This window comes from Sagittula sp. P11, from assembly GCF_002814095.1.
Classification (GTDB): Bacteria; Pseudomonadota; Alphaproteobacteria; order Rhodobacterales; family Rhodobacteraceae; genus Sagittula.
Map to the genome: position 1 here is coordinate 3,491,678 of NZ_CP021913.1, position 54,623 is coordinate 3,546,300.

58 protein-coding genes (2 of these 58 running past the window's edge) are annotated in these 54,623 nt (G+C 67.5%); 35 read left to right on the forward strand and 23 right to left on the reverse strand.

Annotated elements, in window-relative coordinates; all coding sequences use genetic code 11:
• A protein-coding gene (locus tag CDO87_RS17020; protein ID WP_254698441.1) for a chloride channel protein crosses the window boundary here: on the forward strand, window positions 1-1,563 show its 3' portion. The gene continues 45 nt to the left of window position 1, outside the view; the window shows 1,563 of its 1,608 coding nt (coding positions 46-1,608); its start codon lies off the left edge, out of view; its stop codon occupies window positions 1,561-1,563.
• A 197-nt stretch (window positions 1,564-1,760) separates the two neighbouring features.
• Here the strand turns inward: CDO87_RS17020 and CDO87_RS17025 are convergent, their stop codons facing one another.
• Entirely contained in the window at window positions 1,761-2,585 is an 825-nt protein-coding gene (locus CDO87_RS17025) for an SH3 domain-containing protein (protein ID WP_198521739.1), read from the reverse strand.
• Window positions 2,586-2,812: 227 nt separating this feature from the next.
• On the opposite strand from CDO87_RS17025, the gene CDO87_RS17030 reads away from it, so the two are divergent.
• From CDO87_RS17030 to CDO87_RS17040, 3 genes are read left to right on the forward strand one after another with little or no spacing between them, the layout of a single operon-like run.
• Window positions 2,813-3,535 (forward strand): hypothetical protein, encoded by a 723-nt coding sequence (locus CDO87_RS17030; protein ID WP_100929890.1) that lies wholly within the window; start codon window positions 2,813-2,815, stop codon window positions 3,533-3,535.
• A gap of 12 nt (window positions 3,536-3,547) precedes the next feature.
• Window positions 3,548-4,144 carry a M91 family zinc metallopeptidase gene (locus tag CDO87_RS17035; RefSeq protein WP_100929891.1) on the forward strand — a complete coding sequence of 199 codons (597 nt, stop codon included), beginning with the start codon at window positions 3,548-3,550 and terminating at the stop codon, window positions 4,142-4,144.
• A gap of 20 nt (window positions 4,145-4,164) precedes the next feature.
• Complete coding sequence (locus CDO87_RS17040) at window positions 4,165-4,713, forward strand: hypothetical protein (RefSeq protein ID WP_100929892.1); 549 nt, start codon at window positions 4,165-4,167, stop codon at window positions 4,711-4,713.
• An 80-nt stretch (window positions 4,714-4,793) separates the two neighbouring features.
• On the opposite strand, the gene CDO87_RS17045 is transcribed toward CDO87_RS17040, so the two are convergent.
• Together CDO87_RS17045 and CDO87_RS17050 are read right to left on the reverse strand one after the other, a co-directional pair.
• The gene (locus tag CDO87_RS17045; RefSeq protein ID WP_100929893.1) at window positions 4,794-5,144 is read right to left on the reverse strand and encodes a DUF427 domain-containing protein; all 351 of its coding nucleotides are present in this window, start codon (window positions 5,142-5,144) and stop codon (window positions 4,794-4,796) included.
• Window positions 5,145-5,256: 112 nt separating this feature from the next.
• Complete coding sequence (locus tag CDO87_RS17050; RefSeq protein WP_100929894.1) at window positions 5,257-7,026, reverse strand: aminopeptidase P family protein; 1,770 nt, start codon at window positions 7,024-7,026, stop codon at window positions 5,257-5,259.
• Window positions 7,027-7,273: 247 nt separating this feature from the next.
• On the opposite strand from CDO87_RS17050, the gene CDO87_RS17055 reads away from it, so the two are divergent.
• A complete protein-coding gene (locus CDO87_RS17055; protein WP_100929895.1) occupies window positions 7,274-7,765 on the forward strand; it encodes a hypothetical protein in 492 nt (163 codons plus the stop codon).
• On the opposite strand, the gene cobT is transcribed toward CDO87_RS17055, so the two are convergent.
• From cobT to CDO87_RS17080, 5 genes are all read right to left on the reverse strand, one after another.
• Window positions 7,715-9,595 (reverse strand): cobaltochelatase subunit CobT, encoded by a 1,881-nt coding sequence (gene cobT, locus CDO87_RS17060; RefSeq protein WP_100929896.1) that lies wholly within the window; start codon window positions 9,593-9,595, stop codon window positions 7,715-7,717. The two genes, CDO87_RS17055 and cobT, sit on opposite strands and share 51 nt — an antisense overlap.
• 164 nt (window positions 9,596-9,759) lie before the next feature.
• Complete coding sequence (locus CDO87_RS17065; RefSeq protein WP_157815024.1) at window positions 9,760-10,155, reverse strand: hypothetical protein; 396 nt, start codon at window positions 10,153-10,155, stop codon at window positions 9,760-9,762.
• A gap of 101 nt (window positions 10,156-10,256) precedes the next feature.
• On the reverse strand, window positions 10,257-10,661 hold the full coding sequence (locus CDO87_RS17070; RefSeq protein WP_100929898.1) for a hypothetical protein: 405 nt from the start codon (window positions 10,659-10,661) through the stop codon (window positions 10,257-10,259).
• 75 nt (window positions 10,662-10,736) lie between these two features.
• Window positions 10,737-11,411, reverse strand: coding sequence for an aspartate/glutamate racemase family protein (locus CDO87_RS17075; RefSeq protein WP_100929899.1), 675 nt, complete (start codon window positions 11,409-11,411; stop codon window positions 10,737-10,739).
• A 10-nt stretch (window positions 11,412-11,421) separates the two neighbouring features.
• Window positions 11,422-11,820, reverse strand: coding sequence for a VOC family protein (locus CDO87_RS17080; protein ID WP_254698183.1), 399 nt, complete (start codon window positions 11,818-11,820; stop codon window positions 11,422-11,424).
• A 137-nt stretch (window positions 11,821-11,957) separates the two neighbouring features.
• On the opposite strand from CDO87_RS17080, the gene CDO87_RS17085 reads away from it, so the two are divergent.
• Entirely contained in the window at window positions 11,958-12,149 is a 192-nt protein-coding gene (locus CDO87_RS17085) for a hypothetical protein (RefSeq protein WP_100929900.1), read from the forward strand.
• Between the two features lie 112 nt (window positions 12,150-12,261).
• Here the strand turns inward: CDO87_RS17085 and cobS are convergent, their stop codons facing one another.
• Window positions 12,262-13,248, reverse strand: coding sequence for a cobaltochelatase subunit CobS (cobS, locus tag CDO87_RS17090; RefSeq protein WP_100929901.1), 987 nt, complete (start codon window positions 13,246-13,248; stop codon window positions 12,262-12,264).
• An 85-nt stretch (window positions 13,249-13,333) separates the two neighbouring features.
• On the opposite strand from cobS, the gene CDO87_RS17095 reads away from it, so the two are divergent.
• Both CDO87_RS17095 and CDO87_RS17100 read left to right on the forward strand, forming a co-directional pair.
• Window positions 13,334-13,885: a sigma-70 family RNA polymerase sigma factor gene (locus CDO87_RS17095; RefSeq protein WP_100929902.1), complete on the forward strand. Its 552-nt coding sequence runs from the start codon at window positions 13,334-13,336 to the stop codon at window positions 13,883-13,885.
• A complete protein-coding gene (locus CDO87_RS17100) occupies window positions 13,882-14,568 on the forward strand; it encodes an anti-sigma factor domain-containing protein (protein WP_100929903.1) in 687 nt (228 codons plus the stop codon). The genes CDO87_RS17095 and CDO87_RS17100 overlap by 4 nt, the downstream gene beginning before the upstream one ends.
• A 67-nt stretch (window positions 14,569-14,635) precedes the next feature.
• Here CDO87_RS17100 and CDO87_RS17105 read toward each other — a convergent pair whose 3' ends face one another.
• Window positions 14,636-16,117 (reverse strand): fused MFS/spermidine synthase, encoded by a 1,482-nt coding sequence (locus tag CDO87_RS17105; protein ID WP_100929904.1) that lies wholly within the window; start codon window positions 16,115-16,117, stop codon window positions 14,636-14,638.
• 464 nt (window positions 16,118-16,581) lie between these two features.
• Between CDO87_RS17105 and rpiA the strand changes: the two genes are divergently transcribed.
• The 6 genes from rpiA to CDO87_RS17135 all read left to right on the forward strand — a co-directional run bounded on the left by rpiA (window position 16,582) and on the right by CDO87_RS17135 (window position 23,703).
• A complete protein-coding gene (gene rpiA / locus CDO87_RS17110; protein WP_100929905.1) occupies window positions 16,582-17,364 on the forward strand; it encodes a ribose-5-phosphate isomerase RpiA in 783 nt (260 codons plus the stop codon).
• Between the two features lie 228 nt (window positions 17,365-17,592).
• On the forward strand, window positions 17,593-19,035 hold the full coding sequence (locus CDO87_RS17115; protein WP_100929906.1) for an FAD-dependent oxidoreductase: 1,443 nt from the start codon (window positions 17,593-17,595) through the stop codon (window positions 19,033-19,035).
• Window positions 19,036-19,114: 79 nt separating this feature from the next.
• Entirely contained in the window at window positions 19,115-20,278 is a 1,164-nt protein-coding gene (gene hflK, locus CDO87_RS17120) for an FtsH protease activity modulator HflK (RefSeq protein ID WP_100929907.1), read from the forward strand.
• A gap of 13 nt (window positions 20,279-20,291) precedes the next feature.
• A complete protein-coding gene (locus tag CDO87_RS17125; protein ID WP_100929908.1) occupies window positions 20,292-21,419 on the forward strand; it encodes a protease modulator HflC in 1,128 nt (375 codons plus the stop codon).
• 7 nt (window positions 21,420-21,426) lie between these two features.
• A complete protein-coding gene (locus CDO87_RS17130; RefSeq protein ID WP_100929909.1) occupies window positions 21,427-21,618 on the forward strand; it encodes a DUF2065 domain-containing protein in 192 nt (63 codons plus the stop codon).
• 612 nt (window positions 21,619-22,230) lie between these two features.
• Window positions 22,231-23,703 carry a Do family serine endopeptidase gene (locus CDO87_RS17135; protein WP_100929910.1) on the forward strand — a complete coding sequence of 491 codons (1,473 nt, stop codon included), beginning with the start codon at window positions 22,231-22,233 and terminating at the stop codon, window positions 23,701-23,703.
• An 81-nt stretch (window positions 23,704-23,784) separates the two neighbouring features.
• Here CDO87_RS17135 and CDO87_RS17140 read toward each other — a convergent pair whose 3' ends face one another.
• The 3 genes from CDO87_RS17140 to CDO87_RS17150 form a co-directional block, all read right to left on the reverse strand.
• Window positions 23,785-24,552 carry a pyrroline-5-carboxylate reductase gene (locus tag CDO87_RS17140; RefSeq protein ID WP_100931009.1) on the reverse strand — a complete coding sequence of 256 codons (768 nt, stop codon included), beginning with the start codon at window positions 24,550-24,552 and terminating at the stop codon, window positions 23,785-23,787.
• A 78-nt stretch (window positions 24,553-24,630) separates the two neighbouring features.
• Window positions 24,631-25,191, reverse strand: a complete 561-nt coding sequence (locus tag CDO87_RS17145) for a peptidoglycan-binding domain-containing protein (RefSeq protein ID WP_254698185.1) — start codon at window positions 25,189-25,191, stop codon at window positions 24,631-24,633.
• A 136-nt stretch (window positions 25,192-25,327) separates the two neighbouring features.
• On the reverse strand, window positions 25,328-25,696 hold the full coding sequence (locus CDO87_RS17150) for an OB-fold nucleic acid binding domain-containing protein (RefSeq protein WP_100929911.1): 369 nt from the start codon (window positions 25,694-25,696) through the stop codon (window positions 25,328-25,330).
• Between the two features lie 171 nt (window positions 25,697-25,867).
• On the opposite strand from CDO87_RS17150, the gene CDO87_RS17155 reads away from it, so the two are divergent.
• The 5 genes from CDO87_RS17155 to CDO87_RS17175 all read left to right on the forward strand — a co-directional run bounded on the left by CDO87_RS17155 (window position 25,868) and on the right by CDO87_RS17175 (window position 30,871).
• Complete coding sequence (locus CDO87_RS17155; RefSeq protein WP_100929912.1) at window positions 25,868-26,191, forward strand: 2Fe-2S iron-sulfur cluster-binding protein; 324 nt, start codon at window positions 25,868-25,870, stop codon at window positions 26,189-26,191.
• A gap of 113 nt (window positions 26,192-26,304) precedes the next feature.
• Entirely contained in the window at window positions 26,305-27,012 is a 708-nt protein-coding gene (locus CDO87_RS17160) for a hypothetical protein (protein WP_100931011.1), read from the forward strand.
• 280 nt (window positions 27,013-27,292) lie between these two features.
• Window positions 27,293-28,105 (forward strand): TIGR00282 family metallophosphoesterase, encoded by an 813-nt coding sequence (locus CDO87_RS17165; protein WP_100929913.1) that lies wholly within the window; start codon window positions 27,293-27,295, stop codon window positions 28,103-28,105.
• Between the two features lie 19 nt (window positions 28,106-28,124).
• On the forward strand, window positions 28,125-29,060 hold the full coding sequence (locus CDO87_RS17170; RefSeq protein ID WP_100931012.1) for a DMT family transporter: 936 nt from the start codon (window positions 28,125-28,127) through the stop codon (window positions 29,058-29,060).
• A gap of 32 nt (window positions 29,061-29,092) precedes the next feature.
• Entirely contained in the window at window positions 29,093-30,871 is a 1,779-nt protein-coding gene (locus CDO87_RS17175) for an SLC13 family permease (protein ID WP_100929914.1), read from the forward strand.
• 6 nt (window positions 30,872-30,877) lie between these two features.
• Here the strand turns inward: CDO87_RS17175 and CDO87_RS17180 are convergent, their stop codons facing one another.
• Window positions 30,878-31,612 (reverse strand): glutamine amidotransferase, encoded by a 735-nt coding sequence (locus CDO87_RS17180; RefSeq protein WP_100931013.1) that lies wholly within the window; start codon window positions 31,610-31,612, stop codon window positions 30,878-30,880.
• Between the two features lie 113 nt (window positions 31,613-31,725).
• Between CDO87_RS17180 and CDO87_RS17185 the strand changes: the two genes are divergently transcribed.
• Window positions 31,726-32,472, forward strand: coding sequence for a YebC/PmpR family DNA-binding transcriptional regulator (locus tag CDO87_RS17185; protein ID WP_100929915.1), 747 nt, complete (start codon window positions 31,726-31,728; stop codon window positions 32,470-32,472).
• Between the two features lie 61 nt (window positions 32,473-32,533).
• Here the strand turns inward: CDO87_RS17185 and CDO87_RS17190 are convergent, their stop codons facing one another.
• Window positions 32,534-33,406, reverse strand: coding sequence for a LysR family transcriptional regulator ArgP (locus CDO87_RS17190; RefSeq protein WP_100929916.1), 873 nt, complete (start codon window positions 33,404-33,406; stop codon window positions 32,534-32,536).
• Window positions 33,407-33,504: 98 nt separating this feature from the next.
• Here CDO87_RS17190 and CDO87_RS17195 point away from each other — a divergent pair, with 98 nt between their 5' ends.
• The 8 genes from CDO87_RS17195 (at window position 33,505) to CDO87_RS17230 (ending at window position 39,760) form a co-directional block, all read left to right on the forward strand.
• Window positions 33,505-34,098 (forward strand): LysE/ArgO family amino acid transporter, encoded by a 594-nt coding sequence (locus CDO87_RS17195; protein ID WP_100929917.1) that lies wholly within the window; start codon window positions 33,505-33,507, stop codon window positions 34,096-34,098.
• A 114-nt stretch (window positions 34,099-34,212) separates the two neighbouring features.
• Entirely contained in the window at window positions 34,213-35,145 is a 933-nt protein-coding gene (locus CDO87_RS17200; protein WP_198521740.1) for a DMT family transporter, read from the forward strand.
• A 111-nt stretch (window positions 35,146-35,256) separates the two neighbouring features.
• Window positions 35,257-35,454 carry a hypothetical protein gene (locus tag CDO87_RS17205; RefSeq protein WP_100929918.1) on the forward strand — a complete coding sequence of 66 codons (198 nt, stop codon included), beginning with the start codon at window positions 35,257-35,259 and terminating at the stop codon, window positions 35,452-35,454.
• Window positions 35,455-35,680: 226 nt separating this feature from the next.
• Window positions 35,681-36,262: a choline-responsive transcriptional repressor BetI gene (gene betI, locus CDO87_RS17210; protein ID WP_100929919.1), complete on the forward strand. Its 582-nt coding sequence runs from the start codon at window positions 35,681-35,683 to the stop codon at window positions 36,260-36,262.
• A 218-nt stretch (window positions 36,263-36,480) separates the two neighbouring features.
• The gene (gene betA / locus CDO87_RS17215; protein ID WP_100929920.1) at window positions 36,481-38,133 is read left to right on the forward strand and encodes a choline dehydrogenase; all 1,653 of its coding nucleotides are present in this window, start codon (window positions 36,481-36,483) and stop codon (window positions 38,131-38,133) included.
• Between the two features lie 128 nt (window positions 38,134-38,261).
• Window positions 38,262-38,711 (forward strand): hypothetical protein, encoded by a 450-nt coding sequence (locus CDO87_RS17220; protein ID WP_157815025.1) that lies wholly within the window; start codon window positions 38,262-38,264, stop codon window positions 38,709-38,711.
• Window positions 38,712-38,755: 44 nt separating this feature from the next.
• A complete protein-coding gene (locus CDO87_RS17225; RefSeq protein ID WP_100931015.1) occupies window positions 38,756-39,430 on the forward strand; it encodes a thermonuclease family protein in 675 nt (224 codons plus the stop codon).
• Window positions 39,431-39,523: 93 nt separating this feature from the next.
• Complete coding sequence (locus tag CDO87_RS17230; RefSeq protein WP_100929922.1) at window positions 39,524-39,760, forward strand: YdcH family protein; 237 nt, start codon at window positions 39,524-39,526, stop codon at window positions 39,758-39,760.
• Between the two features lie 55 nt (window positions 39,761-39,815).
• On the opposite strand, the gene CDO87_RS17235 is transcribed toward CDO87_RS17230, so the two are convergent.
• On the reverse strand, window positions 39,816-40,328 hold the full coding sequence (locus CDO87_RS17235) for a glutathione peroxidase (RefSeq protein WP_100929923.1): 513 nt from the start codon (window positions 40,326-40,328) through the stop codon (window positions 39,816-39,818).
• A 188-nt stretch (window positions 40,329-40,516) separates the two neighbouring features.
• On the opposite strand from CDO87_RS17235, the gene CDO87_RS17240 reads away from it, so the two are divergent.
• A complete protein-coding gene (locus CDO87_RS17240) occupies window positions 40,517-40,786 on the forward strand; it encodes a DksA/TraR family C4-type zinc finger protein (protein WP_100929924.1) in 270 nt (89 codons plus the stop codon).
• Between the two features lie 6 nt (window positions 40,787-40,792).
• On the opposite strand, the gene CDO87_RS17245 is transcribed toward CDO87_RS17240, so the two are convergent.
• Both CDO87_RS17245 and CDO87_RS17250 read right to left on the reverse strand, forming a co-directional pair.
• The gene (locus tag CDO87_RS17245) at window positions 40,793-41,236 is read right to left on the reverse strand and encodes a VOC family protein (protein WP_100929925.1); all 444 of its coding nucleotides are present in this window, start codon (window positions 41,234-41,236) and stop codon (window positions 40,793-40,795) included.
• Window positions 41,233-43,056 carry a M3 family oligoendopeptidase gene (locus CDO87_RS17250; RefSeq protein ID WP_100929926.1) on the reverse strand — a complete coding sequence of 608 codons (1,824 nt, stop codon included), beginning with the start codon at window positions 43,054-43,056 and terminating at the stop codon, window positions 41,233-41,235. The genes CDO87_RS17245 and CDO87_RS17250 overlap by 4 nt, the downstream gene beginning before the upstream one ends.
• A gap of 193 nt (window positions 43,057-43,249) precedes the next feature.
• On the opposite strand from CDO87_RS17250, the gene CDO87_RS17255 reads away from it, so the two are divergent.
• Window positions 43,250-44,257, forward strand: coding sequence for a hypothetical protein (locus tag CDO87_RS17255; protein ID WP_100929927.1), 1,008 nt, complete (start codon window positions 43,250-43,252; stop codon window positions 44,255-44,257).
• A 52-nt stretch (window positions 44,258-44,309) separates the two neighbouring features.
• Here CDO87_RS17255 and CDO87_RS17260 read toward each other — a convergent pair whose 3' ends face one another.
• The 5 genes from CDO87_RS17260 to CDO87_RS17280 form a co-directional block, all read right to left on the reverse strand.
• Window positions 44,310-45,209 (reverse strand): hypothetical protein, encoded by a 900-nt coding sequence (locus tag CDO87_RS17260; protein WP_100929928.1) that lies wholly within the window; start codon window positions 45,207-45,209, stop codon window positions 44,310-44,312.
• A gap of 134 nt (window positions 45,210-45,343) precedes the next feature.
• Window positions 45,344-46,933, reverse strand: coding sequence for an ATP-dependent DNA ligase (locus tag CDO87_RS17265; RefSeq protein ID WP_100929929.1), 1,590 nt, complete (start codon window positions 46,931-46,933; stop codon window positions 45,344-45,346).
• On the reverse strand, window positions 46,930-47,937 hold the full coding sequence (locus tag CDO87_RS17270; RefSeq protein ID WP_100929930.1) for a ligase-associated DNA damage response exonuclease: 1,008 nt from the start codon (window positions 47,935-47,937) through the stop codon (window positions 46,930-46,932). Before CDO87_RS17270 ends, CDO87_RS17265 begins: the two co-directional genes overlap by 4 nt.
• A 189-nt stretch (window positions 47,938-48,126) precedes the next feature.
• Window positions 48,127-49,089, reverse strand: a complete 963-nt coding sequence (locus CDO87_RS17275; RefSeq protein WP_100929931.1) for an alpha/beta fold hydrolase — start codon at window positions 49,087-49,089, stop codon at window positions 48,127-48,129.
• On the reverse strand, window positions 49,089-49,379 hold the full coding sequence (locus tag CDO87_RS17280) for an SCP2 sterol-binding domain-containing protein (protein WP_100929932.1): 291 nt from the start codon (window positions 49,377-49,379) through the stop codon (window positions 49,089-49,091). The genes CDO87_RS17275 and CDO87_RS17280 overlap by 1 nt, the downstream gene beginning before the upstream one ends.
• Before the next feature lie 91 nt (window positions 49,380-49,470).
• Between CDO87_RS17280 and CDO87_RS17285 the strand changes: the two genes are divergently transcribed.
• From CDO87_RS17285 to CDO87_RS17305, 5 genes are all read left to right on the forward strand, one after another.
• Window positions 49,471-50,022 carry a tetratricopeptide repeat protein gene (locus CDO87_RS17285; protein ID WP_308213899.1) on the forward strand — a complete coding sequence of 184 codons (552 nt, stop codon included), beginning with the start codon at window positions 49,471-49,473 and terminating at the stop codon, window positions 50,020-50,022.
• Between the two features lie 24 nt (window positions 50,023-50,046).
• On the forward strand, window positions 50,047-53,040 hold the full coding sequence (locus tag CDO87_RS17290; protein ID WP_100929934.1) for a helicase-related protein: 2,994 nt from the start codon (window positions 50,047-50,049) through the stop codon (window positions 53,038-53,040).
• 1 nt (window position 53,041) lies between these two features.
• A complete protein-coding gene (locus CDO87_RS17295; RefSeq protein WP_100929935.1) occupies window positions 53,042-53,422 on the forward strand; it encodes an RNA-binding S4 domain-containing protein in 381 nt (126 codons plus the stop codon).
• A 52-nt stretch (window positions 53,423-53,474) separates the two neighbouring features.
• Entirely contained in the window at window positions 53,475-53,813 is a 339-nt protein-coding gene (gene fdxA / locus CDO87_RS17300; RefSeq protein WP_100929936.1) for a ferredoxin FdxA, read from the forward strand.
• 367 nt (window positions 53,814-54,180) lie between these two features.
• Window positions 54,181-54,623, forward strand: partial view of a CarD family transcriptional regulator gene (locus CDO87_RS17305; protein WP_100929937.1) — the 5' portion only. The gene runs 64 nt beyond the window's last position; 443 of the gene's 507 nt are visible here — the first part of the coding sequence; its start codon is at window positions 54,181-54,183; its stop codon lies off the right edge, out of view.

Sequence of the window (54,623 nt, forward strand, 5' to 3'; positions counted from 1 at the left end):
GCGCTGTTCCTCGGCATGGTGTCGGGCTTTGCCGCCATCGGCTTCCGCTTTGCGGTCGAGACCCTGCAGGCGGCGGTCTACGGCACGCGCGACGTCAACATGCTGGCGAGCTGGGCAGGCGAGCTGCACTGGGCCTGGGTGCTGGTGATCCCGGTGCTGGGCGGCATCGCGGTGGGGGCGCTGTTGCAGAAGTTCACGCCGGACGGGCGGGTGCGGTCGGTCGCCGACGTGATCGAGGGCGCGGCGCTGAACGACGGCCGGGTGGAACGGCGCGCCGGCGTGGTCTCGGTGCTCTGCTCGTGGATCACGCTGTCGACAGGCGGCTCCACCGGGCGGGAGGGGCCGGTGGTGCACATGGCCTCGCTGGCGGCCACATGGGTCGCGAACCGGATGAAGGTGGACGGCATCACCGGGCGCGACCTTCTGGGCTGCGCGGTGGCGGCGGCGGTCTCTGCCTCGTTCAACGCGCCGATTGCCGGGGCGCTGTTCGCGCTGGAGGTGGTGCTGCGGCACTTCGCGCTGCACGCCTTTGCGCCCATCGTGGTGGCGAGCGCGGCGGGAACGGTGATCAACCGGCTGGTCTATGGCGACGTGACGGAGTTCACCCTGCCGGGGACGACGGTGGTGGAGTTCTACCTCGAGTTGCCGGCGTTTTTCCTGCTGGGGCTGGTCTGCGGGATCGTCGCGGTGATGATGATGCGGGCGATCTTCTTTGCCGACGACGTGGAGACGGCGCTGCAGAAGAAGCTGGGGCTGCCCTACTGGCTGCGCCCGGCGGTGGCGGGGCTGCTGCTGGGCGGCATCGCGATCTTCTATCCGCATATCATCGGGGTGGGGTACGAGACGACCTCGCGCGCGCTGACCGGCAACCTGCTGATGTGGGAGGCCGTGGTCTTTGCGGTGATCAAGGTCACGGCGGTGTCGATCACCATGGCGGGCCGGATGGGCGGGGGGATCTTCTCGCCTTCGCTGATGGTGGGGGCGCTGGTGGGGCTGGCCTTCGGCCATGTCGCCACGGGGATGGCGCCGGACATGTCCTCGGCCTTCACGCTCTATGCGCTGGCGGGGATGGGCGCTGTGGCGGCGGCGGTGCTGGGGGCGCCGATCTCGACCACGCTCATCGTCTTCGAGCTGACCGGGGACTGGCAGACGGGGCTTGCGGTGATGGTGTCGGTGTCGATGTCGACCGCGCTGGCGAGCCGCGTGGTCGACCGGTCGTTCTTCCTGACGCAGCTGGCGCGGCGCAAGGTGCAGCTGGCGGCGGGACCGCAGGCCTACCTGCTGGCGATGTTCCGGGTGCAGGGGGTGATGCGCAGGCCCGACGACGAGCGCGCCGCTGACGAGGAGGCCTGCCTGAGGATGATCGAGCGCGAGCTGTTCGTGCAGGCGACGGCGACGCTGGAGACCGCGCTGCCGATGTTCGACCGCTCCGGCGTGGCCTTCCTGCCGGTGGTGAAGATGGAGGACGGGGTGCCGGTGTTCCAGGGCGCGCTGTTCCACGTCGACGCGCTGAAGGCCTACAACCGGGCGCTGGCGGCGACGGCGGAGGAAGAGCATTCCTGAGGGGTTTCGCCTGCGCGGTGCGCAGGCGACCCGCCGGGGCTGCGCCCCCGGCGCGGGGGGCTGTCTGCCCCCCGGACCCCCCGAAGGTATTTGTGCCAAGATGAAGGGGGCGGGGCCATGGTGCCCCCCGGATGCGGAAACGCCCCCGCGGGAGATCGCGGGGGCGTTTTTTTTTGGTTCCGGTCTCTGGTCCGGGATCAGCGGCGCATGGTGTTGACGATGCAGCTGTCGAGCCGGTCGATGCGGACGAAGGCGCAGTTGGCGAGGATGCGGGGGAGGTCCTCTGCCTCGACCACGATGGAGCCGTTGTGGCGCTGCGGTTCGCGGCGCGGCTGCGGTTCCGGGCGCGGGGCGAGCGGCTGGCGGGTCTGCGACAGGTAGGAGGAGTGGGCGTAGCCGGTCCGGCCGTCCTCGTGCCGGATCAGGTACCAGGTCTGGCTGTCGTCCAGCACGCGCACGCTGCTGCCCTGGGTCATGGTGTCGATCACCGGGAAGTTCGTGCCCGGGCCGTCGCGCAGGTTCAGGGCACCGGCCTGCGGCGCGTTGATGTAGAGCTGCGGGAGCTGGTCGAGCGGCACGTCGGCGTGGCGGCGGTCATTGTTGCGGTAGCGCGTGTCGTCACGATCCCTGTAGGCGGAGCCGTCTCGATCCCTGTAGGCGGAGCCGTCGCGATTGCGGTAGCCGGAGCTGCCGCGGTCGATCTCGCCCGAGTAGAGCGAGTGATCGCGGCGCGAGGCGATGTCGTCGTCGCCGGTGCGGCGCGGGCGCGGTTCGGTTGCCGAGAGATAGCGGGCGGCGGCGAAGCCGGTGTTGCCGTAGGCGTCGCGCACCCGGAACCAGTTGCCGTCCTCCAGCACCGTCACGCGGGAGCCGTGCGGCATCTCCCGGACCACCTCGTAGGAGGTGGAGGGGCCGGTGCGCAGGTTGAGGAACCCGTCTTCGGGCGCGTTGACCCAGGCCTGCAGCGCGGCGGCCTGGCTGGCGGCGAAGAGGGCAATGAACAGGGCGATCAGGCGGGTCATGAACGGTCCTCCGGTGGCATCGGTTCTGTTGGCAGACGCCGTCAACATGGGGGCGCATCCCTCTGTTATGCAATAACGCGCCGTCGTCAGCGAATGTTCCGGGGGTCTGAGGAGGGCCCCGGAGGTAGGGAAACAAGGGGCTTGACGGGGTTTGACCGGCTTTGGCGCTTGCCGGAAGGGAAAGCCGTGCTTACCCTTCGTGTCATTGCAGAACAGGATATTTTCCGATGTTCAGAGTTTCGGACGACCAGATGCAGGGCTTTGCCGACATGGCGCGCAAGGCCGAGCACCGGCGCCTGTTGCGGCGCCTGCGGGAGGAACAGCCCGAACTGACCCTGCGCATGGGGCCGGGCGGGGCGGACGAGCTTGTCACCCATATCGTCGAGCGTGCCCGGGCCTTCGCCTTCGAGGAGCCGCGCGCGCTGGACTTCTTCCTCGACGCGGTGCTGGTCCTCGGGCTGGAGTTCGACCGCGACCGGCGGGTGCCATGGGCGGGCGCCAACCTTGCGGCGGAGGAGCTGGCCCTGCCGCGGCGGCTGATGAACCTGCGCACCGGGCTGGAGCGGTTCGAGACGGCGGTGATGACCGCGCGTCCCGCCGCCTGTGCGCGGCTGGCGGCGCTGGAGCCGGGCGCGCTGCCGGATGCGACGCGGGATGCCGATGGCTTCTGGCGGCTGGTCGACGCGGTCTGGCCGGAGCTTTATGCCAGGCTGAACAAGCTTTACGTGAACGGGCTGCTGCTGGCCGCGCGCGGCGTTGCGGAGCATTACCGCACCGGGCCGGAGGGGGTCGCGCCCGCCTGCCTTGCGCAGCTGTTCATGGGGGTGGGCTGCTTTGCCGATCCGCAGTGGCGGCACGTCCTGTCGGGGGTGCTGGAGGTGGGCCGGGCGGAGCGTGCGGCGAAGACCTTCGACGTGACGCGGCGCTGGGCCGCCACGGTCGCGGGCTGAGGGGGCGGGACGATGCTTGCACTGCTCGCCATCTGCGCCATCATCCAGGAGGTCAAGCGCCGTGAGCTCATGGAGCGGATCAAGAAGGGCGAGTCCTCGATCACCGTCAGCGGCAGCGACGAGTTCAAGGAAAAGGCCTATGCCTCGCTCGAGAAGCTGTCGAAGACGCCGACCGGGCTGGGGCTGCTCCTGGAGCTGGAGAAGACCGGCAAGTCGGTGGAGATCGTCGAGACTGCGGGCGGCAACAGCGAGAACCCGGCCAGCATGGCGGACGGCACATATGACCGGGTGAACGACCAGCCGGGGCCGGGCACGTCGAGTGTCGTGAAGTTCAACCCCGAGAAGAAGCAGATCAAGGACGGCTCGGAGGACTGGCACAAACGCGATCCCGCCGTTGCCCTGGGACACGAGCTGATCCACAGTCTGCACGATGCCAAGGGCACGAACGACGGGCGCAACCCGCTGCCTTACGAGGATCTGAACGGCGACAACCGCACCGCGCCGGGCTACGAACACCAGGCGGTCGGGCTGGGCGATTACGAGGACGATCCCTTTACCGAGAACAAGATCCGCGAAGATATGGGCGAAGATAAGCGTCCCTTCTACTGATAGACACGCACGAGGCCGAGATGATCGAACTGAACCGAGTGGAGGTGGCGCAGGACGTGCTGCGGGTCGACTACCGGGTGACCAACCCGGAGGAGAGCCCGATCTACCTCTTCGACCTGTTCTGGACGGTGGCGGACAAGGGATTCACCCTGCTGCCGGAGGAAAGCTACAGGTTCTTCGACGGCGACACGCTGGTCCTGCAGCGCGCGGTCCAGCCGATGCCGCCGGGGATGCGCCTGGAGGAGCCGGAGACGCCCTATGCCTCGCGGCTCGACGCGGGGGCCACGGCAGAGCGCAGCATCGTCCTGCCGGTGCCCGTCGCCCGGTTCACCGCCTATGGCGGCCCGGTCACGCCGGGCGAGGAGGTGGGCACGCCGTCGCGGCTGGTGCTGAGCCTCGGCTACGTGCGGCGGTCGGACATCCTCGATGGCTGGGCGGTGATTTCGCCGAAGCCGAAGCTGGGCGAGGGGATCTTTGCGCCGGACGCGGGCCTTGCGCTGGAACTGCAGCGCAGTTTCGAGGCGGAGCTGCCGGTGCCCGAGGGGCTGACCGGCTACCTCGACCAGTAGGCCCCGGACGGGAGCTACAAAGAGCAACGGCGCCCCCGGGAGGGCGCCGTTTTTCGTTCCTGTCCGCGGTGCGGGCGGTCTCAGACCTGTTCCACGTTCACGCCGTCCTGGACGTAGAAGGCGAGGTGGTCCTTGATCTGGGCGACCTCCTCCTTCGGGTTCTCGTAGGACCAGACCGCGTTCTCGTAGGTGCGGCTCTTGGACATGATGGAGAAATAGGACGCCTCGCCCTTGTGGGGGCAGGTCGTCTTGTGGTCGGTCGCGTCGAGGAAGGCCATGCCGATGTCCTCGCGCGGGAAATAGATCACCGGCGGCAGGTCACCTTCGCGGAGTTCCAGCGCGCGGGCGCTTTCGCCGAGGACCGCCCCGCCGGCGCGCACCACCCAGGTGCCGACTGCCGGTGTGATGCTGATATGGGTCGTCTTGGTCATTCCTGTTTTCCCCCTGTCCTTCGAATTTCCGATTGTCCGGTTTTCCGATCGCCGTTGCGCAGGCGATCGGTCTGTCCCCGTTCCCTGACACGGGACGTGTAACATAGACATGTCAGAGCGGCTGGCACGCAAGCTCTAACCAGTCACCTGCGGCATCATCTACATGCGGGCGCAGGGTGTCCAGAACCCGGGCGTGATAGCCGTCGAGCCACTGCCGCTCGGCCTCGGACAAGAGATCCGTGTCGATCAGGCGGCGGTCGATGGGCACAAGCGTCAGCGTCTCGAACCGGTACATCTGCGGGATGGTCTGGCCGGGGCGTTCGGGGGCCTCCTCGACGACGATGAGGTTCTCGATCCGGATGCCGAAGGCGCCTTCGCGGTAGAAGCCCGGCTCGTTCGACAGGATCATGCCGGGCCGGAAGGCCACGGTGCCGGTGTGCGCGATGCGGGCCGGGCCCTCGTGCACGCAGAGGTAGGAACCTACGCCGTGGCCGGTGCCGTGGCCGTAGTCGAGGCCGGCCTCCCACAGGGCCACGCGGGCCAGCACGTCGATGTCGCGGCCGGCCATGCCCTTCGGGAAGCGCAGGCGCGACAGGGCGATCATGCCCTTCAGGACGCGGGTGAAGGCCTCCCGGTGTTCGGCGGTGGGCTTGCCGATGGGGATGGTGCGGGTGATGTCGGTGGTGCCGTCGACGTACTGCCCGCCGGAATCGACCAGCAGCAGGTGCCCGTCCTCCACCGTGCGGTCGGTCTTTTCGGTCACGCGGTAGTGGACGATGGCGGCGTTGGGGCCGGTCCCGGCGATGGTGTCGAAGGAGATGTCGCGGAGCGCGTTGGTGGCGGCACGCTCGGCCTCCAGCTTCTTGACCACGGCGATCTCGGTCAGCGAGCCGGGGGCCTGCGCGTCGAGCCACGCGAGGAAGCGCACCATGGCGCAGGCGTCGCGCAGGTGGGCGGCGCGGGTGCCGTCGAGCTCTGCCTCGTTCTTGCAGGCCTTGGGAAGGATGCAGGGGTCTTCGCCGTCGACCGGATTTGACAGCGCCTCGTGCACCGCGACGGGGCAGGAGGCCGGGTCGATGCGCACCGTGCCCTCCCGCGCCTTCAGCGCCGGGACAAATTCATCGGGCGCATGGGTGCGGACCGAGGCGCCGAGGTGGTCGCCAAGGTCCGTCAGCTTTTCCGGCGCGATGAACAGGTCGACGGTGGCGTCGGCGTTCAGCAGGGCAAAGCCGTGCGGCACCGGGTTCTTCGGGATGTCGGAGCCGCGGATGTTCAGAAGCCACGCAAGGCTGTCGGGCAGGGTGATGACCGCGGCCTCGGCCGGGGCGAGCGTCTTGGCCAGGCGGGCGATCTTGTCGTCATGCGCCTCGCCGGCCAGTTCCAGCGGCTGGGCAAAGACCGCGCCCATGGGCGGCTCTGGCTGGTCGTCCCACAGCCGGTCGATGAGGTTCGCCATCGGCACCAGCGTCAGCTTCGGCAGTTTTTCCGCAAGGCGGCGGTGCTCGGCCACGGTCAGCAGCCACGGGTCGTAGGCGAGGCGGCCCTCGGGCAGCGCCTCGGCCAGCCAGTCGGCAAGCGAGGTGCCCGGCCAGTCGACCTTTTCGAAGACGGTGTCGGTCTGCGCCTTGACCTGCACGGTGTAGCGGCTGTCGGTGAAGATCGCGGCGCGGTCGGTGAGGGCGATGGCCCAGCCCGCCGAGCCGGTGAAGCCGGTCAGCCATGCCAGCCGGTCGTCGTGCGGTGCCACGTATTCGCCCTGGTGGGCGTCGGCGCGGGGCACCAGCACACCGTCGACGCCTTCGGTCCGCAGGAGGTCCTGAAGGGCGGCAAGACGGGCGGGCCCCTGATCGGGAGAGGCGGTTTCCGTGAAGGTCTGGAACATGCGGGGACTCCTTTGGCGCGACCGTAGCTTTGCGCGGGGCAGAGGCCAAGGGGGTGCGCCGTGCTGCACAGAGGCGGGGGCGCCGCGGGTGGCTGGGCGGCGGACATCAGGAACTGTGGCAGAGGGTGCAGCCGCAACACGTCAGCGGCAAACCGGGCTGCAACAAAATTGCGGCTAGGCCCCGGCACGGAATTTTCGCAGGATGAGACCGACCTATTGATCGAGTAATTTGCGACCCCCACGAGACATGCGTCCGCCCGCCCATCAGATCGTCGAGGATCTTCTCGAACGCACAGGATCAGCGATCACGGACCGCAACTTCGACCGGTTCGCGGAGTGCGTCTGCATGCCGTTGCTGGTCGAGACCTTCGAAGGCCGCCTGCGGATCGATTCCGAAGCGTCGATGCGCGACTGGTTCAACCGGAACGTGGACTTCTACGACATCATCGGGGTGACGGACATGCAGCGGCGCTGCGTTTCCGCGTCCTACCGCAGCGACACGATGATCGTGTCGGCCTACGAATCGCGGCTGGTGCAGCACGGTCACCGGCTGGAGCGGGAACCCTACATGGTCTACACCGAGATCCGCCTTGTCGCGGGGCGCTGGGGCGTGTGGTTCGCGCAGTACGCGATTGCGGATTCGGACGTCCACAACCGCGTGCTGGTGCAGGCCTCTGCCCACGAAAGGTCACGCGACGCGGCGCATTCCCATGACGCGGGCCCGGGCCCGGGGGTCTGAGTCGAAGAGCGAGGCAAGCTGTTCGGTCATCGCACCGGCAAGCTGCTCCACATCGGTGATCGTCACGGCCCGGTCGTAATAGCGGGTCACGTCGTGGCCGATGCCGATGGCCAGAAGCTCCACCTGCTTCTTGCGCTCGACCATGGCGATCACGTCGCGCAGGTGCTTTTCGAGGTAGTTGGCCGGGTTGACGGACAGGGTGCTGTCGTCGACCGGCGCGCCGTCGGAAATCACCATCAGGATCTTGCGTGCCTCCGGGCGGTTCACCATGCGGCGGTGCGCCCATTCCAGCGCCTCGCCGTCGATGTTCTCCTTCAGGAGGCCCTCTTTCATCATCAGGCCGAGGTTGTCGCGCGTGCGGCGCCACGGCGCATCGGCCTTCTTGTAGATGATGTGGCGCAGGTCGTTCAGGCGGCCCGGCTGCTGTTCGCGGCCGGCGTTCAGCCATGCCTCGCGCGCCAGCCCGCCCTTCCACGCGCGGGTGGTAAAGCCGAGGATCTCGACCTTGACGGAGCAGCGTTCCAGCGTCCGTGCCAGCACGTCGGCGCAGATCGCCGCGATGGAGATCGGGCGCCCGCGCATGGAGCCGGAGTTGTCCAGAAGCAGCGTCACCATGGTATCGCGGAACTCCATGTCCTTCTCGACCTTGAAGCTGAGCGGCGTCGTCGGGTTCGCCACGACGCGGGCGAGGCGGCCGGCATCCAGCACGCCCTCTTCCTTGTCGAATTCCCAGCTGCGGTTCTGCTGCGCCTGAAGGCGGCGCTGGAGCTTGTTGGCAAGGCGGCTGACCGCGCCCTTCAGCGGTTCGAGCTGCTGGTCGAGGTAGGCGCGCAGGCGCTCCAGCTCTACCGGCTCGGCGAGGTCCTGGGCCTCGATCTCCTCGTCGTGCTCGGAGGAGTAGACCTTGTAGTCGGGATCGGCCTCGGAGACCGGGGCGGGGGCGGGCGGCTCCATGGGCGCTTCGCCCTCGGGCATCTCGGCCTCTTCGCCCAGTTCCTGATCGGCGAGGTCGTCCATCGTGACCTGCGCCTGGCTCGGGTCCTGCGTCTCGTCCTGCGACTGTTCGGGCGAGGCATCGGATTCCTCGGAATCGTCCTCGTCGTTGCCGGTGGAATCGGGCTGGTCCTCTTCCTCCGCGCCTTCCTGTTCGCCGTCGTCCTCCGCCTCGTCGTCGAGGTTGTCGGGGTCGTCGCCCAGCTGGTCGCCGTAGCCAAGGTCGGTGATGATCTGGCGCGCGAATTTCGCAAAGGCGGACTGGTCGGAGAGCTTGGTCTGGAGGTCGTCGAGCGTGCCGCCCGCCTGCTCCTCCATGAAGCCGCGCCAGAGGTCCATGACGTTGGTGGCCTCCGCGGGCAGGTCGCGCCCGGTGGCGAGGTGCCGGATCAGGTAGCCCGCGGCGACGGGCAGCGGCGCCTCACCCTTGTCGCGGATCTGGCCGTAGCCGCGGCGGACCGCCTCGTGCCCGATCTTGGCGTCGATGTTCTTGGCGGTGCCGGGCATGTCGCGGGCGCCCATCGCCTCGCAGCGCGCGGTTTCCATCGCCTCGTAGAGGTCGCGGGCCATCTCGCCCTGCGGCAGGTAGCGGTTGTGTGTGGCCGCGTCGTGGTAACGGCGGTGCAGCGCCAGCGCGTCGGCGGTGCCCCGGGCCAGCAGCACCTCGTCGCGCGTCATGCGGCGCGAGACCTGCGGCAGGCGCATGGCGTCGCCGGACACCCCGGCGGGATCGACCGAGTAGCTGACCGTCAGGTCCGGGTCGTCGGCCATGACCTTGGTGGCCTCGGCGAGGGCCTTCTTGAAGGGATCGGCGGGGTTGTCGCTGGGCTTGCTCATGACCGCAGATTTGAACCGATGACCGGGACTTGGCAAGGGCAAAGGCGGATACGGCTTGTCGCGGCGGGCGCTGGTGGCGGTGCGGGGGTGCTGGGTGAGGGCGGTGGGGCGCCGGGAAGAGCGGTGCTTGTTGTCGGACGGAGCGGGGCGGGCCCGGTCGGCTGTCAGAGGCCGGTGAAGCGGCGCCCGATCACGAGGCTGTCGCAGGCGGCGATCTGGCGGAGGATGCCGCCGGCCGCAAGGCGCTGGCGACGCGGGTCGCCGTTGAAGGCGGCGGTGGCGAAGAGCGACCGGAGTTGCGCCCGCGCGTTGATCCGGTGGCTCATCATCGTGATGGAATAGGCGCGGTCTTCGGCGTGCTCTGCAAGGTAGGCGTTCATCATCGCCTCAAGCAGGTCGCGGCGGAAGGCGGCGGCATCGGCACCGTCGCCCATCAGCCGGGCATGTTCCATCACCGCCGTATAGCGGCCGTGGCAGGTGGCGAGGGTGAGCGCCCCGTCGGACGGGCCGGGCGGGTCCGTGGCCGCGCTGGCGGCTGGGGAGGCGAGGAGGAGGCCCATGATCGTCAGGGCCGTCCGCGCGGTATGCTGGCACGGGGCGATCATGGGCGGGCAGGCTAGCGCAGGGGCGTTACGATTGTCTTGTCGGGGCGCCCGGTGGCTCAGAGCAGCAGCGCCTCGCAGGGGCGGAGGGCCAGCGCGGCCTGCGCCCGCGCGCGGCGCTGCATCCGGGGGTCGCGGTCGAACCGCGCGATGGAAAGCAGGCGGGCCTGTGCCCACTTCGCCTCAAGCCGGATCTGGAGGATGCGGGAGCCGGTCAGCTCCGACCCGGTGCGCACGGCGTCAAGCAGACCCTCGAACCGAGCGCGGGTGATCTGCGAGGTGTCGTCGGAGGAATAGGCGTTCCACGAATCCTCCACCTGCGCGGAGTAGCGTCCGAGGCAGGCGGCGAAGACCGGGGTCATGTCGGAGGGGCGCTCTGCCAGCGCGGAGGCCGGAGAAGAGGTCATCCATTGCGCTGGCAAGAGGAGCGCGAGCGTCAGAAGGAAAGTTTTCAAACCGCTCATGAAGTGAACGCTAGCGCGGATTTTCTGCCTGACAATTAATCCGTTTGAAAACTTCCGCGCGCCGTCACCGGATTGTCACGGTGTCGCCTCGCCGGTGGCGAGCCGCGCCAGAAGGTCGACATGGACATCCAGCGCGTCGATGACGGGATAGGGTTCGGAGCCGTCGAAGGCGAGGTTGAGATCGGTGCCCGCCAGAACCACGGCGGAGGCGCCCGCGTCGATCAGCCTTTGCCCGGCGTCGCGGAAGAGGGCGCGCCGCTCCGGGCTGCATACACCCGCCACCGCCATGTCCTGATAGGTCTGACCCAGCGACTCGACCTCGTCCTCCAGCGCGATGGCGCGGGTCTGGTGGAGCTGCCCGTAAAGCTTCGTGCGCATCACCACCCGCGTGCCCAGAAGGCCGACGGTCGCATGGCCCTGTTCGGCGAAATGGGCGTCCAGCGGCGTGACGGCCGAGATCAGCGGCAGGGGCGAGATGGCCTGAAGCTCGTCGAAGCAGAAGTGCCCGCCGAGCGAGGTGACGGCGGCCACGTCGCAACCCGCCGCCTTCAGCCGGACCAGCAGGGGCAGCCAGTTGCGGGCCTGTTCCTCGCGCAGGTCGGCGAGGTTGGTGCGGATCAGCTCCTGCACGTCGGCATGCACGATGGTCAGGTCCAGCGTCTTGCCCCTGCGGGCCACGGCGTCGGTGAGGCGCTGGTAGTAGACGATTGTGGCGGCGACCCCGATCCCGCCGATCAGTCCGATATGCATTGTGCTTGTCCTATGCTGTCCAGTCCGCGTTCTGCAGGACGACATGATAACCGTCCGGGTCGCGGAAGGTCACGCCCTGCCGGTCCCAGTAGGGATTGTGCGATGCGACGGGGGAGTGGCCCGCGTCGGTCATCCGGTCGCGCGCGGCCTGCCACGCGGCGCGGTCGGGGAGGTAGAGCGTCAGGAGGTGTTCGGGCGAGGGGGCGTTGCCCGCCGCGACGCCGCGTTCGGAGGTGAATTCCAGGTGCCAGGGCGCGTTCGGATGCCCGAGCATGACCCCGTCGAACCCGTCGTGGTCCCTGAATTCGCCCAGCACGGTCAGGCCCAGCCCGTCGCGGTAGAAGGCCGTGACCTCTGCCATGCGGTCCGTGGGGCGGGCGACGCGGAGGATCGGGGCCGTCGTGGTCACGGGCGCCTCCGTGGCGTGGCGGGGCTGGGTGTCGGGGACGTTGCGGGCATGTCCGATCCTTCCAAGGGCTGTGTTTACAATTTTAGACGTATTGACCGGGTGAGGCCATGAGCGGTTGGAGAAGGACAGGATCTTGGATGCGGGACTTGGCGGAGGAGGAGCGGCGGCCCGGCCTGCCGTCGCTGGTGGGGCAGCTTCAGCGCATCGGCGATGCGGCGGCGGACGTGCATGCGGGGCTGGAAGGGCTGGAGGGCCGGCTGGTTCGGATGGAGGCGGAGGCGCTTTTGCTGGCCATGCGAAGCCTTCCGGCTAGGCGGGACAGGCCCTGAGCCGGAGGCGTCCGGGACTGCGTCGCGCCGAATGTCGATGTGACGTCAGGTCCCCAAACGCGCGAAGCCCGCGGATGCGGGCTTCGTCGGTCTGTCTGAGGATGTCCGGCGATCAGGCGACGCTGATCGAGGCCGCGCTTTCGGGAAGTTCCTCGTCGAAGCAGCGCTGGTAGAACTCCGCCACGGTCTGGCGCTCCAGCTCGTCGCACTTGTTGAGGAAGGAGACGCGGAAGGCGTAGCCGATGTTGCGGAAAATCTCGGCGTTCTGCGCCCATGCGATGACGGTCCGCGGCGACATGACGGTCGACAGCTCGCCGTTCATGAAGGCGCGGCGCGAGAAGTCGGCGACGGTGACCATCTGGCGGATGATCTTGCGGCCCTTCTCGTTGTTGTAATGCGGCGCCTTCGACAGGACGATCTGCGTCTCCGCGTCGATCGACAGGTAGTTCAGCGTGGCGACCAGCGACCAGCGGTCCATCTGGCCCTGGTTGATCTGCTGCGTGCCGTGGTAGAGGCCGGTGGTGTCGCCGAGGCCCACGGTGTTCGCCGTCGCGAAGATGCGGAAATACTTGTGCGGGGTAATGACCTCGTTCTGGTCGAGCAGCGTCAGCTTGCCGTCGGTTTCCAGAACCCGCTGGATCACGAACATCACGTCCGCGCGGCCCGCGTCGTATTCGTCGAACACGATGGCGGTCGGGTTGCGCAGCGCCCAGGGCAGGATGCCTTCCTGGAACTGGGTGACCTGCTTGCCGTCCACCAGCTTGATCGCGTCCTTGCCGATCAGGTCGATCCGGGAAATGTGGCTGTCGAGGTTCACGCGCACGGCGGGCCAGTTCAGCCGGGCCGCGACCTGTTCGATGTGGGTCGACTTGCCGGTGCCGTGATAGCCCTGGATCATCACGCGGCGGTTGTTGCGGAAGCCCGCGAGGATGGCCAGCGTGGTGTCGGGGTCGAACTTGTAGGTGGAATCGAGATCGGGCACCCGCGACGTGCGGTCGGGGAACCCGTGCACGATCATGTCGGTGTCGATCCCGAAGACCTCACGAACCGAGATCTCTTCCGTCGGTTTCGCGTTGATATCGATCTCGCCGTCCGCCATGGTGCCGATGTCCTTTGTCCGTTGTCTGCCCGCGTTGGTGCAACATATCTCGGGGAGGGGCAAGGGGAATGGATAACGGGACGCCATGACACCGCAGGAGGAGATCGAGGCGCTGATCGCCCGCGTGGCGATGGCCGACCGCAAGGCGTTCCGCGCACTCTATTCCCGAACCTCGGCGAAACTCTTTGGCATCGCGCTGCGTGTGTTGAGGGACGAAGCGGCGGCCGAGGACGTCCTGCAGGACGTGTACGTCCGCGTGTGGAACCGGGCCGGCGCATACCGAAGCAACGGATATTCGCCGATGACATGGCTGATCACGATCACGCGGAATGCCGCCATCGACCGCCTGCGCAAGGCGCGCCGCGAGGGCGTGGCGCAGGAGCCGGTCGAGATCGCGGAGCGTCTATATGACACGGCGCCCGGGCCTGCCCAGCAGGCGGAGATGCGAGACGAGGCGCGGGCGCTGAACGCCTGCCTCGACGAATTGCCCGCAGACCGGGCAGAGATGGTCCGGCGGGTCTACCTGCAGGGCCTGACGTACCAGGAACTGTCCGACCAGTCCGGCGTGAAGCTGAACACGGTCCGGACGTGGCTGCGGCGCAGCCTGATGCAACTGAGGGAGTGCCTGAGCGCATGACCGGTGCGGACGAGGATACGGATCTTCCGGGCGGCTGGGAAGCCGAGGCAGCGGAGTACGCCCTGGGCGTCCTGCCGGAGGCGGAGCGTGCCGGATTCGAGGCGCGCATGGCCGCCGACCGCAACCTCGCGCAGGACGTGGACGCGTGGACGGAATATTTCGCCACGCTGACCGACCGGATTCCCGAAGCCACGCCTTCGCAGGCGGTCCTTAAGCGGATCGAGGCGGAGGTGCACGGCGATCCGCCGCCGCCGGTCTGGCGCCAGTTGCTGCCCTATCTCGTCGGCGCCATGGCCGGTGCCGCGATGGCCTGGGTCGTCTTCATCTCCGGCGTGCTGGAGCAGGGACGCCCGGAAATCCTCGCCTCGCTGGAGCCCGTGGCCGGGGACCTGGCCTTCGACGTGCGCATCGACCCGCCGACCCATACCGTCGCCATCGACTATCGCGCTGGCGAATTGCCCGATGGCCGGGTGCTGCAGCTCTGGCTCATTCCGGAAGGCAGCGATCCGATCTCGCTCGGGGTGATGTCGCCCGGCGGCGATCACATCGTGGTCCTGTCGGACGAGATGGCGGCGCGTGTGCCGGGGGCGACGCTTGCGGTGTCGGACGAGCCGGAGGGCGGCTCGCCCACGGGGCTGCCCACGGGCGAGGTGCAGGCCGCAGGGGTGCCGATCCCGCTCTGATCCTCTGGTTTTCAGGTGTGGCTGGCGGGGCGTCCGTGCCACGGCCGTTTGGAGTGTGGGCGCGGGGTCAGTCCCGCGCGCCCACCAGCCGGTCGATGGGGGCATAGTTGTCGGTCAGGCGCGTGCCCCGTGCGGCAAGGCTGTCGACAAAGGCAGGCCCAAGTGCCGCGAAGGTGGTGCGCCGGGGCGCGAGCGCGGTGAAGCTGTCGACCGGCGTTTCGGCAAAGCCCGCGGCGATCACCATGACCACCCGTTCGCCCGGCTCGGGGCGGCGCGCCTCCGCCCAGATCTCCACATGCGGGAAATGGTCGCGCAGGGTCGCGGCAAGGCTGCCCACCGCGGCCATGCTGTCGGCATAGTCGATGACGTTCATCAAGTAAGTGCCGCCGGGCGTCAGCCGGTCGCGGACCAGCGCAAAGAATTCCGATGTCACGAGGTGCTGCGGGACGGCGGTGTCGGTGAAGGCGTCGCCCACGATGATGTCGTAGCGCGACGGGTCCGCCGCCAGCGCGCGGCGCGCGTCGTCGTGGCGGACGGTGGCCGTGGACGGGTCGAACCAGAAGTCGCGGGCGGCCAGCGCGGTCACTTCCGGGTCGATCTCGGCCACGGTGATCCGCGACAGGCCGCGCGCGGCAAAGGCGCGGGGCAGGGCGTAGGTGCCGCCGCCGATGTGGAAGCTGGAAAAGTCGTCCCGGGGCGCACGCAGGCGGGCCAGCGCGTCGAGCATGGCGGCATGATCGGTGAACATCACCTCCGGTGCGTCCTTCGCGGCGATGCCGTGCACGAGGTGGTCGATAACCATGGCGCGGGTCGGATGGGCGGGATCGGCGGAGAGGTCGACGCTCTGCAGGCAGAAGTAGCGTGATTCGACGGTGCAGGGGCCGGGACGTGCCGCCATGACCGCGGTCGCGACGGCCAGCATGGCGAGCGTTGTCACGGCCAGGGGCGTCAGGCGGCGCCCGAGGTGCAGGCAGATGGCGGCGCAGAGGATGTAGGCGGCGGTGACGGCGGCCAGCGTCCAGGCGGTGCCCAGCCACGAGATGAAGAGGAACCCGGCCAGCAGGGTTCCGGCAATGGCGCCGAGGGCGCCTGCGGCAAACATCGCGCCAAGCGCGCGGCCCTGCGTCCGGCCGGAGGTGAGCGCGACCTGCGTCAGTACCGGCGCGGGGATGCCCGCGAACAGCGAGGGGAGGAAGAAGGCCGTCAGGGTCAGCGCGGTGATCGCGCCCACCGGGTCGGGGATCTGCGTCAGCCAAGGTGCGCTGGCCCGAAGCGCGAGGCTCGCCGTGGCGGTGGTCAGCCCGGCGGCGGCCAGCGCATAGCCGGTAGCGGTCAGGGCGCGGTCGGAGGCGCGCTCGGCCAGGCGGCCGCCCCACCAGTGACCGGCGGAGAACCCGGCCAGCACCACGGCGATGACGGAGGTCCAGGTGTAAAGCGACATGCCGACGTAGGGGGCCAGCATGCGGCCCGCGACGATCTCGACAACGAGGGACGCGGCAGAGACGGTCACCTGCAGCGCGACAAGCAACCAGAGCGGAATGGGGGTCATGAAAGGGCCTCGTTGATCCGAACGGCAGTGTGCGCGCGATTTCGGGCGTTTCAAGCAGATTAGCTGGGGGAGGGCGGTTGGCGCCCGGGCGCGAGGGCATCTGGCGAGGGTTGTTCGTGCCGGGACGGCGGGTCCGGGCGTGGGGTGCTGGGCGGTACGCCATGCGCTGGGCGTTTTCCGGACGATTTGGGGCGTTTCAGGCACGATCGGCGGGGGCAGGGCAGTCGTCCCGGTGGTGGCGTCGGGACCATGCGGGGGACGTTCGGTCCGCATAAGCCGGATGCGGGGCGGCGGTTAGAAGGAGCATGCCATCCATCGCCAGACGTCGCCCGTGTGGCCTTTCCCGAGCGGGATGCGGCGTTTCCGGCACGGTTCGCCCGGGGGCGGGGCGTTTGCGCAATTGCCCCTCGCGCCGGTGCGCGCGGCTGTTATAAGGGCGCCGTCTGCTGAACAGGGGAACCAAGATGTCCGGAGAGCTGTCGCCCATCGACAAGGCCAAGTTCGTCGCCGCCAAGCGCGCGGCGGAATTCGTGGAATCGGGCATGCGTGTCGGTCTGGGGACCGGCTCTACCGCCGCCTGGCTGGTGCGCTGCCTCGGCGAGATGGTGCGCGAGGAAGGGCTGCGCATCAAGGGCGTGCCGACATCGACCCGCACCGCGGAACTGGCCCGCGACGTCGGCATCGAGGTGATCTCGCTCGACGAGGCGAAGTGGCTCGACCTGACCATCGACGGCGCGGACGAGTTCGACGAGGAACTGTCGCTGATCAAGGGCGGCGGCGGTGCGCTGCTGCAGGAGAAGATCGTGGCCACCGCCTCCGACCAGATGGTGGTGATCGCCGATGCGGCGAAGGAAGTCGGCCACCTCGGCGCCTTCCCCCTGCCGGTGGAGGTCATCCCCTTCGGCTGGCAGACCACGCAGGCGCTGATCGAGGAGATGCTGATCTCCATGGACGTGATGGGGCGCAATACGACGCTCCGGATGAACGGCGACCGGCCCTACATCACCGACGAGGCGAACCACATCCTCGACCTGCACCTGAGCCGGATCGGCAACCCGCGGCAGCTGTCGATGGTGCTGAACCAGATCCCCGGCGTGGTGGAGAACGGGCTGTTCATCGACATCTGCGACAAGGTGGTGATCGGCCACGGCGACGGTCGGGTCGAGGTGCGCGACATCAACGAGGGCACCGTGACCGAAAGCCAGCTCGACTTCGTCGAGGACGAGAACCTCTTCCGCGACATCTGAAGCAAGGCAGCGCGCCGCCGGATGGCAGATTGCAGCACGTCGGGGCACGGGTTCCGGCGCGCCTAGACATGCGCGCCGTGCAGTCCGGGCTTAACGCTACGGCATAAGGCGCGCAGGGGCTGTGCACACGGGCGGTAAAACCCGCTTGTGCGGCGGCCCTCCGGCTCTGGCCTTCCGCGGGGCTTCGTGAAATACCTCCGCCACGCGAGACGATGAAAGGCATGGGTCATGAGCGCATTCGACTACGATCTCTTTGTCATCGGCGGCGGCTCCGGCGGGGTGCGCGCGGCGCGGGTTGCGGCGGGCGAGACCGGCGCGAAGGTCGCGCTGGCCGAGGAGGACCGCTATGGCGGGACCTGCGTGATCCGGGGATGCGTGCCGAAGAAGCTGATGGTCTTTGCGTCCGAATACCGCGACATGCCGGCCACCGCGCGGGCCTACGGCTGGGACATCGCCGACGGGCAGTTCGACTGGACCGCTTTCCGCACCAAGCTGAACACCGAGCTCGACCGGCTTGAAGAGGTGTATCGCAAGCTGCTGAAAGGTTCGGGGGTGGAAACCTTCGACGCCCGCGCCACGCTGAAGGACGCGCACACTGTCAAGCTGTCGACCGGCGAGGAGAAGACCGCCAAGCACATCCTGATCGCCACCGGTGGCCGTCCGCAGCGGCCCGACATGCCGAATGCGCATCTGGGGATGGTGTCCGACGACATCTTCCACCTGGACAAGCTGCCGAAGTCGGTGCTGATCGTCGGCGGCGGCTACATCGCCTGCGAGTTCGCCTGCATCCTGCACGGGCTTGGCGTCAAGGTGACGCAGTTCTACCGCGGGGCGCAGATCCTGCGCGGCTTCGACGACGAGGCGCGCGGGCTGATCGCCGATGCGATGAAGGGCCGCGGCATCGACCTGCACACCGGCACCACCATCGTCGAGATGCACTGTGTCGGCACACCGGAGGCGGACGCCATGGGCGAGGCGCCGGTGGACGACGTGCAGTATGGCCAGCCGGAACAGGAAGAGATCGGATCGGGCCCGGTGCGGGTGAAGGCGACCAACGGCACGATCCGCGATTTCGACGCGGTGTTCTTTGCCACCGGGCGCGTGCCGAACAGCGACGACCTCGGGCTCGAGGCGCTCGGCATCGAGCCGGGCCGGAACGGCGCCATCGAGGTAGACGAATACAGCCAGACGAAGGTGCCCTCGGTCTACGCCATCGGGGATGTGACCAACCGTGTGAACCTGACCCCGGTCGCGATCCGCGAGGGCATGGCCTTTGTCGAGACGGTGTTCAAGGGCAACCCGACGCCGGTCGATCACGAGCTGATCCCGAGCGCGGTGTTCACCCAGCCCGAGATGGGCACGGTCGGCCTGACGGAAGAGCAGGCCGCCGAGCAGGAAGAGATCGAGGTCTACTGCACCTCGTTCCGCCCCATGCAGACGGCCTTTGTCGATGCGCCGGATCGTGTTCTGATGAAACTGATCGTATCGAAGGCGAACCGGACCGTCCTGGGCTGCCACATCGTGGCGCCGGGTGCGGGAGAGATGATCCAGCTTGCGGGGATTGCCGTAAAGATGGGGGCCACCAAAGAGGATTTCGACCGGACGGTGGCGGTGCACCCGACGATGTCGGAGGAGATCGTGACCATGCGCAACCCTGCGCGGACGCGGTAGCGAGGACGATGCCGCCTTGATACTTTCAGGCGGCGTGCACAGGTTAGAACGGACGAGACTGAGGGAAGGACAAGGCTTCATGGCAGGAAACAGCGGCGGCCCCTGGGGCGGCGGTGGCAACCAGGGCGGCAACGGCAGCCGTCCGCCTTCGGGCGGAGGCGGTGGCGGGCGTCGACCGGAGGACAGCCAGATCCCCGAGATCGACGAGCTGATGAAAAAGGGCCAGGAGCAATTGCGTGTGCTCATGGGCGGCCGGGGCGGCAATGGCCGGACCGGTGGCGGCTCTGGCGGAGGCGGCGGCGGACCCCGCCTCACGCGGGGGACGGTCGCAATCGGCGCGATCATCATCCTTGGGCTCTGGGCGTACTCCAGCTTCTACACGGTGAAGCCGGAAGAGCAGTCGGTGGAACTGTTCCTCGGGGACTACTCCTCGACCGGGAACCCGGGCCTGAACTTCGCGCCCTGGCCGCTGGTGACCTACGAGAAGGTCAACGTGACCTCCGAACGGACGGAAACCATCGGGTCCGGCCGCGGCGGTTCCGACGGCCTGATGCTGACCACGGACGCCAACATCGTCGACATCGACTTCCAGGTTGTCTGGAACGTGGCGGATCCGGCGAAGCTGCTGTTCAACATCCGCGACCCCGAGCTGACGGTTCAGGCGGTTTCGGAATCGACCATGCGCGAGATCATCGCGGCGTCGAACCTGGCCCCGATCCTCAACAGGGACCGTGGCCTGATCGCCGACACCGCCTTCGAGAACATCCAGATGACGCTCGACGAATACGAGAGCGGCATCCGCATCGTCCGGGTCAACCTGCGCGAGGCCGATCCGCCGCGCGAGGTGATCGACGCCTTCCGCGACGTGCAGGCCGCCGAGCAGGAACGCGACCGGCTGGAACGTCAGGCCGACGCCTATGCCAACCGCGTGGTTGCAGAGGCCCGCGGTCAGGCTGCGCAGACGCGCGAGGAAGCCGAAGGCTACCGCGCCCGCGTCGTGAACGAGGCACTGGGTGAGGCCGCGCGCTTTACCTCCGTGCAGCAGGAATACGCGCAGGCCCCCGAGGTCACGCGCCGCCGCCTGTACATCGAGACGATGGAGAAGGTGCTGGGCGACGTGGACAAGATGATCCTCGACGAGAGCATTGCCGTCGGTGGCCAGGACGGAGGCGGCGTCGTGCCGTACCTGCCGTTGAACGAGTTGCGCCGCTCCGGCGACTCGACACCGTCCAACGGCAACTGAGGGAGGACACATCATGGGTAAGACAACGTATCTTCTGCCCGCCTTCGTGGTGGCGCTGGTGCTGATCCTTTCTTCGGTCTTCGTGGTGGACGAGCGCGAGAAGGCGCTGGTCCTGCGGTTCGGCCAGATCAAGGCGGTCAAGGAGGAGCCGGGGCTCGGCTTCAAGGTGCCGCTGCTCGACGAGGTGGTGCGCTACGACGACCGCATCCTGTCGCTCGACACCGAGACCATCGAGGTCACGCCGTCGGACGACCGCCGGCTGGTGGTCGACGCCTTCGCGCGTTACCGGATCGCCGACGTGGTGCAGTTCCGGCAGGCCGTGGGCGTGGGTGGCGTGCGCGTCGCCGAGGACCGCCTGCAGGGCATCCTGAACGCGCAGATCCGCGAAGTTCTGGGTGCCGACCAGGTGACCTCCGACACGATCCTGTCCGAAGAGCGCGGTTCGCTGATGATCGGCATCCGCGACCAGGCACGTGCCGAGGCACGCTCGCTCGGTCTGGATGTGGTCGACGTGCGGCTGAAGCAGACCAACCTGCCGACGCAGAACCTCGAGGCGACCTTTGCCCGGATGCGCGCAGAGCGTGAACGGGAAGCCGCCGACGAGATCGCACGCGGTAACGAGGCCGCCCAGCGGGTGCGCGCGCTGGCAGACCGGACGGTGGTGGAGACGCTCTCCGAAGCCGACCGCGAGGCCAACGTGACCCGCGGTGAGGCGGACGCGGAACGGAACGCCATCTTCGCCGAAAGCTATGGCGCGGACCCGGAGTTCTTTGCCTTCTACCGCTCGCTTCAGGCCTATGAGAACGCCCTGCGCGGCGGAAACTCCACCATGGTCATGACCCCGAACAGCCAGTTCTTCGAGTACTTCAAGGACGAGGGCGAAGCGGGCAACCCGGTGCCGATGCAGACACCCGCCGCGGTCGAGCAACGGCCGGCGCCGCGCGATCCGGTGGTACCGCAGTCGCAGGACCTGCCGGACGACGTGACGGAGGGCGAGACGCCCGAAGACGCATCGACCGCGCCGGGGCCGGATGCCGTCGACCCGGTGGTGCCGGACGCGCCTGCCTCCGACACCTCGCCGGTCGGCGAGCCGGTCGATCCCTCGGATACCGGGGACGATCCGGCGAACACGGGAAACTGAGGCCGGGATGGGCCTGACCGACATCTGGACGGGGATCGCGATGGTCCTCGTCATCGAGGGGCTGGTGTACGCACTGGCCCCTTCGCTTGTGGAGCGTCTGCTGGAGGCGCTGAAGGAGATGCCGCCCGAGGCGCGCCGGTCGCTGGGGCTGCTGACGATGATAACCGGCGTGGTGATCCTGTGGGTGGTGAAGGGCTGAGGCGGGGTGCTTTGTCCGTGTCCGGCACCCCGTGGCGGGCCGGGGTAGGGTGGCGCGAAGCCCCACCCTACGAGAGGTCGCGTGACTGAGGCGGCGTGACATGTTCCTCGGAGGGCTGCGTGCCGGGAGGTGGGGCGCTTGCCCTCGCTCACGGCACGTTGGCTCGGTGTGAGGCGGCTTTCTGGTCCGACAAGTTGCGCTGAGGCCATGCCTCTCGCTTGGTGCGACGCAGGGACGGGAGCTGAATTGCCTGGGGCGCGGCGGTGGCGGATGGTCCTTCGCCGGGTCGTGCCACGATAGTCGATGTGGGTCCCGCGTTACGCCAGCCCGGAAAGTTTGGCGCGCGCTCCATGGCAACCGGCGCCCCACGGGCAGGGCACGTTCTTAAGGACAATGCGCAACGGCGGCGCTGCCGGGGCATGCTGTAGGGCGCGGCTTTGCGCCGCCCGGGTACTCCCCGATCCGTCACCGCGTGTCACTTGGGCGTGAGACAGCCTATACACGTCTTTGGTGTTGCGCCATTGAGCCTATGTTTGTCACACTGAGGAAGAGGCAGGGCAGCCGTGGCCTGAGGGTGGAGGCGGCCGACCTGCCAGAAACAAGGAGAATTCTTTGAAACCGCAAGTGCACGCGTTGACCCGGGAGGACGCGACGCCGCTTCGGCTGTTCTGGCTGACGGCGCTCTCGATGGTCCTCATCCTTTCGCAATCCCTGATGGCACACGCCCGCGGCGCACCGGAGAGTTTTGCCGAACTCGCGGAGAGCGTCAGCCCGTCCGTCGTCAACATCACAACGTCGACCACCGTCGCCGGCCGCACCGGCCCGCAGGGTATCGTTCCCGAGGGCTCGCCCTTCGAGGACTTCTTCCGAGAGTTTCAGGACCGCAACGGTGAGGGCAACCGCCCGCGTCGCTCGTCGGCACTGGGCTCCGGCTTCGTGATTTCCGAAGACGGCTACATCGTCACGAACAACCACGTGATCGAAGGCGCCGACGAGATCATGATCGAGTTCTTCGAGGGCTTCGAACTGCCCGCGACGCTCGTGGGCACCGACCCCAACACCGACATCGCGGTGCTGAAGGTCGAGGCGGAGTCGCCGCTGAAGTACGTCAACTTCGGTGACAGCAACAACGCCCGCGTCGGCGACTGGGTCATGGCCATGGGCAACCCGCTCGGCCAGGGCTTCTCGGTCTCGGCCGGGATCGTCTCGGCGCGCAACCGGGCGCTGTCGGGCACCTACGACGACTACATCCAGACCGACGCCGCCATCAACCGCGGCAACTCCGGCGGTCCGCTGTTCAACATGGACGGCGAGGTGATCGGCGTGAACACCGCGATCCTGTCGCCCAACGGCGGCTCCATCGGCATCGGCTTCTCCATGGCGTCGAACGTCGTGACCCGCGTGGTCGACCAGCTGAAGGAATTCGGCGAGACCCGCCGCGGCTGGCTGGGCGTCCGCATCCAGGACGTGACCGAGGATCTGGCCGAGGGCCTGGGCCTGGAGCAGGCCAAGGGCGCGCTGGTCAGCGACGTTCCGGAAGGTCCCGCGATGGAAGCCGGGATGGAGGCAGGCGACGTGATCGTCACCTTCGACGGCACCGAGGTCGAGGACACCCGTCAGCTTGTCCGCATCGTGGCCAACACTCCGGTCGGCAAGACGGTGCGCGTGGTCGTCAACCGCGACGGCGAGACCAAGACGCTGAAGGTCACGCTGGCCCGCCGCGAGGAAGCCGAAAGCGCCATTCCGGCCGCTGCTGCCGGTCCGGATGCTGCCGATCCGCAGGAGCTGGAGACGCTGGGGCTGACGCTGTCGCCGCTTACCGAGGAGCTGCGCGCCGAGCTTGGTGTGCCGGACGGCACCGACGGTCTGGCGGTCATGGAAGTGGACGAGGCCAGCCAGGCGTTCGAGAAGGGCCTGCGCGCCGGTGACGTCATCACCGAAGCCGGCCAGAGCGCCGTGGTCACCGTCACCGACCTCGAGGACCGGATCACCGAAGCCCGCGACGAGGGCCGCAAGTCGATCCTGCTGCTCGTGCGCCGTGCCGGCGACCCGCGCTTTGTCGCGCTGGGTCTGGAAGAAGAGTGATCCCTTCACCCATCCGGGTAGAGGAAAGGGCGCCCCGCGGGGCGCCCTTTTTCGTTGTGTGCCCGGGCCGGGACGTGCCGGTCAGCCGATCGTTCGCGCCCGGGCCGTGGCGGCGCGCAGGCCCTCTGCGATGATCTCCGCGATCCCCGCGTCCTGCATCGCCCGAAGCCCCGCGGCGGTCGTGCCCGCATAGGCGATCATCCCGTCGACATGGGCCTCTGCCGTGGGCGCGTCATGGGCCAGCATCTCGCCCGCCGACAGGAAGAGCTGCCGCACCGCGCGGTCCGCGACGTCCGGGGTTACCCCTTCGCTTTGCGCGTGACGGGCCATGGCGCTGGCGAAGAGCGCCACGAAACCGGGCACGGGGCCGGTCATCGCGGTGAAGAGGTCGATGTGCGCCTCGTCCGCGATCTCATCCGTAACGCCTATGGCGGAGAAGAGGGCGTTTGCCTGCGTACGGTCAGCCTCGGTGATCGCGGCGCTGCCGGTCCACGGCGTGTAGGCAAGGCGCCGGGCGGCGGCGGGGCTGGACATCGCCCGGACGATACGGGGGCTGCCGGTGATCGCCTCGAGCCGCGCGCGGGTGGCGCCCGCGATCACCGACAGGATCAGCGCGTCCGGCGCTTGGAGGTCCAGATCGGACAGTGCGGCGGGGGGAATGCAGAGCAGGATGGTCTCGCAGCGCCCGGCAAGGTCGCCGGGGCCGGTCACCTCGATCCCGGGCAGGGGCGCGCGTCCGCTGCTGTTGGCGAGGAGGAGCCGGTCGGGCGCCAGCCCGGAGTCGAGCCAGCCCTGCGCGATGGCCTGTCCCAGCATGCCGGTTCCGATCAGTCCGATTGTGCCCTGCATCGTGGCCTCCGGCATCCAGTCGCCTTCAGACTGCGCGGAACGGGGGCCGCTGCCAAGGGGCCGCTGCGCAACGGAGGTTCAGATGTCGTCGGGTCCCGAGGCCGCGTCGACGGTGATCAGCCCGAGGCTGCGGGCGGTTTCCAGCGAGAGCTGCGCGCTTTCGAGGCCGCGTTCCGCCTGATACTTGCGGATCGCGGCGGAGGTCGGCGCGTCGATCCAGCTTGTGACGTTGCCCGCGAAATAGCCGCGCGCCGCCAGCGCCCGCTGCAGCGAGGCGATGAAGTCCGGGGTCATCTGGTGGCCGCAGACCGCGTCGAAGATCACGTCGCTGCGCGGGCGGACGACCTTGGGCACCGGGGCGCGGCGGTAGACGGGCGGGCGCAGCACGGTGCCGTCCGGGGCGATCTCGGCCTGCACGACCTGCACTTCGCCCATGACCTGTTCGTAGACGGCGGGCAGCGTCTCGCGTGCCTGGCAGCGGCCGTCCGACAGCGCGATCACGGGGGCGGGCAGGGACACCGGCGACAGGGCCACGGGCTGCACGTCTTCCAGCGCGTCGCGAGAGGCGTTCTCGGACACGCTCGTCGTGCAGGCCGCGGCGAGGACCATCAGGCCCAGGGCGACGGTGAAACGGGTCATGACTGCTCGGGCCCTCTTGAACGGGGTCGTTGTCGTGGGCTGTTTATAGGTCAGGCGCGCCCGAAATCAAAGCGCCCGGCAGCCGTGGCGCGCGGTCTGTGGCCGATGGGACGCGGGTTGCGCCGGCGCGCGGGTCTCAGGCGCCCTGGTGCGCGGGGCCGGAGAGGGGCGGGAGGTCGGGATCCAGCAGGCGGTCGAGCAGGGGAGAGATGTCCTCGATATGCTCGGAGATGACATGGGTCACGCCGTTCTCGCGCTGGACCTTTCCGGTGACGCGCAGCATCCGCCCGGCGATCACCGCGCGACGGAAACGTTCGTAGAGGGCGCGCCAGACGATGACGTTGACGACGCCGGTCTCGTCCTCGAGGGTGACGAAGATCACCCCCTTCGCGGTGCCCGGGCGCTGGCGGAGGATCACCAGCCCGGCCACGGTCGCCCGCGCGCCGTTGGGCACGTCCCGCAGAAGGCGGGCCGGGGTTGCGGAAGGGGGGCGGGGCCAGGTCATGCGAACATATGTAGAACATACGCAGCGCGGCGCCAAGACTGCCGCTGCGGCGCAGGACGCTGCGGGGCTTCACGATGGGCTGACCGGGCGCGCCGGGGCGCAAAACGGGTCTGGCGGCGCGCCGCGTGGATGTCTAGGTATGCTGCGATGGATGACAAACGGAGCGGTGAAATGGCGAAGATCACCTACATCGAGCACAACGGGACAGAGCACGTGGTCGACGTGCCGAACGGTCTGACCGTGATGGAAGGCGCACGGGACAACAACATCCCCGGCATCGAGGCCGACTGCGGCGGGGCCTGCGCGTGCTCGACCTGCCACGTCTACGTGCACCCGGACTGGTTCGACAAGCTGCCACCGCGCGAGGACATGGAAGAGGACATGCTGGATTTCGCCTTCGAGCCCGATCCGGCCCGCTCGCGCCTGACCTGCCAGCTTAAGGTGAGCGATGCGCTCGACGGGCTGGTGGTGCAGATGCCCGAAAAGCAGATCTGATGACCGGGGCGCGCCCGTCCGGCAGCAAGACCCCTCGGGGGAGCTCGCTTCGGACGGGGGCGCCGCGTCCGCGTCGTGCTGTGTGGTTCGCGGCCGCCCGCGGCGCTGCGGTGATGCTGGCGCTCGTGGCGGCGTCGCCCGTGGCGTCGGATGCGCTCGGGACCATTCTGGACGCGCGGCTTGAAGAGCCGGTCACGCGCTACGACCACGGCGTTCTGGGAGATGCGGTGGAGTGGGGCACGCTGCGGCTGTGGGTGGATCGCTGCCCGGCCTGTGCGCGCACGGACGTGCAGGAGACGGTGATCCGCCTGCCCGCAACCCGCGTCTTCGAGGACGTGGAGGCGCGGCTCATCGGTCTGGATCCGCAGGCGCCCACGGCGGTCATGGTCGTCGAGAGCGATCTGGCGCGCGGCGCCCGTCTGTCGCTTTACACCGGCACGGGGCTTCTGGCCGCAACGCCGTTCATCGGACAGACGCACCGCTGGCTTGCGCCGGTCGGGGCGGCGGATCTGGACGGCGACGGCGCGCTGGAGGTGGCCTATGTCGACCGCCCGCACCTGGCGAAGGTCCTGCGGGTCTGGCGGCTGGAGGGCGACTCGCTGACGGAGGTCGCCGCGCTCGAGAACCTGACCAACCACCGCATCGGCTGGGACCATATCGCTGGCGGTGTGCGGGATTGCGGCGCAGGGCCGGAGATGGTGCTGGCCTCCGGCGACTGGTCGCGGCTGATGGCGGTGCGCCTCGATGGCGGTAGCCTGTCGGCGCGGGAGGTCGGGCGTTACGATGCGGCGGCGCTGGAGGCCGCGCTGGCCTGCCGCTGAGCGGGCAGGACGGGGTGGCAGGGGCGGTTGGTCCTGCGGCGGGATGTTACAGGGTCTGCTTTCCGGTGACGCGGGCCTGCCGTGTGCAAGCGCCCTGGCATAGCGTCCGTCGCGCCGTACCTTGTGGAGCACCGCTCTCGCCGCCTGACGCGCCCGCGCGCCGATCATGCGCCTCACCTGCCCGAAATCTGCGACCGATGTAGGGCGGGGCTTTGCGCCGCCTGCCTTTGCGCATTTCGGGGCTTAACTTTCCGGGCACGGCGTCTTACGGCTTTTGCCCATGCGAATACTCTTTTTGGGCGATGTGATGGGCCGCGCCGGGCGGCAGGGGATCGTGGACCGGCTTCCGGGCCTGCGAAAGGACTGGCGGATCGACTTCGTCGTGGTCAATGCCGAGAATGCGACCAACGGGGCGGGGCTGAACGCCGCCCATGCCAACGCGATCTTCGAGGCGGGTGCGGATGTCATCACGCTGGGGGATCATGCCTTCGACCAGAAGGAGATGCTGACCCATATCGAAGGCGAGACGCGCATCGTGCGGCCGCTGAACTTTGCCCGGGTGGCCCCGGGGCGGGGGGCCGCGCTCTACAAGGATGCGCGCGGGCGCAAGATCCTGGTGGTTCAGGCGCTCGGACAGGTCTTCATGTCGCGCAGCTACGATTCGCCCTTCGGGGCGGTGGACGATGTGCTGAAGCGCCATCCGCTCGGCGGGCAGGCGCAGGCGATCCTCGTCGACATGCATTGCGAGGCCACCTCCGAGAAGATGGGCATGGGCCATTTCTGCGACGGCCGCGCCAGCATCGTCGTCGGCACGCACACCCATGTGCCCACCGGCGACGCCCAGATCCTGCCGGGGGGCACGGCCTTCATGGCGGATGCGGGGATGTGCGGCGACTACAACTCTGTCATCGGGATGGAGCCGGCAGAGCCGCTTCGCCGCTTCGTCAACGGTATGGCCAAGGGCCGGTTCGAGCCCGCAAGCGGCGAGGCCACGTTGTCCGGCCTCTTCGTGGAGACTGACGACCGCACCGGCAAGGCCGTCTCCGTCACCATGGTGCGCCAGGGCGGGCGGCTGGCGCAGTCGGGTCCGTAGGTTGGTGACGGCGCGTTCCTTGCCTCTTCCGGTTCTGGCGCGCCTCGGGCCGTTCCTTGCGCTTGTGGCCATCGGCGCGGCGTGGGGCGGGACACAACCGCTGTCCAAGATCGCTGTCTCCGAGGGTTATCGCCACTTCGGCCTGATCTTCTGGCAGACCCTGCTGACCGGGATTTTGCTGGCGGTCATCACGCTTTTGCGGGGGCGGAGCCTGCGGCTGACGCGGCGCCAGTGGCTGACCTGCGCGGTCATCGCGGTGGTGGGCTCTGTCGTGCCGGGCATCGCCAGCTACCAGGCCATCGCGCATCTGCCGTCGGGCGTGGTTTCCATGCTGCTGAGTTCGGTGCCGATGATCTCCCTGCCGATCGCGCTGGCGCTTGGGCAGGACAGCTTTCGCCCGGTCCGTCTCCTCGGGCTCGTGCTGGGGCTGACCGGGGTGGCGCTCCTCGTCCTGCCGGAGGGCGGGCTGAGGGGCGACGTATCGGTCTTCTGGGTGGCGGTCGCGCTGGTGTCGTCGGTCTGCTACGCCTTCGAGGCGAACATCGTGGCGCGCTGGGGCACGCCGGGGCTGGACCCGGTGCAGGTGCTGGCGGGCGCGTCACTGATCGGCGCGGCGATCTCCCTGCCGCTGGCGCTGGGGACCGGCCAGTTCATTTCGCCGCCCTGGCCGCTGGGGGCGCCGGACCGCGCACTGCTGGCCAGCACGCTCCTGCACGCGGGCGCGTACACCGGTTACGTGGCACTTGTCGGTTTGGCAGGCAGTGTCTTCGCCGCGCAGGTGAGTTATCTTGTCACGCTCTTCGGGGTGACCTGGGCCATGCTCTTCCTCGGAGAGGGCTATTCCGGCTGGTTCTGGGCCGCACTTGCGGTGATGCTTCTGGGCATGGCTCTTGTGCAGCCGCGCCCCAAGACGCTTGTACCCGACGTGACGCTCCGTCAAAATGCGACGGGTTGAGGATCGGCTGACACAAGAGCAAGGGGCCGGCGATGCAGTGGATCGAGTTGAGTCAGGAGGCGCAGGCCTGGGCGACCCTCGCGGTCGTCGTGGCGATGTTCGTGCTCTTCGTGCGCGAGACGTACCCGACGGAGGTTACGGCAATCGGCGGCGTCGCGGCGCTGCTGTTGCTGGGCGCGCTGCCCTATGACGCGGCGCTGAGCGTCCTGTCGAACCCCGCGCCCTGGACCATCGCCGCGATGTTCGTCGTCATGGGGGCGCTGGTGCGCACCGGGGCGCTCGATGCCTTCACGGGTTATGCGCAGGCGCAGGTGGCCAAGCGGCCGAAACAGGCGATGGCGGCCATCCTCGGGGTGGTGGTGCTGGCCTCGGCGGTGATGAACAACACACCGGTGGTGGTGGTCATGCTGCCGGTCTTCGTCCAGATCGCCAAGGTCATGGACATCGCCCCCTCCAAGCTGCTGATCCCGCTGAGTTATGCCGCCATGATGGGCGGCACGCTGACGCTGATCGGGACCTCGACCAACCTTCTGGTGGACGGTGTGGCGCGGTCGCAGGGGCTGGAGCCCTTCACCATCTTCGAGGTCACCCCGCTGGCGCTGATCCTTGTCGCGGCGGGCATGCTCTACCTGTTCTTCGTCGCGCCGTTGCTGCTGCCCGACCGGATGAGCATGGCGGGAATGCTGTCGGACCGCTCGCGCATGAAGTTCTTCACCGAGGCGGTCATTCCGCCCGACAGCAACCTCATCGGCCGCGAAGTGCTGGGTGTGCAGCTGTTCAAGCGGGAAGGCGTCCGGCTGGTCGACGTGATCCGCGGCGACGAATCGCTGCGCCGCAACCTCGACGGCGTGTTGCTGGAAGTCGGCGACCGGGTCGTCCTGCGCACTCCCATGGCCGAGCTTCTGTCGCTTCAGAGCAACAAGTCGCTGAAGCGGCTGGACCAGGTTTCTGCCAAGGAGACGACCACGGTCGAGGTGCTGATTTCACCCGGGTGCAAGATGGTCGGGCGTTCGCTGGGCGGTCTGCGCCTGCGCCGCCGGTTCGGGGTCTACCCGTTGGCGGTGCACCGGCGGAACCAGAACATCGGGCGGCAGCTTGACGAACTGGTGGTGCGCGTGGGTGACACGTTGCTGCTGGAAGGCAGTGCCGAGGACATCAAGCGGCTGGCGGACGAGATGGGGCTGGTCGATGTGGCGCATCCGTCGGCGCGCGCGTTCCGGCGCGGCCATGCCCCCATCGCGCTGGTGGCCCTGACCGGCATCGTGGTGCTGGCGGCCTTCGGCCTTGCGCCGATCCTTGCGCTGGCGGTGCTGGCGGTGGCGCTGGTCCTGCTGAGCCGCTGCATCGACGCGGACGAGGCGTTTTCCTACGTGGAAGGCCAGCTTCTGGCGCTGATCTTCGCCATGCTGGCGGTCGGCGCGGCGCTGGAGCATTCCGGCGCCGTCCGGATGATTGTCGGAGCCGTCGCGCCCTACGTCGAGCAGCTTCCGGCGTGGGCCGTGGTCTGGGCGGTCTACCTGATGACCAGCCTGCTGACGGAAAGCGTGTCCAACAACGCGGTTGCGGTGGTGATGACGCCCATTGCCGTGACGCTGGGCACCGCCATCGGGGTCGATCCGCGCCCGCTGGTGGTGGCGGTGATGATCGCGGCCAGCCTCAGCTTCGCGACGCCCATCGGCTACCAGACCAACACGCTGGTCTACGGTCCGGGCGGCTACAAGTTCACCGACTTCATCCGCGTGGGCCTGCCGCTGAACCTCGGGCTCGGCGCGCTGGCGGCGCTGTTCATTCCGATGTTCTGGACGCTCTGAGGCGCGTCAGGCGTAGCGGCTGACGAAGGCCTGCAGCAGGCGTTCCGGCTGCGTCACGTCCGCCTCGCGGCACATGGCGATCAGGTCGTCCGCCTGTTCGGGTGCGAAATAGCCCTTGTGCCGGTAGATGCGGATGCGCGTCTCGAACCCTTCGGCGTCCGCCTCCGGGTGGAACTGCGTGGCATAGACGTTCTGCCCGAAGCGGATCATCTGGTAGGGGCAGGGGCCGGAGGACAGGAGGTGCACGGCGCCCTTCGGCAGGTACTGCACCGCCTCCTTGTGGCCGACGAAGGCATCGAACTGCGTGGGCAGGGCGCCGGTCAGCGGATCGCGGCGGCCGTCGTCGGTCAGGTGGCAGGTCACCGCCCCCACCGGCTCCCCGAACCGGGCCTTGGAGACTTCGGCGCCCAGGTGATGGGCGAGGATGCCGATCCCGTAGCAGCAACCCATGAAGGGGATGTCGGCGCCGGTGATCTTCGGCATGAGCGAGAGGCAGGCGGCTTCGATGCGCGCCTCCACCGGGTCCTTGTCCTCGGGCGCGTCGGACACGCAGCCCGGCCCGCCGCCGACGATCACGCCGGCATAATCCGCCGGGTCAAGGTCATCGGGCAGATCCTCGCGGTCGAGGCGGATGCGGTGCACCTGGCCCTCCGCAAGGCCGCCCTTGTCGAGGAAGGCGTGGTATTCGTCGTCGCTGGCTTCGGTTTCCGGGCGCAGCTGGAGGAGGAGGAATCGGGCCATGCCGTCGGGCTTAAGCGCGGGCGTCACCGGGCGCAATGGCCGTCCTTGGCAAGGCGCCGGGCATGGCTTATAGAGGCGCGAATTTCGAACAGTCGGGAACGAGAGGCACAATCATGGCCGGCCATTCCAAATGGGCAAACATCCAGCACCGCAAGGGCCGTCAGGACAAGCTGCGGGCCAAGGTCTTTTCCAAGCTCTCCAAGGAGATCACCATCGCTGCAAAGATGGGTGATCCGGACCCGGACAAGAACCCGCGCCTGCGTCTGGCGGTGAAGGAAGCCCGCGGGCAGTCCATGCCCAAGGACAACATCGAGCGCGCGATCAAGAAGGCGGTGGGCGGCGATGCCGAGGATTACGAGGAAATCCGCTACGAGGGCTACGGCCCGAACGGCGTGGCGGTGATCGTCGAGACGATGACCGACAACCGCAACCGCACTGCATCGAACGTGCGGTCGCTGTTCTCGAAGAACGGCGGCAACCTGGGCGAGACCGGCTCTGTCGGGTTCATGTTCGAGCGCAAGGGCGAGATCGTCTACCCGGCCTCTGCCGGCGATGCGGACGACGTCATGATGGCGGCGATCGAGGCCGGGGCGGAAGACGTGGAATCGTCCGAGGACGGGCACGTGATCTACTGCGCCGACACCGACCTGAACGACGTGGCCAGCGCACTGGAAACCGCTCTTGGCGAATCCGAGTCGACGAAGCTGGTGTGGAAGCCGACGACCACCACCGAGCTCGACCTCGACGGGATGAATTCGCTGATGAAGCTGGTCGATGCGCTGGAAGAGGACGACGATGTGCAGCGCGTCACCACCAACTTCGAGGCCTCCGACGAGGTCATGGAACAGCTCGACGCCTGATCCTTCGGGGATCTTCCGGGGATTACGGCGCGCGCAGGTCATCCTGCGCGCGTCTGTCGTTTCAGGGCATGGGCAGCAGCGCCTCGCCCGCCGCACGGCGCAGCGCCCGTGTCAGGGGGCGGATCGCCGGTGCGGTGATGCTGCGCACCTGCCAGTACAGCGGCACGTCGCGCGGACGGTCGGGCGCCATGGCGACCAGTTCGCCGCTCTCCAGCAGGGCCGCCACCAGCGGCAGAGGGTTGAGACCCCAGCCAAGGCCGCAGCGCGCCGCCTCCACGAAGCCGTGGGTAGAGGGCAGGTGATGCGTCGGCGGCGACAGCGGGCGGCCGTTGAGGTCTGCCAGCCAGCGCCGTTGCAGCACGTCCTTGCCGGAATAATCGAGCATCGGCGCCTTGGTCAGTGCGTCCTCTGTCAGCCCATCGGCGAAATGCCGGTCGCGGAAGGCGGGCGAGCAGGTGGCGATGTAGCGCATGACACCCAGCGGAACCGCATCGCAGCCCTGCACCGGCTGCGCGCGGGAGGTGATGGCGGCGGTCACGTCGCCGTCCCTGAGGCGCCGGTCCGAGACGGATTCGTCCTCGATGGCAATGTCGTAGAGGAAATCGGTGCGCGCCAGCGCGGGAATCGCCCAGGTGTCAAGGCTGTCGGCGTTCAGCGCGATGCGCAGCCGCGCCTGCGCCGCGCGCCCGAGGTCCCGGGCCAGCGCGGCGTCCAGCAGGGCGCATTCGCGTGCGTGACGGGCTAGCCGTGCGCCGGTCTCGGTCGCGCTGGCGGGGGATTGCCGCAGGACGAGCGGCGCGCCGACGCGATCCTCAAGCGCCCGGATACGCTGTGAAATCGCCGATGGCGTGACGTTGAGTTCGGCAGCGGCGGCCTCGAACGCGCCAAGCCGCAGGACCGCTTCGAGTGCCGAGAGTTGCGCCGGGTCGTACATTGGGCCTCTGATTAGCAATGCTTCATCAGATGAAACTGGATTAACTCGCCTTCACTGGCAACCCGCGGTAGTCCGTAGACGAACCGAAGGAGGTCCGGATGGACGCGGCACTGGCGGGCTTTGCCCTTGGATTTTCCCTGATCCTCGCGATTGGCGCGCAGAACGCCTTTGTCCTGCGGCAAGGGCTGCGCGGGGCGCATGTGCTGCCGGTGGTGCTGGTCTGCGCGCTGTCCGACGCGGTGCTGATCGCCGCGGGTGTGCTGGGGTTCGGGGCGTTGGCAAGGGCAGTGCCCGGACTGGAATGGGGTATGCGGATCTTCGGGGCCATTTTCCTGACATGGTACGGCATCCGGACTTTGCTGTCCGCATGGCGGGGCGGTGCGGCGCTTTGTGCGGGCGAGGGCGCGCAGAGCCTGAAGGCCGCGGTCCTGGCCTGCCTCGCCTTCACCTGGCTCAACCCGCATGTCTACCTCGACACGGTGGTGCTGGTGGGGTCGGTCTCGGCGCAATATGCGGACCGGGTGGCGTTTGCGGCTGGGGCGATGGTGGCCAGCTTCGTCTTCTTCTTCGGACTGGGTTACGGCGCGCGCAGCCTTGCGCCGTGGTTCGCCCGGCCCTCCGCCTGGCGGATACTTGACCTGGTGGTGGGCACGACCATGCTAATTATCGCGGTGTCGCTGCTGATGGGCTGAGCGGGGAGGCGGTCCGTGGCACGGCAGCGTTTCTCCGCGCTGGCCCGCTGGGGACCAGGGCGAGGGTCCTTTGCAACGCCTCGCCGCCTCCGTCGGTAAGCCCTTGCGTCAGGCATGGACAATCCCTTCCCCGAGAAACATGTTGTCGGCATGGAACAGGCGGCACGGCCCGGTGTGGGCATCTTCTGGATGGTTGTCACGGGGCTGTGCTTCGTTGGTGTGACCGCGTTGGTGAAGGCCCTGGGCGACCGGATTCCGGCGGTGGAAGCTGCCTTCCTGCGCTTCCTGCTTGGCCTCGTCTTTCTTGCGCCGATGTGGCGGGATCTGCATCAGGCGACATTCACGCGCAAACTGTGGGGCCTGTTCCTTCTTCGGGGCGGCATGCACACGGTCGGCGTGGCGCTCTGGTTCTATGCCATGACACGCATCCCGCTCGCCGAGGTCACGGCGATGAACTACCTAAACCCGGTCTACGTGACCGTGCTGGCGGTGTTTTTCCTGGGCGAGCGGCTTGCGGTCCGGCGTGTCGGCGCAATTGTCGCTGCCCTCGTGGGGGCCATGCTGATCCTGCGGCCCGGGTTTCGCGAACTCGATCCCGGGCACTACGCCATGCTGGTCACGGCGCTGGTGTTCGGCGGCTCCTACCTGCTGGCCAAGATCCTGTCGAGCGAGGTGCGCCCCTCGGTCGTGGTCATCATGATGTCGCTGACGGTGACGGTCGGGCTGGCGCCCATGGCGCTCTCGGTCTGGGTCTGGCCCACCTGGACCGAGCTGGCCCTGCTGTTCGGCGTAGCCTGTTTCGCCACTGGCGGTCACTACGCCATGACGCTGGCCTTCGTGGCGGCCCCCGTGACGGTGACGCAGCCGGTCACCTTCCTCCAGCTTGTCTGGTCGGTGCTGATCGGCGCGATGTTCTTCGCGGAGCCGGTCGACCTGTGGGTGGTCGCGGGCGGGTCGGTCATCATGGCGGCCGTGATCTTCATCACCTGGCGGGAGGCGGTGCTGAAGCGGCGCATCACACCGGTCGTTTCGGAAACGAAGCTGTAGTCAGCGGACCTTTGTTGCGAGAACGCGAAAAATCCCCGCGGTGGACGCATTCGCGCCGCAATACGTGAGCAACACTTGACGTAGCGAAAGCTTGCTACAGGAGAGAGTGATATGTTTGCAGAGAACAAGTTGACCGAGAACATGGCCGAGATCGAGGCCTTCCTGCTGCGCGAACGGGGCAAGGCCCTGTCCGATGCGGAATGGCGGTTCCGGATGAAGGGCTACGGCTACAACCTCCGCCGCACGGATGTCGGCGTCGAGGTGTCGCGCCTGCCGCAGAACCGCGTGCTGGGAACGCTTGCCCTCTGAGACAGGGACCTGCGGAACCGGGGCTGAGCAGGTCCGCGGGCCTGTGGCGGCGCACCGTTCCCCGAAGTCCGGACACATGGCTCCATGCGATCCGCCTTGGCGGTTTGGATGGGCCGCGCTGATGGCGCCCGGGACCCGGCGATTGGCCTGACTTGGTTTTTAGCCATGCGTCCCAGACAACGCTTCTTGATTGACTCATCAGTCAACAAAAGGCAAACCCTGACCCATGCCAAAGCTGGGACAGGAACCGATACGGCGCAGGGCGCTGGTGGCAGCCACGGTCGCTGAGATCGGGGCCAAGGGGTCGCTCGACGTGACGGTCGGGCAGATCGCCAAACGCGCCGGCATGTCCACCGCCCTGGCCCACCACTATTTCGGCGGCAAGACGGACATCTTCCTCGCCGCCATGCGTCACATCCTTTCCGAATACGGCGCCGAAGTGCGCGCTGCCCTGGCCACCGCGCGCAAGGGCAGGCGGCTGGAAGCGCTGATCGAGGCGAACTTTGCCGAGAGCTGCTTCGAGCGGCCCACCATTTCGGCTTGGCTCAGCTTCTACGGCATGGCGCAGAGCGAACCGGGCGCGCGGCGCCTGCTGTCGGTCTATCACGCGCGGCTCCGTTCGAACCTGCGGCACGCCCTGCGCGGCCGCTGCAAGGAGCCGGAGCTGGTGGCCGAGCAGATCGGCGCGCTCATCGACGGCGTCTACCTGCGCGCGGCGTTGTCCGGCCGAGGCATCGGCGGCGCGGCGGACGAGGTGATCCGCGCGGCGCACGCCCTGATGCACGGACCGTCCGAAGGACGCGGCTGATGACCCGTAACCTGTCCTTTTCGTCTGGCTTCCTGACGGAGCCGGTTCCGGTCCCAATCCGGACGGGCGCAAGACCAATTCGCCGGTGAATTGCCGGTACGACCTCGCGGCACCGGCGGCCTCGTCCGGCGGCGCCATTTTTCTGGACTGAACACATCCCCGCCGGAGGCATCCGGCCTTGCCGGGCGACAGCCTGCAAGCCTTGAAGGAAGACGGACATGTTGGCGGATTATGTCGTGGTGGGTGCTGGGTCGGCAGGCTGCGCGCTGACCTACCGGCTGGTGGAAGCCGGGCATTCGGTCATCGTGATCGAGCATGGCGGCTCCGACTGGGGGCCTTTCATCAACATGCCCGGCGCGCTCAGCTACCCGATGAACATGAAGCGCTACGACTGGGGTTTCCGGACCGAGCCGGAGCCGCACCTCGGCGGCCGCCGGATGGCCTGTCCGCGCGGCAAGGTGCTGGGCGGATCGTCCTCGATCAACGGCATGATCTACGTGCGCGGTCACGCGCTGGACTATGAACACTGGGCCGAGCAGGGCGCCGACGGCTGGGGCTATTCCGACGTGTTGCCCTACTTCCGGCGCATGGAAGACTGGCATCACGGCGGCCATGGCGGCGATCCGTCCCTGCGCGGTTCCGGCGGTCCGCTGCATGTCACGCGCGGGCGGCGGGACAACCCGCTGGTGCAGGCCTTTGTCGAGGCCGGGCGGCAGGCGGGGTATCCCGTGACCGGCGACTACAACGGCGCACAGCAGGAAGGCTTTGGCGCCTTCGACATGACCGTGTGGCAGGGAGAGCGCTGGTCGGCGGCCAAGGCCTACCTGCGGCCCGCAAAGGCGATGGGGGCCGAGATCGTGCGCGGCCTGGCCCAACGCGTGGTCTTTGAAGACGGCCGCGCCACGGGTGTCGAGATCTCGCGCGGCGGCGCGACCGAGGTGATCCGCGCACGGCGCGAGGTGGTGCTTTCCGCCAGTGCGATCAATTCGCCCAAGCTGCTCATGCTGTCCGGGATCGGCCCCGCGGCGCACCTGTCCGAACATGGTATCGAGGTGCGCGCCGACCGGCCCGGTGTCGGGCGCAACCTTCAGGATCACCTCGAGCTTTATGTCCAGATGACCTCCACCCAGCCGGTGTCGCTGGCCAAGTACTGGAACCTCTGGGGCAAGGCCTGGGTCGGGGCGCAATGGCTGTTCGGCCGGAGCGGGCCCGGTGCGTCCAACCAGTTCGAAAGCGCGGGGTTCATCCGTTCGCGGGCCGGGGTGCAATATCCCGACATCCAGTACCATTTCCTGCCGATCGCCGTGCGTTACGATGGCGCAGTCGCGCCGGAGGGTCACGGGTTCCAGGCCCACACCGGGCCGATGCGGTCGCCGTCGCGCGGGGCGGTGACGCTGCGCTCTGCCGATCCCGGCGAGGCGCCGAAGATCCTGTTCAACTACATGAGCTGCCCGGAGGACTGGGAGGATTTCCGCACCGCGATCCGGCTGACCCGGGAGATCTTTGCGCAAGAGGCTTTTGCGCCCTTCCGCGGGGTCGAGCTTCAGCCGGGCGCCGATGCGCAGACCGACGACGAGCTGGACGATGTGATCCGCGAACACGTTGAGAGCGCGTATCACCCCTGCGGCACCTGCCGGATGGGGCGTGCCGACGACCGCGATACCGTGGTCGATCCGGAGGGACGGGTGATCGGGGTGGAGGGGCTGCGCGTGGCGGACAGCTCGATCTTCCCGCGCATCACCAACGGCAACCTCAATGCGCCGTCGATCATGACGGGCGAGAAGATCGCCGATCACATGCTGGGCAAGCGGCTTCCGCCAGAGGCTGCGACGCCGTGGATTCACCCCGAATGGCAGACGCAGCAGCGTTAACGAAGACTGCAGAAACGCGTTGAACGGGCGGCCGCGTCGCACGTAAATGCAATGTTAAGAATGCTGAAGATCATTGCCCCGTTATGGCGCTTGCCGTGCCGGGGTCCGTCCTTGCCGGAGGCACGGTGGTGAGCGGGCCCGCGCGGGTTCTGGATGGCGCGCGGATCGTGGTGGGCGATACTGTCGTTCGCCTGCGTGGCCTCGAAAGCGTAAACGAGGATCTCTATTGCGGCGACGGTTTAGCCTGCGGGCGGTGGGCCGTAGGCAAGCTGAAAGCGCGCTATGATGGGCGTTTGCTGTCGTGTTTCGGGCATTTCGTGCAGGACGGGGCGGAATTCACGGCGTTTTGCCTCGACGGTCGAGATGACCTCGGTGCGGCGATCCTGCGCAGTGGTCTGGGCTTTGCGACGCTGGACGCGCCCGCGGAGTACCGCGATGCGAGCCACCGGGCGGTGCGTCTGAGGGTCGGACTGCGCGCCTTTGGCGGGGCCGTATCGATGCCCGGGGCAGAGGTGCCCACACCGGACATGAAGGCCAGATTCGGCAACAAGTCCGCGCCTGCGTTAAACACTCTTTAACACAGGTTATTGACTTGGCCGGCGCCGTTCCGATGTTTGCAGGCATGTTCAGACCGTTCCTCGCCGTCCTGTTTTGCCTTGCAATGCCTGCCCATGCGGAGGTCGCCGGAAAGGTGCGCGTGATCGACGGCGACACCTTTGCGATTGGCGAGACGCGGGTCCGGCTGCACGGGATCGACACACCGGAAAGCACGCAGATGTGCGGCGCCCGGGGAGTCAGCCCGTGGCCCTGCGGGGCCTGGGTGTCCGACAAGGTCAGGTCGGTTTACGACGGCGCGGACGCGCGCTGCGCCGAGGTGGACATCGACCGCTATGGCCGCGTCGTGGCGAAGTGTTTCGTCGGCGGCGAAGATGTCGGGCAACACCTCGTGGCGGAAGGGCTGGCGCTGGCCTATGCCAAGTACTCGCAGGATTACCTGACCGACGAATCCTCTGCGCGCGATGCGGGGCGCGGCCTGCATGGCATGGTCTTCGAGCGCCCGGCCCGTTTTCGGGCGGTGCAACGCGACTCCCGTGCAAAGACCGCGGCCTTGGGGCAGGAGGTGCCGGAGGGCTGCCGGATCAAGGGCAACATCAGCAGTTCGGGCGGGACGATGATCTATCACGTCCCCGGCCAGCGCGACTATGACGCGACCGTCATCAGCGAGGCGCGCGGGGAGAGGTGGTTCTGTTCGGAGGATGAGGCGCGCAAGGCCGGGTGGCGACGCGCCATGCGTTGAGCCCGAAATACATGCAGACTTGATGCGCATCAAGGTCGGTGGGGCGTGGCGGCTCTAGTGTCTGGTCGGACGCAAGAGACACAGGAGACGCAAATGTCCCATACGCCCCACGAGCTTTCCGAAGAATTCCCGGAATTCGCCGAGAAGCTGCATGAACTGAAATCCAGCGATGCGCATTTCGCCCGTCTGGCCGAGCAGTACCACGATGTGAACCGCCGCGTGCATCGCGCGGCCACCAACGTGGAACCGATGGAGCAACTGGCCGAAGACCAGCTCCGCAAGGAGCGGGCCATTCTGAAGGACGAGATCTACGCCCTGCTTCGGGACTGATCTGTCCTCAGACGCCCAAAATCATGCAGTGGGTGCCCCGGTGGGGCACCCTTTGTCATTTCAGGTAGGGCTGGATCGCGGAGGTGATCGGTTTCGACAGCGGCTTGGCCGTCGACCCGAAGGTGGCTACCACCGCCCCATCGGGACCGATGAGCACCTTGTTGAAGTTCCACGACGGCTCGAACCCGCTCTGCTGGCGGACCCACTGGTAGAACGGGTGTGCATCCGCGCCGCGCACATGGGTGATGTCGGTCATCGGCAGGGTCAGTCCGAAGTTCACGGCACAGAAATCCGCCACCGCTTCGGCGGTTGCCAGTTCCTGGCGGAAGTCGTCGGAGGGCACGGCGAGGACGACAAGGCCGTCTTCCTTGTGCCGGTCGTAGAGGGTCTGCAGGCCTTCGTATTGCGGGGTGAAGCCGCAGCGCGAGGCGGTGTTGACGACGAGGACCGGCTGGCCCTTCCAGTCGTCGAGGTCGAGCGTCCCGCCGTCGATGCTGTTGAAGGTGAAGCTGGCCGCCGCGAGCGGCGTTGCCAGCAGGCTCAGGAGGAGGGTGGCGGTGCGGATCATCGGGGCGCTCCTGCAGGTGCGGTTTCGTGAGAGATACGTGCGCCGGACCGATCCGGTTTCAAGTTTTCCTGTGAGCGCCCTGTGTCGTCGGGGTGTGAGAAGGCAACCGGCTTCGTGACGCTTGCGTTATATCGCCGAGACGTGCTGCAATTGTCGTCTCAGGGCCGAAATCCGGACGGAGGTGCACGATGGCGGGCGGATGGAGCCGCGATGGCGCGGAAAACGAGCAGATGGAAGCGACGATCCAGGAAGAGCTGGAGCGCATGAAGCTGCGTCGCGCGCCGATCGGCGAGAGCCTGAAGGAATGCGCGGAGTGCGGTGAGGAGATCCCCGAGAAGCGGCGTGTGGCCCTTCCGGGTGTGAAGCTGTGCGTGGATTGTGCGGCGGAGCGTCAGGGGCGCGACGTCAAGCGCGCGGGCATCAATCGCCGCGGATCCAAGGATTCGCAGCTGAAGTGACGGCTTTCAGCCGGTCCCGACCTCTATGAACGGAGCGGATCGGGACGTGACCCGCTCATCTACCTTTATCTCGATATTGTTGCCGTCGGGGTCGATCAGGAAGGCGGCGTAGTAGCCCGGGTGATAGTCCCGGAGACCGGGCGCCCCGTGGTCGAGACCACCGGCGGAAACCCCTTGTGCGTGTGCTGCCTGAACCTCCGCCCGGTTTTTGGCCTGCAGGCAGAGGTGCAGGCCGCGAGTGACCGGACCACCCTGACGGGCAGGGCCGATGTAGAGTTCGTCGATATCGAGGCCATCCGGGCCTTCGCGGACGTGATCCGACAGCCCCAGTGCCGCGAAGAGCGCCATGTAGAAGCGCCGCGAGGCGGGATAGTCCGCGACCCGCAGCGCAACGTGGTCGAGGACGCGCCCGAGTGTGTAACCGGCCCCGGGCGCGTCCTCGCCGCTCATTCTTCCATGGCTTCCAGTTCGTCGATGAAGCCTTCGATCATCGACAGGCCCTTGTCCCAGAACGCCGGATCCGTGGCGTCGAGGCCGAAGGGCGCCAGAAGCTCCTTGTGGTGCTTCGATCCGCCGGCTTTCAGCATGTCGAAATACTTGTCCTGGAAACCCTCCGGCTGCTCCTCGTAAGCGGCGTAGAGTGCGTTCACGAGGCCGTCGCCGAAGGCATAGGCGTAGACGTAGAAGGGCGAGTGCACGAAGTGCGGGATATAGGCCCAGAAGGTCTCGTACCCTTCCATGAAGTCGAAGGCCTCGCCCAGCGATTCCGCCTGTACGGACATCCAGAGCGCGTTGATGTCGTCCGGGGTCAGTTCGCCGCCGCGACGGGCCTCGTGCAGCTTGCACTCGAAGTCGTAGAAGGCGATCTGGCGCACGACCGTGTTGATCATGTCCTCGACCTTGCCGGCCAGCAGGACCTTGCGTTCCTTCTGATCCTTGGCGTTTTCCAGCATCTTGCGGAACGTCAGCATCTCGCCGAACACCGACGCCGTTTCGGCCAGCGTAAGCGGGGTGGAGGCCAGCATCTCGCCCTGATCAGCCGCCAGAACCTGGTGCACGCCGTGGCCCAGTTCGTGCGCTAGCGTCATCACGTCGCGCGGCTTGCCGAGGTAGTTCAGCAGAACGTAGGGGTGCGCGTCCGTCACGGTGGGGTGCGCAAAGGCGCCGGGGGCCTTGCCGGGTTTCACCGCCGCGTCGATCCAGCCCTTTTCGAAGAAGGGGGTCGCGATCTCGCCCATGCGGGGGTCGAAGGCGGTGTAGGCGTCCATGACCATGCTGCGCGCCTCGGGCCATTTGACGATGCGGTCGGTTTCCATCGGCAGCGGCGCGTTGCGGTCCCAGACCTCCATGCGGTCCAAACCCAGCCACTTGCGCTTCAGCTCGTAGTAGCGGTGGCTGAGGCGGGGGTAGGCCGCGACCACGGCATTGCGCAGGGCCTCGACAACCTCCGGCTCGACATCGTTGGACAGGTGACGGCCGGTCTGGGCGGTGGGCATCCCGCGCCAGCGGTCCATGACCTCCTTCTCCTTGGTCTGCGTGTTGTGGACGCGGGCGAAGGTCCTGATGTTGGCGCCGAAGACGCGGGCCAGTTCGCGGGCGGCGGCCTCGCGCTTGGAGCGGTCCTGATCGGTCAGGTGGTTCAGGGTCGATTCGATGTTCTGCTCTTCACCGTCGATGGTGAAGGTGAGCCCGGCGATGGTCTCGTCAAACAGACGTTCCCACGCGTCGCCGACCACGCCCATGTCGTGCAGGAATTTCTCCATCTCGTCCGACAGCTGGTAGGGCTTCATCGCGCGGATGCGGCGGATGGCGGGCTTGTAGCGCGCGAGGTCCGCGTTTTCGGCGTAGCGGCTGTCGAAGAAGTCATCCTCCAGCCGGTTCAGTTCCAGCGTGAAGAACACCAGCGGCGTCGTGTAGACGGTGATCTTCTCCTGCATGTCGGACAGGAACTTGGCGCGCTCCGGGTCGACGGTCATCTGGTAGTAACGCAGGCCCGCGAAGGACACGATCCGCCCGGCGATGGCCTCGATCCTTTCGTGCCGGTGGATCGCGTCGAGGAACCCCTTCGCGTCCAGCGAGGCCAGCTTGCCCTCGTAATCGGCGGCGAAGCTGCGGCAGGCGTCCTCCAACCAGTCGAGATCGCGTTTCAGTTCCGGCGCGTCTGGGGCGGGGTAGAGATCGGTCAGGTCCCACTCTGGCAGCGGGCCCAGGTCCTTGCCGCCTGCACTGGCATTGGCATCGAAGACGGGACGGGGGGCGGTCATGCGCATAGGGGTACCTCTGTTTGCCATTTGAGCAAGACATAGGTGCCGCATCACGGGGAAGGCAAGGCGAGGTGCCGGATATTTGGGCGAGGGGCATAGCCGAAAGGATTGGAGACGCGCGGCAGGATCGCCCTAAACTGAAAAGGGACACCCGGGGAATCAAACCGGGGCACGCGATATTCATGGGAGGAATTTCAGCATGTCTAACAAACACGTGGTCTTTGGCGCAGGTGGCGTAATCATCGGTCTGCTGGCGGGCGTCGCCGTGGGCGGGGCGGTGAGCGAAAGCAGGATGGCAGAGGCGATCGGCCAGTCGCTGACCCCGGCACAGGAAGCCTCCGCCGAGGCGGCCACCAGCACGCAGGAGGCCCTGGCACGGCTGGAGGAACGGCTTGGCACGCTGGAGCAGGCGGTGAACGACAGCAAGGTCGACCCCGACGCGCTGACAGAGGGCGTGCGCGCCTCGACCGAGGGCATGTCGGCGAAGCTGGACGAGATGCAGACGGCGCTGAGCACGAAGATCTCTGACACGGCGAAAAGCCAGACGGAGGCGATGAAGACCGCGCTGGCCGACATCTCGAGCGGGATCGAGGAAAGCGCGCGCATCGCGGCCTCTGCGGTCGCCTCCGCAGGCGGCGGTGGCGGTTCGGGATCGGGCGGGGATGCCTCCTCCGAGGCGATGAGCGCCAGCGAGACCGCGGAACTGAGCGAGGCCATGGGCGTGGGCCAGACCGCGATTTTCGCGGACGGCGCGCTGCGGGTGTTCGTTTCCAGGCTGGATGCGCAGAGCGGGTCGGCCCGGCTGTCGATCAACGGGGAGCCATCGATGCTGGGTGCCGGCGGTACGACAGAGGCCAGCGTCGGAGAGCAGACCTGCGCAGTTTCGGTCATGGCGCTGACGGATGAGGGCGTGACGCTGGGCTCGGACTGCAAGGGCGCGGCGCAGCAGCAGGCGGCGGCAAGCGAGGCGCCCGAGAATGGCATGAAACCCGGCAACGTCGTCAGCCTTGCCGATGGGGCGGTGCGCGTCTTCCTGTCGTCCGTGGACGATGAGAACGGCATGGCGCGGATCGCTGTCAACGGCGTCAGCACCCAGAGCGTGGCCGTGGGCGACAGCGTCGATGTAACCTCCGGCGACCAGAACTGCACCGTCACCGTGACGGGCATCGGTCAGGGCCAGGCGGCGTTCGAAGCGACCTGCGGCTGAACGGATCCGGCGCGTCCCTTCCAGGGCGCGCCGCGTCTGCGACCTTACGGTCTCAGAACTTCAGGCTGTAGGTGGCGTGCAGCCCGGGGTGGAGCGCCCCGTCTGTGGCTGCAATCGTCACCTTGCCGAACTCCCTGAAGCTGTAGTCGACGGCCAGCCCGTAGGCATCGTCGGTCGCATCTTCGGTGAACTCGCCCATAGCCTCCATCCCGATCTGGTCGGCAAGCGGCACGCGCATGTGCCACGCCACCGCGTCGGGCCGTTCGTTGGCCTCCGGGTGCAGGTACGCGAGCCCGACTTCGCCCCGGTCGAACAGGTAGGTGCCGCCGAACTTGGAGCTTGTGGCGCCATGGTCGTTTTCGCCGGTCCAGACGCTTTCAACGGCGGCCATCAGCCGGTAGCTGTCCCCGTTCCACGTCAGCGCCGCGGAGGCGGAGCGGAAGTCGCCTTTCGAGGCGTCGTGAAGAGAGACGATCCAGTCGAAACCGCCGGCGCTGCCCTCGGCGGAGAGGCCCCACGGGACCGCCGTGCGCCGCATTGCCTCGACCGTGTTGTACGCGCGGGTGTACTCGGCCCGGCTGTAGGCAAGGAAGGGCGCCGTGTCCTCGAACACCGACGGCAGCACGGCGTCATAGGCCGGGCGCAGCGCCCCCAGCCTGTACCGCCCGTCCCAGGCGAAGGCGGCGTAGGTCTCGTGCGGGCGCTTGCCGTCGAGCGAGAACAGGTAAGTGCCGAATTCGAAGGTCAGCGGTGCGCGGGAGGTCAGCGGCACACCAAAGGTCACGTCCGCAAAGCCGATCCCGGGTCCGGGCTTCATGTCCGTCGTGCCGATGGACAGCGTCCCGTGGTAGCTGAATCCACCGAGCGAGGACGTTTGTTCAGGCTCTGCCGCCTGTGTGGCCAGCGGAGCGGCCAGGGAAAGGGCGACCAAGGGCCCGAGGAATCGCTGCATCATGAGCCCCTGAGTGAGACGAGGAATAAAAGCCACGAGTGGATGGCATAGGGAAGGTCGCCGCATGCCTCCGGCCCCCGCATGTGGCCGGAACGGCACGATTTTTGCCGCTTGATGGGCGCCGCTCCGCCGGTTCAGCCGTAGGCGGACAGCATCTCCTGCAGGTCGCCCAGCGTGTTCGCCTCCGCCACCGGCTTGTCGCGCCGCCAGCGGGCCATGCGCGGAAACCGCAGGGCGATACCGGACTTGTGGCGCGGACTGGCCTGAATGCCCTCGAAGGCGATTTCGAAGACGTGTTCGGGACGCACCTGCCGGACCGGGCCAAAGCGCTGCAGCGTGTTGCGGCGCACCCAGTGGGTGATCTCGTCGAACTCCTTGTCGGTCAGTCCGGAGTATGCCTTGGTGAAGGGCACCAGCTCGTTGCCCTTCCAGACCGCAAAGGTGAAGTCGGTGAACAGGTTGGCTCGCCGCCCGTGGCCCTGCTGGGCATAGATCATCACCGCGTCGACCGTTAGCGGGTCGAGCTTCCACTTCCACCAGTCGCCTTTCTTGCGCCCAGACAGATAGGGGGCATTCAGCCGCTTCAGCATCAGCCCTTCGGAGCGGTGTTCGCGCGACGTGCTGCGGGTCTGCGCCAGTGTGTCCCAGTTGTCGAAGGGCAGGGCCGGCGACAGGCGGACGGGCGCGTCAGGGGGCAGGTCCGCCAGCAGGCCGTTCAGCCGTGCGCGCCGTTCCGTCAGCGGCAGATCGCGGATGTCGCGGCCCTCGTGCTCCAGCAGATCGTAGGCCAGAAGCGTGACCGGAGCGTCCTTCAGGAGCTTCTTCGACACCGTCTTGCGCGTGATGCGTGGCTGCAGCGTGGCAAACGGCAGCGGGCCGTCACGCCATGCAAGAATCTCGCCGTCGAAGACACAGCCGTCAGGCAGGAATTCCGCCGCCCGCGCGAACTCGGGGAACCGGTCGGTCAGCAGCTCCTCGCCCCGCGACCAGAGGTGGTGCTGCCCGTCGCGCAGGATCAGCTGGCCGCGTATGCCGTCCCATTTCCACTCTGCCTGCCAATCCTCCGGCGGCCCCAGCGCCTCGGGTGGGTCCTCCAGCTGGTAGGCCAGGTAGAACGGATACGGGCGCGAGGCATCGGCGGCAGGGTCGTCGCGTTCGACGAGATCGTGGAAGGTCGTGGTGTCCGGCGTCCAGCTTCCCATGAGCTTGAGCGCCAGCGCCGCCTCGTCCTGCCCGGTGGCCTGGGCGAGGGCGCGGGTCATCAACTTGCGGCTGACGCCAAGCCGGAAGCCTCCGGTCAGAAGCTTGGTGAACAGGAACCGCTGCGGCGTATCGAGCTGGTCCCAGGCCGCGACGATCTTCGGCTTGCGCTCTTCAAGCGGAAGACGGTTAAGGTCCCGCAACGCATTGATCCAATGGCTCAACGAATAATCGCTGTCCCGCTCCGGGGGCGGCAGGACCAGCGCGATGGTTTCCGCCAGATCGCCGACGATGGGATAACTCTCCTCGAACAGCCACAGCGGGATGCCGGCGCGCTCTGCCGCAAGGCCGCGCAGTTCCGTGGCATTGACCGCGCGCTTGGGGCGACGGCCGGAAAATAACGCGATGCACCACAGCTTGTCCTCATCCGGTGCGTGCCGGAAGTAGTCCGCCAAGGCGTCTGTTTTCACGGATGTTTTCGTGGTCTGGTCGAGGGCGGTGAACAGCCGGGTGAAGCGTTTCATGCCGCGGACTCCGCATCGTCTGCCTCGCCGCCGAACTCGGTCGGGACGACATGGGCGTCATAGCCCTGCTCGCTCAGCCAGCGTGCGAAGATCTCGGTGTAACCATGTGTCGCAAATACGGTTTCCGCGCCGGTGGCCTTGATCGCCTCCTGCAGGCCCGGCCAGTCGGCGTGATCGGAGAGCACGAATCCCCGGTCCATGGCGCGTCGGCGGCGGATGCCCCGCAGCCGCATCCAGCCGGAGGCAAACCCCGTGGACGCATTCCGGAAACGCCGCACCCATTGCCCGCCAAGCGCCGAGGGCGGAGCGATCACCAGCGGGGTCTTCAACGCCTTCAGGTCGAGGTCCGGCGTGACATGCGTGGTGTCGGGCAGGCTATATCCCTGGCCGCGCAACACCTCGTTCGTCGCCTCCACCGCGCCATGCGTCAGGATCGGCCCGATCGGATCGAGAAGCGACAGGAGCCGCTGCGCCTTCCCCAGCGAATAGGCGCCCAGCAGCGCCGTCTTGCCCTCGTCCGCGCAGGCCTGCCACCACGCGTTGATTTCCTTGGCGACCTCCGCCTGCGGTGCCCAGGTGAACACCGGCAGGCCGAAGGTGCACTCGGTGATGAAGGCGTGGCAGCGGACAGGCTCGAAGGGCTCGCAGAAGCCATCGTCGGTGGTCTTGTAATCGCCGGACGCCACCCAGACCTGGCCCCCCACTTCGACCCGCACCTGCGCCGAGCCGGGCAGATGACCTGCAGGGTGGAAGGACACGGTGGCATCCCCGATGCGCCGCGCCTCGCCGTAGCGGATCCCCTCCGCGCTGATCTCGCCCAGGCGGTGGCGCATGACAGGCAGCGCCGCCTCCGTGGCCAGGTACGAGCCATGCCCCGGGCGCGCATGATCCGCATGCCCGTGCGTGATCAGCGCACGCGCCACCGGACGCCACGGATCGATGAAGAAATCCCCTGCAGGGCAGTAGATCCCGCGGTCGGTGAAGGTAAGGACAGGCTCGGTCATGCCGCAGATCTAAACCGCCGCAATCCCGAAGCCAGTGCAGCAGGCCAGTTCGCCGCAATGGCGCCCGCCCTTCACTGGCTGCCCTTCATCTTGGCTGAAATACCTCGGGGTGCGGGGCAGGGCCCCGCTGCGCGGCCGCAGGCCGCGCGGATCGTCGCGCGCCAGCGCGGCGAAACCGCTTCAGGGAACTCAGGCGGTGAGGGCCTGTGCCTCGCCGGCGCTGTCGAAAAGCGCGACCATCTCCGACACCACGCGCTCGCGGGTGGAGGGGACTTCCATCATGATCTCGTGCTCGCCCGCGGGCACCATGTCCAGCCGTCCGCCGGGCCAGTTGGCCATGCGGGTGCGGATGCGGTCCACGTCGACGATGCGTTCGTTCGATCCGCAGAAGCAGATGCAGGGAAGTTGCGGCGAGGGGCGGCGCGCAAGCGAGCGCGTCTCCGCCAGCGCCTCGTGCAGCCAGTGCAGGGAGGGGCCCCCCAGTTGCAGCTCCGGATGGGCCAGCACCTGGCGGCGCATGTAGTCCCACATGTCCGGGTCGCGTGTCAGGAGGTTGTCCTCGAACTCGGCCGAGGCGACGTAGCTGTCGGCCCCCGTGCCCGGCGCGTAGACGTGGCCCAGACCCACGGACTTCGACACCCGGCTGATCGCCCAGGCGGCGGGCCGGACCGGGTTGGCGATGCGGATGCCCCACATCGGGCCGGTGAACACGGCAGAGGCCACCGGCAGCCCGTCCATCACCGACCGCAGGCCGATGCAGCCGCCCATGGAATGGGCGATCAGGTGCAGCGGACGCGGCAGGTCAAGCACCTTGGCAATGGCCTTCATCGCCGCGACGTCGTGCTGGTAGTCCTCGAACAGGCCGACGTGGCCGGTGCGCGGGTCTTCCAGCATCCGGTCGGCCAGCCCCTGTCCGCGCCAGTCGATGGCCAGCGTGTGATACCCGGCCTCGGCAAGGGCCGCGGCGGTGCGACCGTATTTCTCCACGTATTCGGTCCGCCCCGGAAAGAGCAGGACAGTCCCCCGCGTTCCCTGCGACGGGAAATGCGCGATACGCAACCGCAGCAGATCCGGCGCCTCGACCCAGAAGGCACGCGAGCCTTCGGGACCTTCGGACAGATCTGCGTAGAAAGGCGCGGGGGTCAGAGACATCAGGCAAGCACTCCGGCAAGGCGCATTGCAGCCGACATGTCGCCATCGACCGCGAGCTTGCCGCCCATGAATGCAGCAGTCGGGTTAAGGTCGCCTGAAAGAATGGCCTCGAACGTGTCGCGGTCGGCGGTCAGGGTGACATCGGTGGCATCGTCGCCCTCGCGGACGGTGTCGCCCTCGATGATCACGCTGCCTTCGTCCTCGATGACGAATTTCGCAGAGCCGTCGAAGGACTCACCGGCCATCTTTTCCTGCAGGGCGGCCACCGCCTTGGTCACAACTTCGCTCATAAGAGACTCCTTGGTGCTTTCTCTCTAAATCGTGCGCTTCAAATTCGGCGCACGGGCGCTACACTCATGGCAGGTTATGAGCACGGGTGACATGGAATTCAAAAATACCGTCACGGCAATTCTTGCCACAGTCATGATTTCCGTACCATTCGCGGTATCGGCGGATGAGCGCCTTGACGAGCTCATGTCGGAGCTTCGGGGCGCGGACTCGGAGACCGCGGCGCAGCGGCTGGAAAACCAGATCATCACGGAGTGGTCGAAGACCGGCTCCCCGGCGATGGACCTGCTGCTGAAGCGGGGCCGGGACGCGCTTGAGGTCGAGGATCTCGATGCGGCGCTCGAACATTTCCGGGCGCTGACAGATCACGCGCCGGAGTTCGCCGAAGGCTGGCACGGGCTGGCGCTGGCCTACTTCGAGGAGGAGCGGCTGGGCGAATCGATGGACGCGCTGGAGCGCGTGCTGGCGCTCAACCCCGACCACTTTGGCGCGCTGCGCGGTGTGGGCGCGATCCACGAACAGGTTGGCCATGAGGCGCTTGCCTATCGGGCCTATGAACGGGTACTTGAGCTCAGGCCGCATGACGAGGACGTTGAAAACGCGCTCGAGCGGCTGGAAAGCAAGGTAAAGGGTGTGTCTCTGTAAGCAGGGACGGACCGAGTGGGGCGCATGGCGCAGAGAGCACGGATCGCGGCCGTTCTAGGCCCGACCAACACGGGCAAGACCCACTACGCCATCGAGCGTATGCTGGCATACAGGACTGGTGTCATCGGTTTGCCGCTGCGTCTGCTGGCCCGCGAAGTCTATGACAGGATCGTGGCTGTGCGCGGCCCTTCGGTGGTGGCGCTTGTCACCGGCGAGGAACGCATCGTGCCGCCGCGCGCCCAGTACTGGGTGTGCACGGTCGAGGCGATGCCCGAAGGCATGGGCGCCGACCTTGTCGCCATCGACGAGATCCAGCTTTGTGCCGATCCGGAGAGGGGCCATGTCTTCACCGACCGGCTGCTGCGGATGCGCGGCACGCATGAAACCCTGTTCCTTGGCTCCGACACCATGCGCGGGCCGATTGGCCAGCTTGTTCCGGGCGTGGAGTTCGTCCGGCGCGAGCGCATGTCGCAGCTTGTCTACACCGGGTCGAAGAAGATCAGCCGCCTGCAGCCGCGCACGGCCATTGTCGGTTTTTCCGTCGACAACGTCTATGCCATCGCCGAGCTGCTGAAGCGGCAGAAGGGCGGGGCGGCCGTGGTCATGGGCGCTTTGTCGCCGCGGACGCGGAACGCGCAGGTCGACCTCTACCAGAACCGTGAGGTCGACTACCTGGTGGCAACCGATGCCATCGGCATGGGGCTGAACCTCGACATCGACCACGTTGCGTTTTCCTCCACGACGAAGTTCGACGGGCGGCGCATGCGGCCCCTGATGCCCAACGAACTGGCACAGATCGCCGGCCGGGCCGGGCGCGGCATGTCCGACGGCACCTTCGGCGTCACCGGAGAGGCCTCGCCCTTGCCCGAAGACGTGGTCGAGGCGATCTGCAACCACTCCTTCACGCCGTTGAAGAAGCTGCAGTGGCGCAGCGCAGCGTTGAACTTCGCCTCCATCGAGGCGCTGGAACATTCGCTTGAGGTCTCGCCCGACCATCCGATGCTGTCGAAGGCGCGCGAAGCCGACGACCTGCGCGCCCTGCGCGGGCTCGCGTCCGAGGCCGAGGTGCGCGCCCGGGCATCCAGTGTCGAGTCGGTGCGGCTCTTGTGGGATGTCTGCCGCGTGCCCGACTTCCGCGGGATAAGTGCAGCGGAACATGCCGGGCTGCTGGGCGTTATCTTCGGGCACCTGCACGAACGCGGGCAGGTGCCGGACGATTTCATGGCGCGGCAGGTGGCACGTATTGACCGGACGGATGGCGACATTGACACATTGTCGAAACGACTGGCGTATATCCGCACATGGACCTATGTGGCGCAGCGACGTGGGTGGACGCGTGACGAAGAGCATTGGCGCGGGGCCACTCGCGCTGTAGAAGATCGACTGTCGGACGCTCTGCACGAGCGCCTGACTCAGAGATTTGTAGATCGGCGGACCAGTGTTCTGCTTCGCCGGTTGAAACAGAAGGAGGCCCTCTTGGCCGATGTGAACGATCAGGGTGAGGTGACCGTCGAAGGTCACGTGGTTGGCAAGCTTGAGGGGTTCCGGTTCCGCCAGGACAAGGACGCGCAGGGCCAGGAGGCGAAGACTCTCCGACAGGCGAGCCTGCAGGCGCTGACCCCGCATTTTCACCTGCGCGCCGACCGCTTCTACAATGCGCCCGACACGGAGATCGACTTTACCGAGCAGGGCGGCCTCATGTGGGGCGACCAGGCGGTGGGCAAGCTCGCCAAGGGCGACAGCCCCCTGAAGCCGCGGGTCGTTGCCTTCGTCGATGAAGAGGCGGGGCCGGACGTGGCCTCCAAGGTGGAGCGTCGTCTCCAGCACTTCATGGACCGCAAGATCGCCGCGCTGTTCGAGCCGCTGCTGAAGATGGAAGGTGACGAGACCCTGACCGGTCTGGCGCGCGGTTTTGCCTTCCGGCTGGTCGAGGCGATGGGCGTCATTCCCCGCGCAGACGTGGCCGACGAGGTCAAGTCGCTGGACCAGGACGCACGCGGGTCGCTGCGCAAGCACGGTGTGCGGTTCGGCCAGTTCACCATTTTCATGCCGCTTCTGCTGAAGCCCGCACCGACGCGCCTGCGCCTCGTGCTTTGGTCGCTGTCGAACGGGCTGGATGAATTCCCCGAAGCGCCGCCGCCCGGACTGGTGACCGTCCCGAACATCGACGACGTTCCGGCGCAGCACTACGCGCTGGCGGGTTACCGCAAAGCCGGGGCCCGGGCGATCCGGATCGACATGCTCGAACGTCTGGCCGACATGCTCCGCAGCGAGGATTCGCGCAGCGGGTTCGAGGCGAAAGCCGACATGCTGTCGATCACCGGCATGACGCTGGAGCAGTTCGCCGACCTGATGCAGGGCCTGGGCTACCGCGCCGAGAAGGGCGAACGCAGCAAGGTCAAGCCGGTCGATACGGTGCTGGAGCCGGAGACCGGCGAGCAGGTCGAAGGCGACGCCACCCACCTTCCGGAAGATACGCCGGTGATGGATGTGGCCGCAGAGACGCCGCCGACGCTTGAGCCCGGTGCGGACGAAGCGCCGCAGCCCGCCGATGTGGCCGAACCTGTTGCCCAGCTCGAGGACGAGGGCGAGGCCCCGGTCTCTGCCGAGCCTGCGGAGCACACGGACGACGCCAGCAACGAGAACGCGGTTCCCGAGACGCCGGAAGAGGAAATCCTGCCGGGCGAAGTGCCGGACGCCGCTGTCGCCGGTGCCGAGACGGAAGTGTTCTACACCTTCACCTGGGGCGGCAATCGCGGCAACCAGCAGCGTCGGGGCGGCGGCAAGCCGCGCCGCGACGCGCAGGGCACCGGCGGTGGCCGTCGCGACGAGCGTGGCGGTGGCGACAAGCCCCGCGGCAAGGGACCCAAGGGCAAAGGCGGTCCGAAGGGCAAGGGCGGGCCGAAAGGCGACCGCGGCCCGAAGACTTTCGAATCGCGCCCGCCCCGCAAGGAAAAGCCCATCGACCCGGACAACCCGTTTGCTGCGGCTCTGATGGGACTGAAGGGCAAGGACTGAGTTGTCGGAGGCTCCGCAGTCGAAGATCCGCATCGACAAGTGGCTTTGGCATGCGCGCTTTTTCAAGACACGCTCGTTGGCGGCCAAAGTGGTCGCCAGCGGGGTACGCGTGAACGGACATCCGATCGCCAAACCGGCGTTCGGCGTTGCCTCGGGCGACGTCCTGACCTTCGCGCAGGGCAAGGATGTCAGGGTCATCCGTGTGGTGGCACATGGCGTGCGGCGCGGCCCGGCGCCCGAGGCCCGCGAACTCTACGAAGACCTCGATCCGCCCGCACCGCGTGAACGCGACCCCTCCGCGCCCGTGATCGAACACGGCGGACGCCCCACCAAGAAGGACCGGCGGCAGTACGAAAAGTCGAGGTCCTCTGCGCTTGAATGATCCGCACCGCTGGATTAGTCAGACCGGAAACCTGCCCGAGTGAGGATCGCTCATGACCTACGTCGTCATCGACAATTGTATCGCCTGCAAATACACCGACTGCGTCGAGGTTTGCCCGGTGGATTGTTTCTACGAGGGCGAGAACATGCTGGTCATCCATCCTGACGAGTGCATCGACTGCGGCGTCTGCGAACCGGAATGCCCTGCCGACGCCATCCGCCCGGACACCGAGCCGGACATGGAGAAATGGGTCGAGTTCAACCGCAAGTACTCCGAAGAATGGCCCGTCATAATCACCAAGAAGGACCCGCTGCCCGGCGCCGAAGAGCGCGACGGCGAGACCGACAAGGTGAACAAGTACTTCTCGGAGAAGCCGGGCGAGGGGGGCTGACGCTCTTCCTTGCCCGCGCCTGACCCGGTGCCGAGTACCCGCCGACCCTTGTCCGCGGGGTCGACCGGGTGAGTCGGCGATTCGGCGGGTTTCTTCTGCACGACCTGTGCCAAAAGGGGCAACGCATTGATTTGATGCGTTATTCCCCGGCGAGGCAGGATGCTAGGAGCCCGACCGATTTTATGTTATAAATCTGGTCTACGTGATGACATCTTGCGCAGGGCTCAATGCCTGAACTGCCTCTGGGGGCCTGATAACCGACGATACGACCAAGTGAACGGGAATCGCAACGATTGCCGCGCACTTTTTGTGTCTCTGCTGTCTCTGCCCTGCGCTTTCCGTGTCGGTGCTGCGAGGAACGAAATATATGACCAAAGCGAAAAAATCCGAATTCCGTCCTAACGACTACGTGGTCTACCCGGCGCACGGCGTCGGACAGATCGTGTCGATCGAGGAGCAGGAGATCGCCGGCATCAGCCTCGAGCTCTTCGTGATCTCCTTCGAGAAGGACAAGATGACCCTGCGCGTTCCCACGCACAAGGCATCGGAAGTCGGTATGCGGTCGCTCAGCTCCCCTGACGTGGTGAGCGAGGCGATGAAGACGCTGAAGGGCAAGGCCAAGGTGAAGCGGGCGATGTGGTCGCGCCGCGCACAGGAGTACGAGCAGAAGATCAACTCGGGCGACCTGATCGCGATTGCCGAAGTGGTGCGCGACCTGCACCGCGCCGACGACCAGCGCGAACAGTCCTATTCCGAGCGTCAGCTGTACGAAGCGGCGCTGGAGCGTCTGACCCGAGAAGTCGCGGCCGT

Coding starts and splice junctions, on each gene's coding strand:
- CDO87_RS17115 (WP_100929906.1), top strand. CDS start 17,593: ATGAGCGCATTCGACTACGATCTCTTTGTCATCGGCGGCGGCTCCGGC.
- CDO87_RS17280 (WP_100929932.1), bottom strand. CDS start 49,379: ATGAGCGAAGTTGTGACCAAGGCGGTGGCCGCCCTGCAGGAAAAGATG.
- CDO87_RS17260 (WP_100929928.1), bottom strand. CDS start 45,209: ATGCAGCGATTCCTCGGGCCCTTGGTCGCCCTTTCCCTGGCCGCTCCG.
- CDO87_RS17185 (WP_100929915.1), top strand. CDS start 31,726: ATGGCCGGCCATTCCAAATGGGCAAACATCCAGCACCGCAAGGGCCGT.
- hflK (WP_100929907.1), top strand. CDS start 19,115: ATGGCAGGAAACAGCGGCGGCCCCTGGGGCGGCGGTGGCAACCAGGGC.
- CDO87_RS17100 (WP_100929903.1), top strand. CDS start 13,882: ATGACCGGTGCGGACGAGGATACGGATCTTCCGGGCGGCTGGGAAGCC.
- CDO87_RS17075 (WP_100929899.1), bottom strand. CDS start 11,411: ATGCATATCGGACTGATCGGCGGGATCGGGGTCGCCGCCACAATCGTC.
- CDO87_RS17270 (WP_100929930.1), bottom strand. CDS start 47,937: ATGACCGAGCCTGTCCTTACCTTCACCGACCGCGGGATCTACTGCCCT.
- CDO87_RS17285 (WP_308213899.1), top strand. CDS start 49,471: ATGGAATTCAAAAATACCGTCACGGCAATTCTTGCCACAGTCATGATT.
- CDO87_RS17095 (WP_100929902.1), top strand. CDS start 13,334: ATGACACCGCAGGAGGAGATCGAGGCGCTGATCGCCCGCGTGGCGATG.
- CDO87_RS17035 (WP_100929891.1), top strand. CDS start 3,548: ATGCTTGCACTGCTCGCCATCTGCGCCATCATCCAGGAGGTCAAGCGC.
- CDO87_RS17085 (WP_100929900.1), top strand. CDS start 11,958: ATGCGGGACTTGGCGGAGGAGGAGCGGCGGCCCGGCCTGCCGTCGCTG.
- betI (WP_100929919.1), top strand. CDS start 35,681: ATGCCAAAGCTGGGACAGGAACCGATACGGCGCAGGGCGCTGGTGGCA.
- CDO87_RS17155 (WP_100929912.1), top strand. CDS start 25,868: ATGGCGAAGATCACCTACATCGAGCACAACGGGACAGAGCACGTGGTC.
- cobS (WP_100929901.1), bottom strand. CDS start 13,248: ATGGCGGACGGCGAGATCGATATCAACGCGAAACCGACGGAAGAGATC.
- CDO87_RS17165 (WP_100929913.1), top strand. CDS start 27,293: ATGCGAATACTCTTTTTGGGCGATGTGATGGGCCGCGCCGGGCGGCAG.
- CDO87_RS17175 (WP_100929914.1), top strand. CDS start 29,093: ATGCAGTGGATCGAGTTGAGTCAGGAGGCGCAGGCCTGGGCGACCCTC.
- CDO87_RS17065 (WP_157815024.1), bottom strand. CDS start 10,155: ATGGGCCTCCTCCTCGCCTCCCCAGCCGCCAGCGCGGCCACGGACCCG.
- CDO87_RS17030 (WP_100929890.1), top strand. CDS start 2,813: ATGTTCAGAGTTTCGGACGACCAGATGCAGGGCTTTGCCGACATGGCG.
- rpiA (WP_100929905.1), top strand. CDS start 16,582: ATGTCCGGAGAGCTGTCGCCCATCGACAAGGCCAAGTTCGTCGCCGCC.
- CDO87_RS17150 (WP_100929911.1), bottom strand. CDS start 25,696: ATGACCTGGCCCCGCCCCCCTTCCGCAACCCCGGCCCGCCTTCTGCGG.
- CDO87_RS17040 (WP_100929892.1), top strand. CDS start 4,165: ATGATCGAACTGAACCGAGTGGAGGTGGCGCAGGACGTGCTGCGGGTC.
- CDO87_RS17230 (WP_100929922.1), top strand. CDS start 39,524: ATGTCCCATACGCCCCACGAGCTTTCCGAAGAATTCCCGGAATTCGCC.
- CDO87_RS17255 (WP_100929927.1), top strand. CDS start 43,250: ATGTCTAACAAACACGTGGTCTTTGGCGCAGGTGGCGTAATCATCGGT.
- CDO87_RS17245 (WP_100929925.1), bottom strand. CDS start 41,236: ATGAGCGGCGAGGACGCGCCCGGGGCCGGTTACACACTCGGGCGCGTC.
- CDO87_RS17190 (WP_100929916.1), bottom strand. CDS start 33,406: ATGTACGACCCGGCGCAACTCTCGGCACTCGAAGCGGTCCTGCGGCTT.
- CDO87_RS17050 (WP_100929894.1), bottom strand. CDS start 7,026: ATGTTCCAGACCTTCACGGAAACCGCCTCTCCCGATCAGGGGCCCGCC.
- CDO87_RS17180 (WP_100931013.1), bottom strand. CDS start 31,612: ATGGCCCGATTCCTCCTCCTCCAGCTGCGCCCGGAAACCGAAGCCAGC.
- CDO87_RS17025 (WP_198521739.1), bottom strand. CDS start 2,585: ATGACCCGCCTGATCGCCCTGTTCATTGCCCTCTTCGCCGCCAGCCAG.
- CDO87_RS17205 (WP_100929918.1), top strand. CDS start 35,257: ATGTTTGCAGAGAACAAGTTGACCGAGAACATGGCCGAGATCGAGGCC.
- cobT (WP_100929896.1), bottom strand. CDS start 9,595: ATGAGCAAGCCCAGCGACAACCCCGCCGATCCCTTCAAGAAGGCCCTC.
- CDO87_RS17200 (WP_198521740.1), top strand. CDS start 34,213: ATGGACAATCCCTTCCCCGAGAAACATGTTGTCGGCATGGAACAGGCG.
- CDO87_RS17145 (WP_254698185.1), bottom strand. CDS start 25,191: ATGACCCGTTTCACCGTCGCCCTGGGCCTGATGGTCCTCGCCGCGGCC.
- CDO87_RS17055 (WP_100929895.1), top strand. CDS start 7,274: ATGCGTCCGCCCGCCCATCAGATCGTCGAGGATCTTCTCGAACGCACA.
- CDO87_RS17130 (WP_100929909.1), top strand. CDS start 21,427: ATGGGCCTGACCGACATCTGGACGGGGATCGCGATGGTCCTCGTCATC.
- CDO87_RS17225 (WP_100931015.1), top strand. CDS start 38,756: ATGTTCAGACCGTTCCTCGCCGTCCTGTTTTGCCTTGCAATGCCTGCC.
- CDO87_RS17290 (WP_100929934.1), top strand. CDS start 50,047: ATGGCGCAGAGAGCACGGATCGCGGCCGTTCTAGGCCCGACCAACACG.
- CDO87_RS17105 (WP_100929904.1), bottom strand. CDS start 16,117: ATGACCCCCATTCCGCTCTGGTTGCTTGTCGCGCTGCAGGTGACCGTC.
- CDO87_RS17140 (WP_100931009.1), bottom strand. CDS start 24,552: ATGCAGGGCACAATCGGACTGATCGGAACCGGCATGCTGGGACAGGCC.
- CDO87_RS17240 (WP_100929924.1), top strand. CDS start 40,517: ATGGCGGGCGGATGGAGCCGCGATGGCGCGGAAAACGAGCAGATGGAA.
- CDO87_RS17275 (WP_100929931.1), bottom strand. CDS start 49,089: ATGTCTCTGACCCCCGCGCCTTTCTACGCAGATCTGTCCGAAGGTCCC.
- CDO87_RS17195 (WP_100929917.1), top strand. CDS start 33,505: ATGGACGCGGCACTGGCGGGCTTTGCCCTTGGATTTTCCCTGATCCTC.
- CDO87_RS17125 (WP_100929908.1), top strand. CDS start 20,292: ATGGGTAAGACAACGTATCTTCTGCCCGCCTTCGTGGTGGCGCTGGTG.
- CDO87_RS17265 (WP_100929929.1), bottom strand. CDS start 46,933: ATGAAACGCTTCACCCGGCTGTTCACCGCCCTCGACCAGACCACGAAA.
- CDO87_RS17160 (WP_100931011.1), top strand. CDS start 26,305: ATGCTGGCGCTCGTGGCGGCGTCGCCCGTGGCGTCGGATGCGCTCGGG.
- betA (WP_100929920.1), top strand. CDS start 36,481: ATGTTGGCGGATTATGTCGTGGTGGGTGCTGGGTCGGCAGGCTGCGCG.
- CDO87_RS17235 (WP_100929923.1), bottom strand. CDS start 40,328: ATGATCCGCACCGCCACCCTCCTCCTGAGCCTGCTGGCAACGCCGCTC.
- fdxA (WP_100929936.1), top strand. CDS start 53,475: ATGACCTACGTCGTCATCGACAATTGTATCGCCTGCAAATACACCGAC.
- CDO87_RS17070 (WP_100929898.1), bottom strand. CDS start 10,661: ATGAGCGGTTTGAAAACTTTCCTTCTGACGCTCGCGCTCCTCTTGCCA.
- CDO87_RS17045 (WP_100929893.1), bottom strand. CDS start 5,144: ATGACCAAGACGACCCATATCAGCATCACACCGGCAGTCGGCACCTGG.
- CDO87_RS17250 (WP_100929926.1), bottom strand. CDS start 43,056: ATGCGCATGACCGCCCCCCGTCCCGTCTTCGATGCCAATGCCAGTGCA.